The organism is Glycomyces tritici, from assembly GCF_030403505.1.
In genome coordinates this window covers 376137-432805 of sequence record NZ_JAUEMJ010000005.1, presented here as the reverse complement: position 1 = coordinate 432805, position 56669 = coordinate 376137, and the positions used below count along the sequence as shown (strand labels likewise).

At 71.6% G+C, this 56669-nt stretch carries 47 protein-coding genes (1 of these 47 only partly in view); 23 read left to right on the top strand and 24 right to left on the bottom strand.

Going from position 1 to position 56669, the window contains the following annotated elements; translation table 11 throughout:
* Positions 1-17 precede the first annotated feature (17 nt).
* Complete coding sequence (locus QWI33_RS18795) at positions 18-2036, bottom strand: cellulase family glycosylhydrolase (protein WP_289958686.1); 2019 nt, start codon at positions 2034-2036, stop codon at positions 18-20.
* A 377-nt stretch (positions 2037-2413) separates the two neighbouring features.
* Here QWI33_RS18795 and QWI33_RS18790 point away from each other — a divergent pair, with 377 nt between their 5' ends.
* Positions 2414-4015 (top strand): right-handed parallel beta-helix repeat-containing protein, encoded by a 1602-nt coding sequence (locus QWI33_RS18790; protein ID WP_289958685.1) that lies wholly within the window; start codon positions 2414-2416, stop codon positions 4013-4015.
* A gap of 66 nt (positions 4016-4081) precedes the next feature.
* On the opposite strand, the gene QWI33_RS18785 is transcribed toward QWI33_RS18790, so the two are convergent.
* Positions 4082-4552: a VOC family protein gene (locus QWI33_RS18785; RefSeq protein WP_289958684.1), complete on the bottom strand. Its 471-nt coding sequence runs from the start codon at positions 4550-4552 to the stop codon at positions 4082-4084.
* A gap of 171 nt (positions 4553-4723) precedes the next feature.
* Entirely contained in the window at positions 4724-6226 is a 1503-nt protein-coding gene (locus QWI33_RS18780; protein WP_289958683.1) for a pectinesterase family protein, read from the bottom strand.
* Positions 6227-6408: 182 nt separating this feature from the next.
* On the opposite strand from QWI33_RS18780, the gene QWI33_RS18775 reads away from it, so the two are divergent.
* Both QWI33_RS18775 and QWI33_RS18770 read left to right on the top strand, forming a co-directional pair.
* A complete protein-coding gene (locus tag QWI33_RS18775; protein ID WP_289958682.1) occupies positions 6409-7839 on the top strand; it encodes a 3' terminal RNA ribose 2'-O-methyltransferase Hen1 in 1431 nt (476 codons plus the stop codon).
* A complete protein-coding gene (locus QWI33_RS18770; protein WP_289958681.1) occupies positions 7832-10378 on the top strand; it encodes a polynucleotide kinase-phosphatase in 2547 nt (848 codons plus the stop codon). Before QWI33_RS18775 ends, QWI33_RS18770 begins: the two co-directional genes overlap by 8 nt.
* A 55-nt stretch (positions 10379-10433) precedes the next feature.
* Here the strand turns inward: QWI33_RS18770 and QWI33_RS18765 are convergent, their stop codons facing one another.
* Positions 10434-11021, bottom strand: a complete 588-nt coding sequence (locus tag QWI33_RS18765) for a hypothetical protein (RefSeq protein ID WP_289958680.1) — start codon at positions 11019-11021, stop codon at positions 10434-10436.
* Positions 11022-11150: 129 nt separating this feature from the next.
* Here QWI33_RS18765 and QWI33_RS18760 point away from each other — a divergent pair, with 129 nt between their 5' ends.
* Both QWI33_RS18760 and QWI33_RS18755 read left to right on the top strand, forming a co-directional pair.
* Positions 11151-12200 (top strand): GlxA family transcriptional regulator, encoded by a 1050-nt coding sequence (locus tag QWI33_RS18760; protein ID WP_289958679.1) that lies wholly within the window; start codon positions 11151-11153, stop codon positions 12198-12200.
* Positions 12197-14176 (top strand): ABC1 kinase family protein, encoded by a 1980-nt coding sequence (locus QWI33_RS18755; RefSeq protein WP_289958678.1) that lies wholly within the window; start codon positions 12197-12199, stop codon positions 14174-14176. Before QWI33_RS18760 ends, QWI33_RS18755 begins: the two co-directional genes overlap by 4 nt.
* On the opposite strand, the gene QWI33_RS18750 is transcribed toward QWI33_RS18755, so the two are convergent.
* Positions 14173-14748 (bottom strand): TetR/AcrR family transcriptional regulator, encoded by a 576-nt coding sequence (locus tag QWI33_RS18750; RefSeq protein ID WP_289958677.1) that lies wholly within the window; start codon positions 14746-14748, stop codon positions 14173-14175. The genes QWI33_RS18755 and QWI33_RS18750 overlap by 4 nt on opposite strands.
* Before the next feature lie 98 nt (positions 14749-14846).
* Between QWI33_RS18750 and QWI33_RS18745 the strand changes: the two genes are divergently transcribed.
* Entirely contained in the window at positions 14847-15284 is a 438-nt protein-coding gene (locus QWI33_RS18745; RefSeq protein ID WP_289958676.1) for a nuclear transport factor 2 family protein, read from the top strand.
* Positions 15285-15372: 88 nt separating this feature from the next.
* Positions 15373-16200 carry an alpha/beta fold hydrolase gene (locus QWI33_RS18740; protein ID WP_289958675.1) on the top strand — a complete coding sequence of 276 codons (828 nt, stop codon included), beginning with the start codon at positions 15373-15375 and terminating at the stop codon, positions 16198-16200.
* On the opposite strand, the gene QWI33_RS18735 is transcribed toward QWI33_RS18740, so the two are convergent.
* The 4 genes from QWI33_RS18735 to QWI33_RS18720 form a co-directional block, all read right to left on the bottom strand.
* On the bottom strand, positions 16197-17123 hold the full coding sequence (locus tag QWI33_RS18735; RefSeq protein WP_289958674.1) for an ATP-grasp domain-containing protein: 927 nt from the start codon (positions 17121-17123) through the stop codon (positions 16197-16199). The genes QWI33_RS18740 and QWI33_RS18735 overlap by 4 nt on opposite strands.
* Before the next feature lie 28 nt (positions 17124-17151).
* Positions 17152-18426, bottom strand: a complete 1275-nt coding sequence (locus tag QWI33_RS18730; RefSeq protein ID WP_289958673.1) for an MFS transporter — start codon at positions 18424-18426, stop codon at positions 17152-17154.
* Entirely contained in the window at positions 18423-19751 is a 1329-nt protein-coding gene (locus QWI33_RS18725; protein WP_289958672.1) for a GH1 family beta-glucosidase, read from the bottom strand. Before QWI33_RS18725 ends, QWI33_RS18730 begins: the two co-directional genes overlap by 4 nt.
* 86 nt (positions 19752-19837) lie before the next feature.
* Positions 19838-20608 carry an AraC family transcriptional regulator gene (locus QWI33_RS18720; RefSeq protein ID WP_289958671.1) on the bottom strand — a complete coding sequence of 257 codons (771 nt, stop codon included), beginning with the start codon at positions 20606-20608 and terminating at the stop codon, positions 19838-19840.
* A gap of 275 nt (positions 20609-20883) precedes the next feature.
* On the opposite strand from QWI33_RS18720, the gene QWI33_RS18715 reads away from it, so the two are divergent.
* Positions 20884-22110, top strand: a complete 1227-nt coding sequence (locus tag QWI33_RS18715; protein ID WP_289958670.1) for a sulfotransferase family protein — start codon at positions 20884-20886, stop codon at positions 22108-22110.
* Between the two features lie 45 nt (positions 22111-22155).
* On the opposite strand, the gene helR is transcribed toward QWI33_RS18715, so the two are convergent.
* Complete coding sequence (gene helR, locus QWI33_RS18710) at positions 22156-24315, bottom strand: RNA polymerase recycling motor ATPase HelR (protein ID WP_289958669.1); 2160 nt, start codon at positions 24313-24315, stop codon at positions 22156-22158.
* Between the two features lie 551 nt (positions 24316-24866).
* On the opposite strand from helR, the gene imuA' reads away from it, so the two are divergent.
* The 4 genes from imuA' to QWI33_RS18690 all read left to right on the top strand — a co-directional run bounded on the left by imuA' (position 24867) and on the right by QWI33_RS18690 (position 30960).
* Complete coding sequence (gene imuA', locus QWI33_RS18705; RefSeq protein WP_289958668.1) at positions 24867-25862, top strand: DnaE2-dependent mutagenesis accessory factor ImuA'; 996 nt, start codon at positions 24867-24869, stop codon at positions 25860-25862.
* Positions 25859-27244 (top strand): DNA polymerase Y family protein, encoded by a 1386-nt coding sequence (locus QWI33_RS18700; RefSeq protein WP_289958667.1) that lies wholly within the window; start codon positions 25859-25861, stop codon positions 27242-27244. Before imuA' ends, QWI33_RS18700 begins: the two co-directional genes overlap by 4 nt.
* The gene (locus QWI33_RS18695) at positions 27237-30404 is read left to right on the top strand and encodes an error-prone DNA polymerase (protein WP_289958666.1); all 3168 of its coding nucleotides are present in this window, start codon (positions 27237-27239) and stop codon (positions 30402-30404) included. The genes QWI33_RS18700 and QWI33_RS18695 overlap by 8 nt, the downstream gene beginning before the upstream one ends.
* A gap of 154 nt (positions 30405-30558) precedes the next feature.
* Positions 30559-30960 (top strand): hypothetical protein, encoded by a 402-nt coding sequence (locus QWI33_RS18690; protein WP_289958665.1) that lies wholly within the window; start codon positions 30559-30561, stop codon positions 30958-30960.
* Positions 30961-31013: 53 nt separating this feature from the next.
* On the opposite strand, the gene QWI33_RS18685 is transcribed toward QWI33_RS18690, so the two are convergent.
* Both QWI33_RS18685 and QWI33_RS18680 read right to left on the bottom strand, forming a co-directional pair.
* The gene (locus QWI33_RS18685) at positions 31014-31475 is read right to left on the bottom strand and encodes an SRPBCC family protein (RefSeq protein WP_289958664.1); all 462 of its coding nucleotides are present in this window, start codon (positions 31473-31475) and stop codon (positions 31014-31016) included.
* An 84-nt stretch (positions 31476-31559) separates the two neighbouring features.
* Positions 31560-33050 carry an MDR family MFS transporter gene (locus tag QWI33_RS18680; RefSeq protein ID WP_289958663.1) on the bottom strand — a complete coding sequence of 497 codons (1491 nt, stop codon included), beginning with the start codon at positions 33048-33050 and terminating at the stop codon, positions 31560-31562.
* Between the two features lie 142 nt (positions 33051-33192).
* Between QWI33_RS18680 and QWI33_RS18675 the strand changes: the two genes are divergently transcribed.
* Entirely contained in the window at positions 33193-33792 is a 600-nt protein-coding gene (locus tag QWI33_RS18675; RefSeq protein WP_289958662.1) for a TetR/AcrR family transcriptional regulator, read from the top strand.
* Between the two features lie 7 nt (positions 33793-33799).
* On the opposite strand, the gene QWI33_RS18670 is transcribed toward QWI33_RS18675, so the two are convergent.
* Positions 33800-34351 carry a DUF4396 domain-containing protein gene (locus QWI33_RS18670; RefSeq protein ID WP_289958661.1) on the bottom strand — a complete coding sequence of 184 codons (552 nt, stop codon included), beginning with the start codon at positions 34349-34351 and terminating at the stop codon, positions 33800-33802.
* Positions 34352-34518: 167 nt separating this feature from the next.
* On the opposite strand from QWI33_RS18670, the gene QWI33_RS18665 reads away from it, so the two are divergent.
* The 3 genes from QWI33_RS18665 (at position 34519) to QWI33_RS18655 (ending at position 36913) form a co-directional block, all read left to right on the top strand.
* Complete coding sequence (locus QWI33_RS18665; RefSeq protein WP_289958660.1) at positions 34519-35844, top strand: chloride channel protein; 1326 nt, start codon at positions 34519-34521, stop codon at positions 35842-35844.
* A complete protein-coding gene (locus QWI33_RS18660) occupies positions 35834-36340 on the top strand; it encodes a potassium channel family protein (protein ID WP_289958659.1) in 507 nt (168 codons plus the stop codon). The genes QWI33_RS18665 and QWI33_RS18660 overlap by 11 nt, the downstream gene beginning before the upstream one ends.
* A gap of 69 nt (positions 36341-36409) precedes the next feature.
* Positions 36410-36913, top strand: coding sequence for a hypothetical protein (locus QWI33_RS18655; RefSeq protein WP_289958658.1), 504 nt, complete (start codon positions 36410-36412; stop codon positions 36911-36913).
* A 3-nt stretch (positions 36914-36916) separates the two neighbouring features.
* Here the strand turns inward: QWI33_RS18655 and QWI33_RS18650 are convergent, their stop codons facing one another.
* From QWI33_RS18650 to QWI33_RS18640, 3 genes are read right to left on the bottom strand one after another with little or no spacing between them, the layout of a single operon-like run.
* Positions 36917-38035, bottom strand: coding sequence for a bifunctional 2-methylcitrate synthase/citrate synthase (locus QWI33_RS18650; RefSeq protein ID WP_289958657.1), 1119 nt, complete (start codon positions 38033-38035; stop codon positions 36917-36919).
* The gene (prpB, locus tag QWI33_RS18645; protein WP_289958656.1) at positions 38032-38937 is read right to left on the bottom strand and encodes a methylisocitrate lyase; all 906 of its coding nucleotides are present in this window, start codon (positions 38935-38937) and stop codon (positions 38032-38034) included. Before prpB ends, QWI33_RS18650 begins: the two co-directional genes overlap by 4 nt.
* Positions 38934-40454, bottom strand: a complete 1521-nt coding sequence (locus tag QWI33_RS18640) for an MmgE/PrpD family protein (protein WP_289958655.1) — start codon at positions 40452-40454, stop codon at positions 38934-38936. Before QWI33_RS18640 ends, prpB begins: the two co-directional genes overlap by 4 nt.
* Before the next feature lie 126 nt (positions 40455-40580).
* Here QWI33_RS18640 and QWI33_RS18635 point away from each other — a divergent pair, with 126 nt between their 5' ends.
* Positions 40581-41984 carry a short-chain fatty acyl-CoA regulator family protein gene (locus QWI33_RS18635; RefSeq protein ID WP_289958654.1) on the top strand — a complete coding sequence of 468 codons (1404 nt, stop codon included), beginning with the start codon at positions 40581-40583 and terminating at the stop codon, positions 41982-41984.
* Positions 41985-42119: 135 nt separating this feature from the next.
* Here the strand turns inward: QWI33_RS18635 and rocD are convergent, their stop codons facing one another.
* A complete protein-coding gene (gene rocD, locus QWI33_RS18630; RefSeq protein WP_289958653.1) occupies positions 42120-43319 on the bottom strand; it encodes an ornithine--oxo-acid transaminase in 1200 nt (399 codons plus the stop codon).
* A 255-nt stretch (positions 43320-43574) separates the two neighbouring features.
* Between rocD and QWI33_RS18625 the strand changes: the two genes are divergently transcribed.
* Complete coding sequence (locus QWI33_RS18625) at positions 43575-44777, top strand: MFS transporter (RefSeq protein WP_289958652.1); 1203 nt, start codon at positions 43575-43577, stop codon at positions 44775-44777.
* A gap of 40 nt (positions 44778-44817) precedes the next feature.
* Here the strand turns inward: QWI33_RS18625 and QWI33_RS18620 are convergent, their stop codons facing one another.
* The gene (locus QWI33_RS18620) at positions 44818-46257 is read right to left on the bottom strand and encodes a glycoside hydrolase family 43 protein (RefSeq protein ID WP_289958651.1); all 1440 of its coding nucleotides are present in this window, start codon (positions 46255-46257) and stop codon (positions 44818-44820) included.
* A gap of 211 nt (positions 46258-46468) precedes the next feature.
* On the opposite strand from QWI33_RS18620, the gene QWI33_RS18615 reads away from it, so the two are divergent.
* The 3 genes from QWI33_RS18615 (at position 46469) to QWI33_RS18605 (ending at position 50249) form a co-directional block, all read left to right on the top strand.
* The gene (locus QWI33_RS18615; RefSeq protein ID WP_289958650.1) at positions 46469-48115 is read left to right on the top strand and encodes an SLC13 family permease; all 1647 of its coding nucleotides are present in this window, start codon (positions 46469-46471) and stop codon (positions 48113-48115) included.
* Positions 48116-48185: 70 nt separating this feature from the next.
* Entirely contained in the window at positions 48186-49067 is an 882-nt protein-coding gene (locus tag QWI33_RS18610; protein WP_289958649.1) for a LysR family transcriptional regulator, read from the top strand.
* Positions 49068-49163: 96 nt separating this feature from the next.
* Complete coding sequence (locus QWI33_RS18605) at positions 49164-50249, top strand: tartrate dehydrogenase (protein WP_289958648.1); 1086 nt, start codon at positions 49164-49166, stop codon at positions 50247-50249.
* 101 nt (positions 50250-50350) lie between these two features.
* Here the strand turns inward: QWI33_RS18605 and QWI33_RS18600 are convergent, their stop codons facing one another.
* The 4 genes from QWI33_RS18600 to QWI33_RS18585 form a co-directional block, all read right to left on the bottom strand.
* Positions 50351-51055, bottom strand: coding sequence for a FadR/GntR family transcriptional regulator (locus QWI33_RS18600; RefSeq protein WP_289958647.1), 705 nt, complete (start codon positions 51053-51055; stop codon positions 50351-50353).
* 78 nt (positions 51056-51133) lie between these two features.
* Positions 51134-51781: a response regulator gene (locus QWI33_RS18595; protein ID WP_289958646.1), complete on the bottom strand. Its 648-nt coding sequence runs from the start codon at positions 51779-51781 to the stop codon at positions 51134-51136.
* The gene (locus tag QWI33_RS18590; protein ID WP_289958645.1) at positions 51778-52938 is read right to left on the bottom strand and encodes a sensor histidine kinase; all 1161 of its coding nucleotides are present in this window, start codon (positions 52936-52938) and stop codon (positions 51778-51780) included. The genes QWI33_RS18595 and QWI33_RS18590 overlap by 4 nt, the downstream gene beginning before the upstream one ends.
* Positions 52935-53666 (bottom strand): hypothetical protein, encoded by a 732-nt coding sequence (locus QWI33_RS18585; protein ID WP_289958644.1) that lies wholly within the window; start codon positions 53664-53666, stop codon positions 52935-52937. The genes QWI33_RS18590 and QWI33_RS18585 overlap by 4 nt, the downstream gene beginning before the upstream one ends.
* 128 nt (positions 53667-53794) lie before the next feature.
* Here QWI33_RS18585 and QWI33_RS18580 point away from each other — a divergent pair, with 128 nt between their 5' ends.
* Positions 53795-54892 carry a hypothetical protein gene (locus QWI33_RS18580; RefSeq protein ID WP_289958643.1) on the top strand — a complete coding sequence of 366 codons (1098 nt, stop codon included), beginning with the start codon at positions 53795-53797 and terminating at the stop codon, positions 54890-54892.
* A 45-nt stretch (positions 54893-54937) separates the two neighbouring features.
* Here QWI33_RS18580 and QWI33_RS18575 read toward each other — a convergent pair whose 3' ends face one another.
* Both QWI33_RS18575 and QWI33_RS18570 read right to left on the bottom strand, forming a co-directional pair.
* Positions 54938-55279 carry a MazG nucleotide pyrophosphohydrolase domain-containing protein gene (locus QWI33_RS18575; RefSeq protein ID WP_289958642.1) on the bottom strand — a complete coding sequence of 114 codons (342 nt, stop codon included), beginning with the start codon at positions 55277-55279 and terminating at the stop codon, positions 54938-54940.
* A 28-nt stretch (positions 55280-55307) separates the two neighbouring features.
* On the bottom strand, positions 55308-56267 hold the full coding sequence (locus QWI33_RS18570) for a helix-turn-helix transcriptional regulator (protein ID WP_289958641.1): 960 nt from the start codon (positions 56265-56267) through the stop codon (positions 55308-55310).
* Between the two features lie 62 nt (positions 56268-56329).
* Here QWI33_RS18570 and QWI33_RS18565 point away from each other — a divergent pair, with 62 nt between their 5' ends.
* On the top strand, positions 56330-56669 hold the 5' portion of the coding sequence (locus tag QWI33_RS18565; protein WP_289958640.1) for an ATP-binding cassette domain-containing protein. Its footprint extends 1895 nt past the window's final position; the window shows 340 of its 2235 coding nt (coding positions 1-340); the start codon lies at positions 56330-56332; its stop codon lies beyond the right edge, outside the window.

Genomic DNA, 56669 nt, shown 5'->3' with positions numbered 1-56669 from the left:
CGCTCCTTTGCGCTAGGTCAGGTGAGCGAGCCGGTGACGTTGCCGCCGGATTCGGTCACGTAGTAGGTGACGGTCTTGCCGCTCCAGAAGTGGAACGTCAGCGTGACCTTCTGGCCGTCGTTGACGTCGTTCCAGAACGCCGTCGGCAGGCTGATCGTGCCGGCGGTGTAGTCGGGGCTGAACGCGCGGGCGAACTCCTTGTAGGAGGTCCAGTTCTGCGGGCCGGCGTTGGTGCCGTCCGCGTACTTCGCCTCCATGGTCGCCAGTTGGTCGCCCTTGAACTGGGTCGGGATCGCGAAGGTGCTCGACGCGCCGGACGCGGCCGACATCGTGGGCTGGTCGTAGGAGATGACGCTGATCCGCCACGGCACCCCTTGCGAGAACACCGCGTGCAGGTTCGCCTTGACCCCGTAGCTGCGGTCGCCGAGGAGGCTGGTGAGCCTGCTCGCCTTGATCGTGAGCGTGGAGCCCGAGATCGTGTAGTCGGTGCCCTGCACCAGGTTCTGGGTGCCCAGGCGCAGGCCCTGGAACGTGGTGCCGTTCAGGTTCAGGGTCAGGGAGACGTCGGCGACGGCGCCCGCCTTCGCCACGTACACCTGGTCCGTGGAGGCCGTGCCCGAGCGGGTGCTCCAGCTGGCCTTCATCATGTTGTAGAGCTCGGCGTCGCGCCACTGGTAGGTGGCCCGGTCGAAGTGCTGTCCGTTGTCCCACAGCTGGAGGGTGAGGCCCTTCTGCCTGGCGTAGTAGCCGACGTACTCGAAGAACTTCAGCTTCTCGCCCTGCTCGACGGTGCCGGTGTGGGCGTCGAAGCCCAGGAGGCCCCACTCGCCGACGATCACCGGGATGTCGTTCGCGACGAACTCGTTGTAGGCCCGGTTGAAGTACCCCTCGATGTCCGCCTGGACCTCGGCGTTGAACTTCGTGTAGCCCGCGACGTTCACGCTGAACGGCCAGAAGCCGTAGAAGTGGACGGTCGCGGCGATGTTCTCGTCGTCCAGCGAGGCGATCGTGGTGCTCAGCGCGTCCAGGTGGTCCTGGTCGGCGCTGGTGTGCAGGGTCGGCAGCACGAGCACGCGGGTGGCGTTGCCGCCGCCGGAGCCGCGCACGATCTCGTGGAACTGCACGTTGAGGTCGTCCAGGAGGGCCTCGGCGGTCGCGTCGTCCACATTGTTGAACTGCGGCTCGTTGACGCTCTCGAACAGGACCTCCGGCGGCGCGTCGCGGAAGCGGGTCGCCAGCTCGGTCCAGATGGCCTCGTAGCGGGCCTCGACGACCGTGCGGTTGGTGTTCATGTCCGCCATCCAGATCCACGAGTCGTGGTGGATGTTGATGAGGACGTGCAGGTCGGCGTTGAGCGCGTAGCCGACGACCTCTTCGACGCGGTCGAGGTAGGCGTCCTCGACGGCGTACGGCGCGGTCTTGGACTGGTGGTTGTCCCAGGTGATGGGGATGCGGATGCTGTTATAGCCCTGGGCGGCGATGTTGTCGACCAGCGCCTGGGTGACGCGCGGGTTGCCCCAGGCGGTCTCGTCGGCGCCGACGGAGTCGAGGGTGTTGCCGAGGTTCCAGCCCGGCTCCATGGCCGCGACGGTCTCCATGGCGGTCGCGCCGCCGGTGGGGGGCGGCGTGGAGGTGGGCGGCGTGCTGGGCTCGCCGACGGTGCCGGTGCAGACGGCGCCGTTGAGTTTGAACTCGGTGGGCACGCCGTTGGAGCCGGACCAGGAGCCGTTGAAGCCGAAGGAGACCGAGCCGTTGGTGGCGATGGCGCCGTTGTAGCCCATGTTCTTGGCGGTGACCTGGTCGCCGGCGTTGGTGGTGGTGGCGTTCCAGACCTGGGTGACGCGCTGGCCGTTGGGGAAGGTCCACGCGAGGGACCAGCCGTTGATCGCGTCGCCGAGGTTGGTGATCTTGACGTCGCCGGTGAAGCCCCCGCCCCACTGGCTGGCGACCTTGTAATCCACTTTGCACCCTTCGGCCGCGTACGCGACCGAGGGGACGAGGATGCCGAGTCCGGCCGCCATAGTGGCGACCGCCATCATCACCAGGGCTATCCACCTGCGGGTTCGTCGCTTGACCCCTTGCATGGCACTCCTTTTGTCCACTATGACTGCCGGGTGGGACGCGCGATCGCGAGAAGCCATCGAACATCCTCGATACCACATTAAGTTGGGACACTCAACTTTGTCAATCGCTCCCAAGAAAGAGTTTCCGGAGCGCTCGCGCAGGCGGATCGAGAATGCCTGATTTGCGCACTTGACAGAAGAAAGCCCTTTCCATACGCTCATGGCAACCGATTGATCGAAACATTTCGATCTTTGATCGGACGGGCCCGGAGGCCCTCACACCTCCGGCCCGGTGAAGCCTCCGAGCCGTCAATAGATGGAGCGACAACGAAGTTGCGAAGGGAAGCAACATGTCTCGTCGAAGAAGCGTGCGCACCGCACTCGTGGCCGGGTTCGCCGGCATCATCGCCACCGCGGCCACCCTGGTCGCCATGAACGCCGCCTCCGCCGCCCCCGTCCGGTACGAGGCCGAGACCTCGCCGGCCACGTGCTCCGGCACCATCGACTCGAACAACGCCGGGTACTCCGGCAGCGGGTTCTGCAACACCCCCAACGCGACAGGGGCCACGGCCCAGTTCACGGTGAACGCGGCCAGCGCGGGCACCGCCACCCTTGGCATCCGGTACGCCAACGGCACCACCGCCACCCGCGCCGCCGACATCACCGTCAACGGCTCGGTCGCCCAGTCCGCCAGCGCCTTCGGCGGCACCGGGTCGTGGACCACCTGGTCCACCAAGACCCTGACCGTGCCGGTCAACGCCGGCACCAACACGATCCGCCTCACCGCCACGAGCGGCGACGGCCTCGCCAACATCGACTCCCTGGACTTCGAGGTCGGCGGCACCGGGCCCACGACCCCGCCGCCCGCCGGGAACGCGATCTACGTGGCCCCCGGCGGGTCCGACTCGGCCGCGGGCACGGAGGCGAGCCCGACCACGCTGGCCTCGGCGCTGAGCCGGGTGAACGCGGGCGGGACCATCTACATGCGAGGGGGCACGTACAACTACTCCTCGACCGTGGTCATCGACCAGGACAGCGGTTCCTCGAGCGCCCGCACGACGCTCGCGGCCTACCCGGGCGAGCGGCCGGTGCTGAACTTCTCGGCGCAGTCCGAGGCGTCGGCGAACCGGGGTCTGGCGCTGTACGCGAACTACTGGCACCTCAAGGGGCTCACGGTGGAGCGCGCCGGTGACAACGGCATCTTCGTGAGCGGCAGCAACAACATCCTGGAGCGCACGCTCACCCGCTACAACCGCGACAGCGGGGTCCAACTCTCGCGCCAGTCCTCGACCAGCACCACGGCCTCGTGGCCGGCGAACAACCTCATCATCAGCGCCGAGTCGCACGACAACGCCGACTCCGACGGGGAGGACGCCGACGGGTTCGCCGCGAAGCTCACCGTGGGGCCGGGGAACGTCTTCCGGTACGCGGTGGCGCACAACAACGCTGACGACGGCTGGGACCTCTACACGTACTCGGACTACGACCCGATCGGGACGGTGCGGATCGAGGACTCGCTGTCGTACCGCAACGGCACCCTCTCCAACGGCACGGTGTACAGCAACGGCGACCGCAACGGGTACAAGCTGGGCGGCGAGAACGTGCCGATCAACCACACGGTGGTGCGGAGCATCGCGTTCGACAACGGCCAGCACGGGTTCACGTTCAACTCCAACCCGGGTTCGATCACGATGTCGAACAACCTGAGCATCGACAGCGAGGAGCGGAACTTCCAGTTCAGCTCGGGCTCGCACGTGTTCCGCAACAACACGTCGTGCTTCTTCAGCGGCGGCACGAACGACAGCATCAGCGGGAACTCGGACGGCTCGAACCAGTTCTGGTCGGGCTCGAACGGCTCGCGCTGCGCGAACTTCTCGGGCGCGCTGGGCTGGTCCTTCGACTCGACCGGCAAGCTGGTCGTGACCTTGGGCGGCCGGGTGGTGACGCTCTAAGACCGCATTCCAGGCGGCCCGTCCGGGATTCCGGACGGGCCGCCCCTCGCTGCGCCCGGGCTGCGGTCAGCCCTGCTGGGCCTGCGCGGCGGCGCGGCGCTCCATCTCCTCGGGAAGGACGTCCTCGATGTGGCTGGAGACGTGCCACTTGTGGCCCCACGGGTCCTCGAAGGTGCCGGACCGGTCCCCGTAGAACTGGTCGGTGACCTCGCTGAGGGACTTCGCGCCGGCGGCGAGGGCCGCGGCGAAGACCGCGTCGACGTCCTCGACGTACACGTGGAGCGACACGGGTGTACCGCCGAAGTGCCCGGGGGCGTACGCGTCCATCTCGGGCGCCTCGTCGGACAGCATGATCATCGAGTCGCCGATCTCGAGCTCGGCGTGGCCGACGCCGGTGCCGTCGCGGCCGGCCATGCGGCCCCGCTCGCCCGCGCCGAGCACGGTCTTGTAGAACTCGATGGCCTCGGCCGCGCCCTGGACGTGCAGGTACGGCGTCACACGCGGGTACTCGTCGGGTATCGGTTTCGGTTTGGACATGCTCTGCTCCTTGTCGCCCGGGCGCTGCGCGTCCCGGCTCGTGGCTGTCGGCGGTGCCTCCAGACAACCACCGGGCGCAGCCGGGCGGCGCGGTTCGGCGCAGAAATCCGTGCCGGTTCGGCGCGCGAACGCGGCCCGTCCGGATCGGACGGGCCGCGTTCGGTGCTCAGGTCAGCGGATCGGGTTCCAGCCGTCGGTGCCCCGCAGGTAGTCGACGGGTTCGTAGTTCAAGGCGTCGGCATCGGACATCTGCGGGCGGTTGCCATTCACGCCCGCGCCCGGGCCGTAGTTCTCGTACTCGCTCAAGCGGGCGTCACGCCAGCTCAGACCCGACATGTCGGTCCACGGGTCGTCGCGGAAGTGGTCGCCGAGGTTGGATTCGCGGTAGAGGACCTGGCCGCGTGCGGTCGTGGAACCGCCTGCGGGCCAGGGCCGCCCGAGGTAGACCGAGTTCGACGGGGCGTTGCTGGTCATGTCGCACTGGTAGAACAGCAGGCCGTACCGGTTGCTGATCTCGGTGCTCGCGGCGGTCACGTAGCCGTTGTTCGAGGTCGAGCCGCGGTTGAGCGAGTGGATGCGGCAGTCGTCGAACACGGCCGTGCCGCGCCCGAAGATGAAGTCGACGTCGCCCTCCACGTAGCAGTTGTGGTAGTACTGCCGCGAGACCGTTGCGGCCGAAGGGGAGTCGGTCAGGAGCGTGTCCTGGTTGCCGAGGAAGCGGACGTTGTCGAAGACCATGCGGTCGCCCTGGACCTTGACGGCGACGGCCTGGCTGCTGCCGTTCGCGGCCTCGTCGTAGGTGTTCGCGAAGGTCAGGTCCTCGGCGGTGAAGTTCGCGCCCTGCAGGAGCACGCTCGCGCTGCCGCTGGTCCCCCACGTCCCGCCGGAGCCGTTGCTGCAGCTCGCGCACCGGTTGTCGTGGATGACCACGTCGGCGGCGTTGCCCGTGGCCCCCATGAAGGTGATCCCGGTCTTGGAGGAGGGCACGGTGACGTTGCCCTTGTAGGTGCCCCGCTTGATGAGGATGGTCGAGCCGGAGGGCGCGGCGTTCACGGCCGCCTGCACGGTGGTGTGGGTGCCGGAGCCGTCGAGGGCGACCACGAAGTCGGCCTCCACCGCGCCGTCCGCCGGGGTCAGCTCCCACTGCTGGTTGGCCGCGCCGTTGGGCGTGTACTGCGAGATGCGGGCGCCTTCGGCGGTGGACCGCCCCCACACGTCGAGCGCCTTGCCGGAGGCGCGGTTGACGATCGTGGCGTAGCCGCCGCTCTCGGTGACCTTCCACTGCTGGTTGGCGGTGCCGCCGTCGCCCCACTGCTGGACGGTGGCCCCGTCGGCGCGGCTCGCGCCCGCCACGTCCAGGACCATCCCGGAGTGCCGCACCTGGATCTTGAAGTAGCCGCCGCCGGCGTCCACGAAGCGGAACTGCTGGTCCTGGGAACCGTTGGCGGCCCATTGGACGAGTTCGGCGCCGCTGGCGGTGGAGGCGCCGCGGATGCCCATGACGAGCCCCGAGTGCCGGGACTCGAGCTGGTACCAGACACCGGTTTCCACCGCCTGCGCACCGGTCGTGACGAAGAAGGCCCCGGCCGCGGCGATCACGCCGCTCAGGACGGCGGCCAGCACCGTCGCCAGACGCCGTCTGCGCCGCGGACGGCTTTCGATGTGCATTGACATGTCGACTCCATGGGAGGGCCGGACGCTGAGACATGCCGGGAGTTTCCTCAGCAATCCGGGCATTTATATTTGTCAATGCGATCATAGGGCAATCGCTTCCCAAAGCCAACCCCCGCAGCACGCCGCGTGGGACCGTCCGAAACCGACTCGCCGCGATGAGGAGCCGATGGCATGATCAGCGGGTGCTCCTCACGATCTCGACCACCTCCGCGACCGAGGCCCGGCCCGCGACCGACCTGGGCTGGCTGCTGCGCAAGAACCCCGCGAACGTGCAGGCGTTCGAGCAGTCCTTCGGCACCGCCTGGGTCTTCTACCCTGAAGCGACGGCGGCGCGCTGCACCGCCGCGCTCCTGCTGGAGGTCGACCCGGTCCGGTTGGCGAAGACATACGGGCGATCCGGCGACGCCTCCCTGCAGCAGTATGTGAACGACCGGCCCTACGCGGCCTCCTCGCTGATGGCAGTCGCACTCGGCAAGGTGTTCTCGACCGCCCGCAGCGGCGTGAGCGAGTCCCGTCCCGAACTCGCGGCGGCCCGCCTCCCGCTCGAGATCGAACTGCCCGCCGTCCCGTGCAAGGGCGGCCCCGACCTCGTCGAAGCACTGTTCGCACCCTTGGGCTGGGAGGTCCGGGCCGAGGCGGTACCGCTGCCCGGCTTTGCAACCGACTCCCGCCACGTGCGCCTACGCCTGCGCGGCGAGGCGCGGCTCTCGGACGCCCTGAGCCAGCTGTACGTGCTGCTGCCCGTGCTGGACGACGCCAAGCACTACTGGGTCGATATCGGCGAGGTCGACAAGCTGGTGCGATCCGGCGGTGATTGGCTCGCGTCCCACCCGAAGCGAAACCTCATCACGCAGCGGTACCTCGCGCACCGCAGGTCCTACGAGCGCGCCGCGCTCACCCGGCTGGCGGAAGCCGAAGGCTCCACCGCCGACCTCGAAACGCCCCTCGACGAAGAGGCCGCACCGCTCGAGGGCGGGGAGCCGCCGACGAACAGCGCCGGCGTCGAGCGCACGCCTCCGCTGCACCGGCGGCGAATCGCCGCCGTCCTCGACGCGGTTCGCCAGAGCGGCGCGACCTCGGTGATCGACTTGGGCTGCGGCTCGGGCAAGCTGCTCGCTCCACTGCTCAAGGAGCAGCAGCTCACTCGCGTCACCGGCGTCGACGTCTCCTCGCGCGCCCTCGCTCAGGCCGAGCGCCATCTGAACGTCGAGCGGATGCCCGAGCGCCAAGCGGCGAAGCTCGAGCTCCGCCAAGGGTCGGTCGTCTACCGCGACAAGCGGTTCGCGGGATTCGACGCCGCGGTCCTCATGGAGGTCGTCGAGCACCTCGACGCCGGCCGACTGCCCGCAATGGAAAGGGTGGTCTTCGGCGAGGCGCAGCCGCGAACGGTGATCGTGACGACCCCGAACGCGGAGTACAACGCGCAGTACGGCCTCGAAGACCACCAGATGCGCCACGCCGACCACCGGTTCGAGTGGGACCGGCCGCACTTCGCGGCCTGGGCCGAGGCCACCGCCGCGCAGTACGGCTACCGCGTACGAATCGAAGGGGTCGGCGACACCGATCCGATCGCCGGAGCCCCGACCCAGATGGGAGTGTTCGACCGTGTCTGACAACGAGATCGAGCCGACGACGATCAGCGTTCCCGAGCTGTCGCTCGTCATCCTCATCGGCGTGTCCGGGTCCGGCAAGTCCACCTTCGCGGCGCGGCACTTCAAACCCACGCAGGTGATCTCCTCCGACTACTGCCGGGGCCTGGTCTCCGACGACGAGTCGGACCAGACCGCCACCACCGAGGCGTTCGACCTGCTCCACCACATCGCGGGCGTGCGGCTGCGCCGCGGTCTGCTCACGGTCGTGGACGCCACCAACGTGCAGCCGAAGGCCCGGGCCTCACTCGTCGAACTCGCAAAGGAGCACCACGTCCTGGTCGATGCGATCGTCCTCGACGTCGAGCCCGGCCTCGCCGCCGAACGCAACGCCGCTCGGTCCGATCGCGACTTCGGCGAGGCCGTGATCCGCCGCCACCACCGCGACCTCAAGCGAAGCCTCAAGGGCCTCAACAAGGAGGGGTTCCGGCGCGTCCACCGGCTCAACGGCGTCGATCAGATCGAGCACGCCCGCATCGAATACGCCAAGTCCTGGAACGACAAGACCGACGAGACCGGCCCCTTCGACATCATCGGCGACGTGCACGGCTGCCGTGCCGAGCTCGAGACGCTGCTCAGCGAACTGGGGTGGGCGATCGAGCGTGACGAGGAGGGCCGCGCGGTCGGCGCCGCGCACCCGGAGGGCCGCAAGGCCGTCTTCGTGGGCGACCTCGTCGACCGCGGCCCGGACACCCCCGGCGTGCTCCGCCTGGTCATGGGCATGGTCGCGGCAGGAGACGCGCTCAGTGTGTGCGGCAACCACGAACAGAAGCTCGTGCGGGCCCTCGACGGACGCAAGGTCAGGGTGGCTCACGGCCTTGCGGAGTCGCTCGAGCAACTCGGCGGTGAAAGCGAGGAGTTCAACGCCAAGGCGAGGTCGTTCATGGACGGCCTGGTGAGCCACTACCGGCTCGACCGCGGCAACCTGGTCGTGGCCCACGCCGGGTTGAAGGAGGCGTACCACGGCCGGGCATCGGGCAAGGTGCGTTCCTTCGCGCTCTACGGCGACACCACCGGCGAGTCCGACGAGTACGGCCTGCCCGTCCGCCTGCCCTGGGCAGAGGACTACCGCGGCAAGGCCATGGTCGTCTACGGGCACACGCCGACCGCCGAGCCGGAATGGGTCAACAACACCATCTGCCTCGACACCGGCTGCTGCTTCGGCGGCAGGCTCACGGCACTGCGCTACCCCGAGCGGGAGCTCGTCTCCGTCGCGGCCGAACAAGAGTGGTACGAGCCGGTGCGACCGATGCACGCGCCGACCGGCCGCGACGCGACCACGTTGGACTTCGCGGACGTCGCGGGCGACCGCTACCTAACGACCGGCCTCGTGGGGACGGTGAAGGTGCGCGCCGAGAACGCGGCCGCCGCGCTGGAGGTGATGAGCCGGTTCGCCGAGGATCCTCGACGCGTGCTGTACCTGCCGCCGACGATGGCCCCCGTCGACGCTTCCTCACTGGACGGCTACCTGGAGCACCCGGCCCAGGCCTTCGACCAGTACCGCGGCAAGGCCGATCGCGTGGTGTGCCAGGAAAAGCACATGGGGTCGCGGGCTGTGGCCCTGGTGTGCCGCGAGCCCGGGACGGCCCGCAAGCGGTTCGGGCTCGACTCCGGTCCCGCCGGCGCAGTGCTGACCCGCACCGGGCGTGCCTTCTTCGCAGAGGACGCCCTGACCGACGGACTCCTCGACCGAGTCGCCGCGGCCGCTGAGAGCGCGGGCCTGTGGGACAAACTCGAGACCGACTGGATGCTGCTCGACTGCGAGCTGCTCCCCTGGTCGACCAAAGCGCGCGAGCTCATCGAGGACCAGTTCGCGTCCGTCGCGGCCGCGGGCACGGCCGCGCTCCCCGCCGCCGTCTCGATGCTGAGCGCGGCGGCGGCCCGGGGACTCGACGTCGCCGACCTCGCCGCGCGCACCGCCTCCCGACTGTCCAATATCGAGGCGTTCGCCGCCGCCTACCAGCAGTACTGCTGGCCCACTTCAGGTCTTGAGGGCGTGCGACTCGCACCGTTCCAGATCCTCGCCACTGAAGGCGTGAATCGGGCCGACCACCGGCACGACTGGCATCTTGAGGCAATCGATGCGCTCGTGGCCGCCGATGCGACCGGCACGCTGCTCGAGACGCGTCGCCGCTGGGTCACCCTCGGCACCGCCGACGAGGCCGGCGCGACCGAGTGGTGGCACGAGCTGTGCGCCGTCGGCGGTGAAGGCATGGTCGTCAAACCGGTCCTCGACACACGCCTCAAGCTCCAGCCGGGGCTCAAGGTCCGCGGCCGGGAGTACCTGCGGATCATCTACGGCGCCGACTACACCGATCCGCAGCACCTCGAGCGGCTGCGCCAGCGCCGCCTGACGCACAAGCGGTCCCAGGCGCTGCGAGAGTACGCACTCGGCCTCGAGGCCCTGGACCTCGTCGCGCAGGACGCGCCGCTATGGCGGGTCCACCAGTTCGTGTTCGCCATCCTGGCGCTGGAGTCCGAGCCGGTCGACCCGAGGCTGTAGCGACGACGGACCCGGCCACGCGGGCCGGGTCCGTTCCGCACATCGATGCCGGAGGTCAGTGCTGAAGGGCCACGACGACCATCGCGACGGCCACAAGGGTGTCGAGGACGACGCAGAACTCCGCGAGCGAGCGGGAGACGACCCGCTCGGTGCGGTGGTGCCACACGTCCCAGGCGGCGTGGCCGAGCAGGCCGGCCGCCACGAGGTAGAGGCCGAGGTCCCCGCCGACCAGGAGGACCGCGACCGCGAGCCCGCCGAAGCCGGCCATCGCCAGGCTCTGCAGCGGCAGGCCCTCGGCGGGGCGCGCGGCCCCGCGCAGCAGGCCGAACGCGGCGAAGAGGACGGCGATCGCGACGAGCGCCCAGATGGCCAGGGGCGCTTCGAAGGCCGTGAACCCGGCCGCGCCGATGACGACGAAGGACAGGAAGAACACGGGCCAGGCCGCGCCGCGCTTCTGGAAGGCGGCCGAGCCGAGGTAGACGAACCCGGAGGCGGCCAGGACCGGCGCGGTGTCGGCCCCGGAGGTCGCACCCCAGGCCACGAAGGCGGCCATGACGATCCCGGCGACGGTGGGCCAGCGCCGCAGAGCGGCGCGGAGCGGGTGGGTCGAGCGCGGCAGCGCTGCGGTGGTCGTGGCGGTCATGTCGGTCTCCATACCTAGAGGGGGTATCCGTTCCACCCACCCTCGCGCGTCTCCCCGGGTCGGTCAACCGGACGCGGTCGGCAGGTCCGAAATCTTGGCATCCTGGTCTTGCAGACCTATGCTGAGGGCATGGCAGACCACCGTGTGGTCGTCGTCGGCTACGACGACGCCGAACTCCTCGACATCGCGTGCGTCACGACCACACTGGACGCCGTCCGGGTGATCGACCCGGCGTTCGGCTACGACCTCGTGCTCGCCACACCGGGCGGGCGGCCGATCACCTGCTCCACGGGGCTGGTTCTCAACGGCCAGGCGGCACTGGAGCGCCTGCGCGGTCCGATCGGGACGCTCGTCGTCTCCGGCGGGCTCGGGCACGAGCGCGCGGCCGGCGACGAGCGGTTCGTGGGCCACGTGCGGCGGCTCGCCCGCGAGAGCGGGCGCATCGCCTCCCTGTGCACCGGGGCGAGCGTCCTCGCCGCCGCGGGCCTCCTCGACGGCAGGCGCGCGACCACCCACTGGCACTTCGCGAAGCGCCTCGCCGAGCAGTACGCGAAGGTCGAAGTGGACCCGCGCCCGATCTGGATCAGGGACGGGAACGTCTACACCGCCGCGGGGGTCACCAGCGCGCTCGACCTCGCGCTGTCGTTCATCGAGGCCGACCACGGACCGGACCTGGCCCGCTGGGTCTCGCGGGCCATGGTCACCTACCTGCACCGGCCGGGCAACCAGGCCCAGATGAGCATGTTCACGGCCGCGCCGGCGGTCGACCACGACCTGGTCCGGAAGGTCACCGACCACGTCAGCGAGCGGCTCGACGCCGACCTGTCCACTGAGGCGCTGGCGGGTGTGGCGCGGGTGAGCCCGCGGCACCTGACCCGGTTGTTCCGCACGCATCTGCGGCAGACGCCGGGCCGGTTCGTCAGGCAGGCGCGCGTGACGGCGGCGGCGCAGCTGCTCGCGTCGACCGACCTGCCGGTGGCCCGGGTGGCGACGCGCTGCGGGTTCGCCTCGGCGGAGGCGCTGCGCCAGGCCTTCACGCGCGAGTACGGGATCGCACCGTCGCAGTACCGGGCGGTGGCCGCGACCGCGCACTTACAACCGCGGGTTGAGCGGCGCGGTGGTGCAGTACCCTGTGGCGGCATCGGATCCCGCCTCGACCCGAAGGGCCCCGCCTCGTGACCGTCCTGCTCGTCTCCGTGTTCGGCCTCGCCGTCAACACCACGCTCGTCGCGTACACCGCGACCAGGCTGCTCGACGTGCGGTACACGTTGTGGCGGTTGATGATCGTCAGCGTCGTCAGTCTGACGATCGTCCAGTACGGACTCGTGCCCACCCTGTTCGCGCCCTTCCGGGGCCAGACGCCGAGCTCCGACGAGGCGGCGGGGGCGGTGGCGCTGCTCGCGCTGGCGTTCCTCTGCGCGCCGGTGATCGCGATGATCATGCTGGTGGTGTGGGAGGCGGTGCTGCCCACGGGCGCCGTCCCGCCGCTGCGGAGCTGGTTCAAGGGCATGCGCTCGCGACTGCGGCGCACCCGCCGGTATCTCCAGATCCTCGCCATCGCCTCCCGGCACGGCCTGTTTGGGCTGCTGCGGGGCCGCCGCCAGCTCGGCCAGGGCCCCGAGCAGGCGCGCTCGTTGCGGTTGGCGCTGGACGACGCGGGCGTCACCTTCGTGAAACTCGGTCAGATCCTCTCCACCCGGCGCGATCTGCTGCCGCCGGCCTACATCGCCGAGCTGGCGAAGCTGCAGGACCAGGCGGCGCCGATCCCGGGGTCGACCGCCGCCGAACTGGTCGAGGCGGCGATCGGCGCGCCGGTCGGCGAGGTGTTCTCCCGGTTCGATCCCGAGCCGATGGCCGCCGCCTCGATCGCGCAGGTCCACAGTGCGGTGCTGCACGGCGGGCAGGCGGTGGTGGTGAAGGTGCGCCGCCCCGGCGCCGCGCAGGCGGTGGAGCGCGACCTCGACATCATCGAGCGGCTCGCGCGCCTGCTCGACCGCCATACCGCTTGGGGCCGTTCGATGGACGTGCTGGGCCTGGCCGCCGGTTTCGCGACGGCGCTGCGCGAGGAGGTCGACTTCACCGTGGAGGCCCGCAACCTCGCGCAGGTCGCGGTCGCGCACGACCGGCGCCGCGCCGCGGTCGGCGTCCCGCGGCCGCACCCGGACCTCTCCGACGACGGGGTGCTGGTCATGGAGCGGCTCTCGGGCGTCCCGCTCGCGACCGCCGGGCCGGTCCTGGCCGAGCGCGGGCTGGAGCCGGGGCGGCTCGCGGCCTCGCTGCTGCGCGAGATGCTCGACGAGGTCATGATCGACGGGATCTTCCACGCCGATCCGCACCCGGGCAACCTGCTGCTGCTCGACGACGACCGGCTCGGGCTGATCGACTTCGGGTCGGTGGGCCGGCTCGACCGGGAGCTGCGCGCCTCGCTCCAGGCGATCCTCACGGCCGTGGACCGGCAGGACGGGCCGGCGCTGGCCGACGCCTTCATCAGCGTCTCGACGCGGCCCTCAGAGCTCGACCAGGCCGCGTTCGAGCGCGCGCTGGGCGCGTTCATGGCCCGCCACCTCATGGCCGGATCGGCCCCGGATCTGCGGATGTTCACCGAGCTGTTCCGCATCATCGCCAAGTTCCGCATCGCGATCCCGCCGGAGCTCGCGGCGGTGTTCCGCGCACTGGCCACACTGGAGGGATGCCTGACGGCGATCGACCCGGGCTTCGACCTGGTGACGCAGGCGCGCACCATCGGCGAGGCCTACGCCGAGCAGCACCTGCGTCCGACCGCGGTCAAGGACATGCTCGTGGAGGAGGCCGCCGACCTCCTGCCGGTGCTGCGCAAGCTCCCCCGCCGCCTCGACCGCCTGGCCGCCGCGGCCGAGGCCGGGCGGCTCACCGCGAACTTCCGGCTGTTCTCGCGCGCCGAGGACCGGCGCGCGATCACCGACTGGCTGCACCAGGTCCTGCTCACCGTGCTCGCCGCCGCGGCGGGCGTGATGGCCGTGATGCTCATCGGGATCGAGACCGGCCCGGCCGTCACCGAGGACATCGGGCTCTACCAGTTCCTCGGTCTCTCGCTGCTCCTGATCGCCTCGATCATGGCGCTGCGGGTCCTGGCCGACATCTTCACCAAGCCCCGCGACCGGGACGACGCGCGCTAGCGGCCTCCCTCGGGCCGCAGCCCGGTGAAGAGGAGGTCGAGCGAGCGGCGGCGGAACGCCGCGCTCCAGTCGTCGGCGATCGCCTCCTGGCACACCGCGGCGAGGAGCGCGATCAGCTCGTCAGTGCTCAGGTCGGGGCGGACGGCACCGCCGCCGCGGGCCCGCTGGAGCAGCACGTCCACGGCGGGGCGCAGGCGCACCAGGGCATCGGCCACGCGCACCTGCACCCCGGTCTCGGCCAGGCGCTCGAACACGTCCCGGTGGCTCGCGCCGGCGTTCATGACGAGGGAGCAGAACTCGAACAGGGCGGTCACGGCGCCCTCGTCGCGGACCATGGCGTCCGCTTCGGCGACGATCCGGTCCTGCAGGTTCATGACCACGGCCTTGAGCAGGTCGGGCTTCGTGGGGAAGTGCCGGAAGACCGTGCCGATCGCGACCCCGGCGCGCGCGGCGACGGCATCGGTCGCCACGGATGCGCCCTGCTCGGCGAACACCGCCTCGGCCGCCTCCAGAATCCGCGCGCGGTTGCGGATCGCATCGGCGCGCAGCGGCCGTTCTCCTTTGTGCGCCAAGCCGTCTCGGCTCATCCGAACATCCCCCTTGCCAAAGTGAGTGCCACTCATTATATTCAAAGTCGAGTCCTACTCAGTTTACTTCAGGAGGCACCATCATGTCCCACGCGACTCCCCTCGAGGTCTACCGCCGGATGCAGGAAGCCGTGCTCAGCGAGCACGGCCCGACCCTGCTGCCCGCCGAACTCCTCGCCGCCGACATCGTCGTCGAGACCCCGTTCTCCCCGCCCGGCATGCGCCGCCACGAAGGCCGCGAGGCCTGGCTGGCGTTCTACGCGAGCCGGCCGCTGCCGTTCCGGTTCGAGGCGTTCCGCGAGATCACCACCCTCGAGACCGCCGACCCCGAAGTCCTCGTCGTCGAATACGAACTCACCGGCACGGTCACCACCACCGGCCTCGCCGGCTCGGCGGCCTTCATCGCGATCCTGCGCGTGCGCGACGGCGAGATCCTGCACTGGCGCGAGTACCAGGACGTCATGGCCATCACGCAGGCGCTGAGCCTGCGGCCGGAGGACCTCGGCACCGCCGCCGCGTAGCCACGCCCCGGGCACCGATGACTTTCGGCCCCGCATCTCGTCGGCATGAGTGCGGCCACCGGGCCGCCCTCACCCGAAGGAGTCATGCATGACCGAGAACGTCACGCTCGGAGTCGAGCACTTCGGCGACCCCGCAGCGCCCCTCGTGCTGCTCGCGGGCGGCCCGACCATGCTCTCGTGGCCCGACGCGCTGTGCCGGGCGCTCGCGGCCGGCGGACGCCACGTCGTGCGCTACGACCTGCGCGACTGCGGCGCCTCCACCACCGTCGACCCCGAAGCGCCCGCGTACACGCTGCGCGACCTCGCCGCCGACGCCGCCCGCCTCGCCCGCGACCTCGACCCGCGGCCCGCGCACCTGGCGGGCATCGGCGTCGGCGGCATGGTCGCCCAGGTCGCCGCGCTCGACCACCCCGGAGCGTTCGCGGCCCTCACCCTCGCCGGGACCCGGCCCGTCGCCCCGGGTCCGGTCGACGCGGACCTCCCCGACCACGACGGGGAGACGATGGGCCTGCTCTTCTCGCGCCCGATGCCCGACTGGTCCGACCGGGACGCCGTGGCCCGCTTCGCCGCCGTCGGCGCGGCGATCCTCGGCGACGACCCCGACGCCGCCCGCGCGAACGCCGAACGCGTCTTCGACCGCACCCCTGGTACCGAACCCGCCGTCCAGCTGGCCAACCAGCTGGGCACGGTCTTCGCCAAGCTCGACTGCACGCCGCGCTGGCGCGAGCGCCTGCCCGACCTCGCGGTGCCCACACTCGTGGTGCACGGCCGGAACAACCGGTTCTTCCCGGTCGGCAACGGCGAAGCCCTCGCCCGCGAGATCCCCGACGCCCGCCTGCTCGTGCTCGAGCACGCCGCGACCGCCCTCCCGGACAGCACGGTCGAGGAGGTCGCGGCGGCGATGCTCGCGCGCTAAGCGCTCGGACGAGGGCCCTCGTCCGCGAGACGGTGGATCGGGTGCGGCAGCGGTCTCCCGATGAGCGCGCGGATGAGGGGTTCGGGGTCGGTGCCGCGGGGGAAGTCGCTGACCTGGCCGTCGCCTGCCTCCACCACTCGCCAGGTCCCGTCCGCGCGCTGCGCGAGATCGGTGGTGACGAAGGGGCAGCCAAGGGCCGCAACGGCTTCCGTGACTCCCATGAGGTCGGGCTCGACCAGCGCCTCTGGATGGTCCGGGTGCGGGCCGACCACGACCGGCTCGCCTCGGACCCACCAGACGCGGGCCTCCGCGGCCCGCCCGCCGATCCCGACGAAGTCTTCGAAGGCGCGCACCACGAGTCCCCCGGCCAGGTCCGGGCCCTGGCGCCCGATGAAGCACTCGGCGGTCCTCCGCAGGGCCGCAACGTCGGCGAGGTCCTCGACGAAGAACGCCTCCGGCTCGTCCTTGCGGGACTTCACGAAGTCCTTGACCATCCCCGGCCCGCCCGGCAGCGCCCCCGCGAGACCGGCCAGCGCGTCGGCGGCCGGGAACTCCCCCTGCCCCAAGGGAATCCAGCGACTCGCCGGGGTCAGCGCGGCGAACGTGCCGTGCCAGCCGGGCAGTTCGTGCGCGGCGCGGTACTGCTCGGGCCCGGTGGCGAGGCGGACGCCGCGAGCGGCGAGCGCGCGGTGCAGTTCCGCGTACCGGTCGGCGCGGGCCATCCAGCCCCGGTACCAGGCCGTGCCGAGGTTCGCGGGGACCCGGGCGACGGCCCGGGCGGTGTCGCCGCCGGTCAGGGCGTCGTGGTCGATGAGCGCGACCGTGGCGCCGAGTCCGGCGGCCAGTGCCGCTTCGGCGGCGAAATGCTCGTCGGGGCGGCGCGGGCGGAGCAGGTCGGCGCAGTACAGGAGGGCGGCGGGCATGTCGGCATCGTAGCGGCGGGCCGCCCGTTCAGCGCACGGATTTGATGGGCCACACCAGGATGCCGCCGAGGAGCGTGGCCGCCGCGCTCAAGGCGTAGAGCGTGGAGTAGCCCCCGAGCCCGGCCACGGTCACCGCGGCGAGGGCCGGGCCGAGGACTTGCGGTGCGGTGGAGGCGATGTTGATGATGCCGAGGTCTTTGGCGCGGTCGGAGGCGGCCGGGAGGACCTGCGTGATGAGGGCCTGGTCGACGGAGAGGTAGATCCCGAAGCCCGCGCCCATGATCGCGGCGGCGGCGATCGCGGCGGGCCAGGTGTGCCAGAACGTCAGGAGCAGTGCGGCGACGGTCATGATCGCGGAGGAGACCACGACGAGCGGCTTGCGGCGGCCGATGCGGTCCGAGAGCACGCCGCCCGCCACCGAGGTGGCGATGACGCCGCCGGTGTACAGGAGCGTGAGGATCAGGACGCCCTCGTCGGCGCTGTGCCCGGGGAACAGCTCCTCGTAGTGCACGGCGTCCTGCAGGAAGAACAGCAGGTAGAGCGTGCCGGTGGCGTTGCCGAGCATGACGAGGAAGCGGGTGAACCAGGCCCAGGCGAAGTCGGGGTGGGCGCGGGGCGAGACCCAGAAGGTGGCGAGGAGGGCCCGCCAGTCGAAGGGGGGCCGGTCGGCGCGCTGCAGCGGCGGGTCCGGTGTGGACAGTACGAAGGGGAGTGCCATGGCCAGGGCGGCCGCGCCGATCACGAGGTAGCCGGTCGGGATGTCGGTGACCAGCATGGTGACGATGACCGCGCCGAGGACGAGGCCGAGGGCCTGCGGGAACCCGATCCAGCCGGAGACGACGGCGCGCTGGCGGACCGGGACGTGGTCGGGGATGCCCGCGTTGAGGCTGGCGTACCCGGCGTTGAGGGCCGCTTGGGCGAGGCACCAGCACAGGAGCACGCCGATGACGGTGGTCTGGAGGCCGAGCAGGTAGAGGCCGAGCGCGCCGACGGCCATGCCGCCGAGGGTCCAGGGGTGGCGGCGGCCGAAGCGGCCGGTGGTGCGGTCGGAGAGCGCGCCGGCGAGGGGGTTGGCGATGACGGCGACGAGCGCGCCGAAGCCGGTGACGAGGCCGAACGCGGCGACCTTGCCGTCGTCGTCGATCTCGGCGAGCTGGAGGGGCAGGAGCACCTGGATGGGGGTGAAGAAGGCCATGTAGAGGCCGAGCATCCCGGTGGTGATGCCGCCGATCCAGGCTTTGCCGACGTTGCGTTCGGGTTCGGCGAGGGCGGCGGGCGCAGGGGCGGCGGGGGCGGCGGTCACGGGCGTCTGCTCGCGATGTGCGCGCGGTACCAGGCGAAGGAGGCCTTCGGGGTGCGGTCCTGGGTCTCGGGGTCCACATGCACCAGTCCGAAGCGCTGGTGGAGGCCTTCGGCCCATTCGAAGTTGTCGAGGAGGGTCCACACGAGGTAGCCGCGCACGTCGGCGCCTTGGCCGATCGCGGCGTCGAGGGCTTCGACGTGGGCGGCGAGGTAGTCGATGCGGTCCTGGTCGGGGATCGAGCCGTCCGCGGCGGGCGGGACGGTGTAGGAGCAGCCGTTCTCGGTGACCCACAGGGGCGGGAGGTCGGCGCCGTAGTCCGCCGTGAGCTCCACCAGGGTCCGGGTGAGGCCGGAGGGGATGACGGGCCAGTCGAAGTCGGTGGTCGCGACGTCGTCGAACTCCACGATGTCGAACGGCAGCGGCGATCCGGTCGGGGCCGCGGCGAGGCGGGTCGGGTTGTAGTAGTTGACGCCGAGGCCGTCGAGGGACTGCGCGATGGCCTCGAGGTCGCCGTCCTTGACGAAGGGCAGGGTCTGGAGTCCGAAGGGCGCGAGGTCGGGGTAGCGGCCGAGGAGCACCGGGTCGGTGAACAGGCGGCGGTGGAGGAGGTCGTAGGTCTCGGCGGCGGCGCGGTCGTCGTCGCCGTCGGTGGCGGGCACCGCGGGCGTGTAGCTGTTGGTGAGCATGACGAACGGTGCGCCGGCGGCGCGCAGGGCGCTGGTGGCGAGGCCGTGGCCGAGGAGCTGGTGGTGGGCGGCGGGGAGCGCGTCGAGCAGGAGCGTGTGGCCGGGGGCGTGCTGGCCGAGCGCGTAGCCGAGGGCCATGTGCTCGAACGGCTCGTTGAGGGTGATCCAGTGGCACACGCGGTCGCCCAGGCGCTCGGCGCACATCGCGGCGTACTCGGCGAAGCGGTGGGCGGTGTCGCGGTCGAGCCAGCCGCCGGCGTCTTCGAGGGGCTGCGGGAGGTCCCAGTGGTAGAGGGTCGCCATGGGGGCGATCCCGGCGTCCAGGAGGGCGTCGACGAGGCGTTCGTAGAAGTCGAGGCCGGCCGGGTTGGCGGGGCCGGTCCCGGTCGGGCGCACGCGGGGCCAGGCGATCGAGAACCGGTAGACGTCGATGCCGAGGTCGCGCATGAGGGCGATGTCCTCGGGGTACCGGCGGTAGTGGTCGCAGGCGGTCGCGGCGGTGTGGCCGTCGCGGATCTTCCCGGGCGTGCCGGTGTAGGTGTCCCAGACCGACGGCCCGCGGCCGTCGGCCGCTGTGGCGCCTTCGATCTGGAAGGCCGAAGTGGCCACCCCCCAAGCGAAGTCGGGCAAGCGCGGCATTGCGACCACAGGCACCTCCGAGAGTGACGCGAGTAACGTTCGTGAAGGTACCGCAGAGTAACCCGCGTTCGGAACCCCTCGGCGGTTCAGAGTTTCCGGGCGCCCTCGCGGACGGCCCGCGGCGAGGCCCCGAGCTCGCGGCGGCAGGCCTTGTTGAACGCCTGGAGGTCCGCGATGCCCACCGCCGCGGCGACCGCCGGGATCGACAGGGTCGACTCCAGCAGGAGGTGCCGGGCCCGCTCGAGGCGGCGGCGGCGGATGTGGGCGACCACGGTGGTGCCGGTGGCGGCGTGGAAGAGCCGCGTCAAGTGGTTGTGCGAGAGGCCGACCGCGGCGGCGATCTCCGGCACGGCGAGCGGGGCGGGCAGGTGCTCCTCGATGTAGGCCAGGGCCGCCTCCACCGAGCGGTGGTGCCCGGCGCCGACCGGTCCCGGATCGAGCCGCGTCATCCGCCACAGGAGCGCCCAGGCCTCGGCGTTCGCGCGGGCCGGGGCCTCGGCGGTGACCGCCTGCCGGAACATCTCGGCCAGCGCGGGCGCGGTCGGTCCGGCGTCCTGCATGACCGGCACGGTGTGCCGGTTGCCGCCCTTGGGAAGGCGCGCGTGGATGTGGAGGTTCTCGGAGCGGCCCCGGTAGCGGAAGAGGACTTCGGCGCCGGCCGGGATCAGGCTCACGCAGCCGGGTCTGATGGGGTGGACGGTGCCGCCGAGTTCGATCGCGCCTTCGTACTTGTGCAGGTGGATCTGCCACAGGTCGGGCAGGAGGAAGCGCTCCTCGGGCAGGTTGAGGCCGTGGATGCCGACGCCGGCGTTGACGACCTCCGGCGGCTCGTCGAGGTGCAGGGTCACCGTGCGCATATTGAAAACCGACCACTAGTTGGTGCTTACATTCGATTACAGCAATGATTGCAGATCCTATCTTCGGTGTGTGGCAACCACCGAGCAGTTGCGGGCCCGGCCGGGACGGCGCGGTTCGCCGGAGCGCGAACGGCGGTCGGGACCGGCCGCGCGGCGAACGCGGGTCCTCAGCGGCGCGCCCGGCCTGGCTTGTGCCGGCGGGACCGCGCCCATATCCTGCCTGGTATCCCCGAATCCCTTTCGGAGCCAGGCACGTCGATGCGAGGAGCCCCTTCATGGGACAGGCCACGTTCACCATCAAAGCCCTCAACCTGCTCCTCGCCCCCACTATGGCGGGCCGCCGGGTCGACAAGGCCTTCGACAGGCTGATCGCGACCGCCGAAGCCGAGACCGGCGGGCGGGCGGCCGACCACGAGCAGTACCTCGCGGACGCGCGTTTCGTCATGCGCGCCTGGGCGGACCAGGACTACGCGTCCGCCATCGGCTGGGCCTCGGTCCTCGGCTCCCTGCAGACCCGGACCACCAACCGCTTCCGCGTCGCCCGGGCCGTCGCCGAGCACCCCGAGATCGAGGAGGAGCCGATCACGGCGCCGATCGTGGTGACCGGCCTGCCGCGGACGGCCACCACCTTCACGCACAACCTGCTCGCCCACCCGGCGGGCAATCGCGCCCCGCTGCTGTGGGAGATGTTCAATACGCTGCCGGTCGGGGCGGACGAGGCGCTGGCCGAGGCCGCGATCAAAGACGCGCAGGACTTCATCGGCACGTACGACAAGGCCGCGCCCGTCTTCGGGGACATCCACAAGATGGACGCCATGCTGCCTGAGGAGTGCATCTTCCTGCTGCCGTTCCACATCTTCCTGTGGGGGGTCTGCGGTCCGATGGAGAGCGCGAGGCAGTGGCGCCGCGACCGCGACTTCACCGACGACTACCGGTTCCTGAAGCAGGCGCTGCAGGTCATGCAGTACGGGCGGGAGCGCCGGCGCTGGGTCCTCAAGACCCCCTGCCACCTGTGGGCGCTGCCGACCCTGGCCGAGACCTTCCCAGGGGCCCAGGTGGTGTGGAACCACCGCGACCCCGCGACCGTGGTGGCCTCGTACTGCTCGCTCATGGAGGTGGGCTGGTCGGTGCAGTTGCGCAAGTACGACCCGGCGCAGATCGGTGCCACCGCGCTGAGCCTGCTGGTGGAGGCCGTCGAGATGAGCAGGGCGGCCCGCGCCGGCCTGCCGGGGCAGATCATCGACGTCGGCTACACGCAGATGACCGACGACGCCCGGCACCAGGTGCCGCTCCTGTACGAACGGCTCGGCCTGGCCTGGGACGACCGGGAATCGGCGCACCTGGAGCACCTGCTCGCCCGCCCCGGACAGCGCCGCCCGCACGAGTACCGCCTGGACCGGTTCGGTCTGGAGCGCGACCAGGTGGAGCGGGCCTTCGGCGACTACACCGACATGGTCGCGGGTCTCCCCGCGGGCTTCGACGCGCGCGGGGAGACCGCCTGAACCGGGCTGCGCCGCAGCGGGTGCCGCGGACCGGGGTTCACGGGTTCATCGGCTGGTGAGGACCACGAGTCGCTGCGTGGCGCGGGTCATCGCGACGTAGCGGTCCACCGCGCCTTCGATGCCGACGCCGAAGCCCTCCGGGTCGATGAGGACGACCAGGTCGAACTCGAGGCCCTTCGACAGCTCCGGGGTGAGCGAGCGGACGCGCGCGGTCGCTTCGAAGCCGGTGTCGCCGATGACGCAGGCGGTGCCGTCGCGGTGCTCGGCGAGCCAGGCGTCGAGGATCGCCTTGAGATCCTCAGTGGACCCGTACTGGACGGGGACGCCGCTGCTGCGGACCGAGACGGGCACGTTGGCGTCCGGGATCGCGGCCCGGATGACCTGCTCGGCCTCGGCCATGACCTCTTCGGGCGTGCGGTAGTTGATGCTCAGGGCGGCCAGGCGGACCTGGTTCAGGCCGATGCGCCGCAGCCGTTCGCTCCACGACTCGGTGAAGCCGTGCCGCGCCTGGGCGCGGTCGCCGACGATGGTGAAGCTCCGGGACGGGCAGCGGCGCAGCAGCATCTGCCACTCGGCGTCGGTGAGCTCCTGGGCCTCGTCGACGATGACGTGCGCGAACGGCCCGGCGAGCAGGTCGGGTTCGGGGGCCTCCAGGTCCTCGTAGTGGACCAGGGCGTCCTGCAGGTCGGCGCCTTTGAGGAGGATCATCTCCTCCACATTGCCGTCGCCGGCCTCGAGGATCTCCTCCACGACCCGGTCGATGACCTGCCGTTCGGAGGCGATCTCGGCTTCGCGGCGGCGGGCCCGGCGGGAGGCCTCGGGGTCGCCGAGCCGGTGCCGCGCGGCGTCCAGGAGCGGCAGGTCGGCGGTGGTCCAGGCCTTGGGGTCCTCGCGGTAGAGCAGTGCCACCTGGTCCTCGTCGAGCCAGGGGGCGCACATGCGCAGGAAGTCGGGGACCGCCCACAGTGCCGCGACGAGGTCGGTGGGTTCGATGACGGGCCAGGCCTTGTCGAAGGCCCTGGTGAGTTCGCGGTTGCGGGCGAGGGAGCGGCGCAGCAGGTCCTCCTCGATCTCGTCCTCGTCGTGCTTCTCGGCGATGATCGCGACCAGTTCGTCCCAGATCTGCTCGCGCGCCTCGTTGTGGGGCGTGCCGAGGCCTGCGGCGTCGAACGCGTCGGCCCAGTCGTCGGCGCTGAGCCGGACCTCGGACCAGTGGGTCTCCACGGCCAGTTCCTCGGCGGGCGGGCGCTCGTAGCGGCGCACGGCCGGCTCGATCGCCTTGACCATGTCCGCACCGGCCTTCAGGGCGGCCACGTCGGGATCGGCTTCGTCCGGCGCGTCCGCCCCTTCGGGCTGGAGGTCGCGGAGGGTGCAGGTCTGCACGCCCTCCTCGCCGAGGCTGGGGAGGACGTCGGCGACGTACGCGAGGTACGGCTGGTGGGGGCCGACGAAGAGGACGCCGCCGCGGTGGTGGCCGACCCGCGGGTCGGAGTAGAGCAGGTAGGCGGCGCGGTGGAGGGCGACGACGGTCTTGCCGGTGCCGGGCCCGCCGTCGACCACGAGCGTGCCGCTCGACCCGGCGCGGACGACGGCGTCCTGGTCGGCCTGGATGGTGCCCAGGACGTCGCGCATCCGCTCGGACCGGCTGGTGCTGAGGCTGGCGATGAACGCGGACTGGTCGTCAAGGGCCGCATGGCCTTCGAGGCCGTCAGGGGTGAAGACCTCCTCCCAGTAGTCGCTGATGCGGCCGCGGGTCCAGCGGTAGCGGCGGCGGCTGGCCAGGCCCATCGGGTCGGCGTGGGTGGCGCCGAAGAACGGCTCGGCGGCGGGCGAGCGCCAGTCGAGCAGCAGGCGGCGGCCGTCGTCGCCGGTCAGCCCGAGGCGTCCGATGTAGACCGTCTCGCCCGCGGTGGTGACGGTCCGGCCGAGGCACAGGTCCAGGCCGAAGCGGCGCAGGGCGCCGAGGCGGCCGGTCAGCCGGTGGATCTCCCGGTCGCGGTCGGCCGCGGCCTGGCCCTCGAAGCGCCCCGTCCCGCCCTCCTCTCTGCGGATGGCGGCGAGGCGGTCGGCCGCCTCGGCGATCGACTGCTCCAGGCTGGCCGCGATGGCGGCGAAATGGCGCTCGTCGTCGGCGATGAGCTTCGGGTCGGCCTTCGCGGCGAGGCGCTCGGGCAGTTGGAATGCGCTGTCGGACTTCGGGTTCACTCAGCGGCTCCCTTCGAGCTGAAAGTACGAGTGTGAACCATGCTGACCTGCGAAAACACACCCCGGTGTGCCCTTGTCCGGCACACCCGGGTTATATTCTGAAGAGGGAAGCGGCGCAGGCGGCTTCCTTTCTGCGTTTCCGGGCACCGGTGCGCGGGCCCGGCAGATCGGCCTAGCCGCGCCTCGCACAGCAGGACGGGCCCGCAGCGACACCCCGAGACAGGCCCTTTCCCTTCACGCCCCTTCCCGCCAGGGCGATCACCGGCGAGCACGGCCGCCGCAGGCCCGCTTCCCCTCCGCACGCCTTCCCGCCAGGGCGATCACTGGCGAGACCGGCCGTTCGGGCGCTTTCCCCGCCGCTCGCTCGCCCTGGGCCCGATGGGCGCGATCATCGCGGAAATGCCGATTCGTGGCCATTCCATGCCATGTGACCTGGGCCGGGTCGCGGATTGCCGCCGGGAGATTTATCAAACACCTGTTTGAGCTTGCGCGCCGCCCGCAGTTCGGTATGTTGATCTTGATACACATGTTCGACAGATACGGGGGAACTGGTGGCGACATCCGTCGCGGCCGCGCTGGCCGCTGAGCTCGGCCTGCGCACCGCCGCAGAGCTGCGCCCCGCAGCCGACGCGAGGCCCGGGCGCGAGGCCCGCCTTGCGGGCGAGCCGCCGCCGGACACCGGATCACTCGCGACCGCGCCGCGCGCCGCGGTGGTCGCCGAGCCGCGGCCCGCCGAGGCCGCCCCTGACGCCGCGATGCAGCCTTCGCGGATCATCCTGCCCGTCACCCCTGACATTTCCGCGCTCCTGCCCTACGGCGGACTCGCGACTGTGACCGCGATCATGGCCTCGCGGCGCGGGGCGACATCGTTGCTGTGGCGGCTGCTGGCAGGCCCGACCGGGTCGGGCGCGTGGTGCGCGCTGGTCGGGATGCCGCGGGTGTACCCGCTGGCGGCGACGGCCGCCGGGGTCGACCTCGGACGGGTGGCGCTGGTCGATCCGGGACCGCTCGTGGTCGAGGCGGCGGGGACGCTGGCCGAGGGCGTCGCCGCGGTGGTGGTGCCGAGCGAAGGGCTCACCCCGACGCAGACGCGGCGGCTGGCCGCCCGCGCCCGCAAGAGCGGCACCGCGATCATCTGGTGGGAGACCCGCCCGGTGGCGGGCGCCGACGCCCGGCTCGAGGTCGCCCGTGCGCGCTGGAAGGGCTTGCGCCCCAACGCCGGACGCCGCTGGGGCGCCGGCCGCCTCGACGCCTGCGAACTGGAGGTCGCCGCCCACTGGCGCACCGGGAGCACCCGCAAGGCCCGAATCTGGCCCTACGGCGGTCAAGTGGAGAAGGACCGTCCCGCCCGCGAGAACGTCATCGACCTGCGCGCGAGGTCCACCGTGGATCACGGTGCCGCCGAACCGAACAGCGCGCGGCCCCGTGCGGGCGGCGCCCAGTTCGCGCAGGTCGATGAGCCCGAGGGCGCGGCCGGAGCCGGTGGGGCGGTGAAACGTGCGGGCGGCTCGGTCGTGCCGCTTCGCCGGTCCGGGGAGCCCTCATGAGCGTGCGGGTGCGGCGGGCCGGGAGCCGGGTGCTCGTGATGCGGCTCGTGGACTGGGACGCCGATGACTCGGCCGGGTTCGAGCCGGTGCTCGACGCGCTCGACCTGCTCACCCCCTATGTCGAAGTGCTCGAGCCCGGGGTCGTCGCCGTGCCGCTGCGGCGCGGGGCCGGCGATGAGGCCGTGTTCTGCGAGGCCCTCATCGACACCGTCGCCGGGCTCGTGGACCAGGACTGCCTGACCGGGGTCGCGGACGGCCTGTTCGCCGCCGTCCTCGCCGCGCGCGAAGGACGGATCGTCCCGGCCGGACGCGATGCGGCCTTCCTCGCCCGCCGCGACATCCGCGACCTCCAGGCCACCGGCCTGGTCGACCCCGAGACCTGCGAGACCCTGCGGCACTTGGGCATCGACACGATCGGCGCCTTCCGCGACCTGCCCGGCCAGGCCGTCGCGGAGCGGTTCGGCGCGGCCGTGCGGCGGGCCCAGCTGCTCGCCGCCGGGCAGCTCGCCCGCCCCCTCGTCCCCCGCCCGGCCGCGCCCGAGCTGACCGTGGCCGACACCCCCGAGACCCCGTACGCCACGGTCGAGCAGGCCGTCTTCGCCGCCCGGCCCCTCGCCGAGCGCCTGCTGCGCCTGCTCGACGCCCGCAACCTCGCCTGCACCCGCGTCCACATCACCGCCCGCACCGGCAGCGGCATGGAGCGCCGCCGCACCTGGCAGCTCGACCCCGCCATCGGCGCGGCCGAACTGTCCCGCCGCGTGCGCTGGCAGCTCGAAGGCTGGCTCTCCACCAGTGCCGCAAGCGAAACGGCCGACGAGACCGCGCACGCCATCACCGTGCTCGAACTCGCCCCCGGCGGACTCATCGGCCTGGTCGCGGCCGGGCGCGGACTGTGGGGCGACAAGGCCGCCCGAGATGTGAAGGCCGAAGCCGCCCTGCGGCACGCCCAGAGCCGGTTCGGCCCCGACGCCGTGCAGATCGCCGCCGCCACCGACGGCCGCGACCTCGACGAGCGGTACGGCGCCGCCGCATGGGAGGTCGAGCACGCGCCGCCGCCGCCTTCGGGGCCCTGGCCAGGGACGCTGCCCGACCCGCTGCCCAGCCTCATCGGCACCGACGACCACGTCGCCGTCCTCGACGCGGCCGGCGCCCCCGTCCAGGCGCTCGCCAGGGGCGACCTGTCCGCGTCCCCGGCCATGGTCGCCTTGGGCGGCAAGCAGGTCCCGGTGGTCGCATGGGCGGGGCCGTGGCCGGTGTCCGAGCGCTGGTGGAGCCCGGCGGCCCGGCGCTACGCGCGCCTCCAGGTCGAACTCGCCGACGGCCGCGCCGCCCTCCTCGTCTGCGAAGGCGGGCAGTGGAAGGCGGTGGGCTGGTATGACTGACTACGCCGAGCTGCACTGCCACTCCCACTACTCCTTCGCCGACGGCGCGGACGCCCCCGCCGCGCTCGCCGCCGAGGCTTACCGGCTCGGCCTCAAAGGGCTCGCGATCACCGACCACGACGGCCTGTACGCGATCCCGCAGTTCGACTCGGCCGCAACCGGATTCGGCCTCCCCTCGGTCTTCGGGGCCGAACTGAACCTCGACCTGCCCCGGGCCCGCCGCGGCCAGGTCGACCCGGCCGGACGCCACCTCGTCGTCCTCGCCCGCGACCCCGACGGCTACCGCGCCCTCTCGCGCGCCATCACCGCGGCCAAACTCGAAGGCGGCGAGAAGGACCGGCCCCGCTACTCCCTCGCCGGGCTGGGCGCCCACGCGAACGGCGGCTGGCAGATCCTCACCGGCTGCCGCAAGGGCTTCCTCAACACGGCCCTGGACTCGGGCGGGCCCGATGCCGCCGAAGGCGCGCTGCGCGAACTCGCCGACGCCTTCGGCCCCGAGCACCTCGCCGTCGAACTCACCTGCCACGACCTGCCCGGCGACACGGAGCGGATCGAGACGCTCGCGGCCTTGGCGCACCGCTTCGGCCTGCCGATCGTGGCCACCAACAACGTCCACTACGCGGCCCCGAACCGCGCCCGCACCGCCGCCGCGCTCGCCGCCATCCGGGCCCGCAGCACCCTCGAGGCGACCGACCCGCACCTGCCCGCGAACGCCGGGGCACACCTGCGCTCAGGCGAGGAGATGGCCCAGCGCTTCGCCGATTTCCCTGCGGCCCTTGAGGAATCCGTGCGGATCGCCACCGAGTGCGCCTTCCGCCTCAAGCTGCTGGCGCCCCGGCTGCCGCACTTCCCCGTCCCGGTCGGCCACGACGACCACTCCTACCTCAGGAAGCTGACCGACGAGGGCGGCGCCGTGCGCTACGGGCCGCGGGGGCGGGAGCGGGTCGCCGGCGCCTGGGACCAGATCGAACGCGAACTGCAGGTCATCGGGGAACTGGAGTTCAGCGGCTACTTCCTCATCGTCGCCGACATCGTGAACTTCTGCCGGGAGCACGACATCTACTGCCAGGGCAGGGGATCGGCCGCCAACAGCGCCGTCTGCTACGCCCTCGGCATCACCAAGGTGGACGCCGTGGCGTACGGGATGCTGTTCGAGCGGTTCCTCTCCTCCGACCGCGACGGCCCGCCCGACATCGACCTCGACATCGAATCGGGCCGCCGCGAAGAGGTCATCCAGTACGTCTACGAGAAGTACGGCCGCGACCGGGCCGCCCTGGTGGCCAACGTGGTCACCTACCGGCCGCGCTCGGCGGTCCGCGACGCCGCCAAAGCCCTCGGGTACGGCCCCGACCAGGCCCTGGCCTGGTCCAAGCGCCTCCACCGCTGGGGCGGCGTGGACCCCGCGGAGGCCGAGGGCATCCCCGCCGACGTCCAGGCGCTCGCCGGGGACCTCGTCAACATGCCGCAGCACCTGGGCATCCACCCCGGCGGCATGGTCCTCACCGAGCAGCCCGTCAGCGAGATCGTGCCGGTCGAGCCGGCCCGCATGAAGGACCGCACCGTCCTCCAATGGGACAAGGAGGACTGCGCGGACGCCCACCTCGTCAAGTTCGACCTGCTCGGCCTGGGGATGCTGGAAGCCCTGCACCGCATGGTCGACCTCATCGCCGACTTCCACGGCGACGCGATCGACCTCGCCCTGATCGACCTGAACGAGCAGGTGGTCTACGAGATGCTGCAGCGCGCCGACACCGTGGGCGTCTTCCAGGTCGAGTCCCGCGCCCAGATGGCGACCCTCCCGCGCCTGCAGCCGAAGGTGTTCTACGACCTCGTCGTCGAGGTCGCCCTCATCCGGCCCGGCCCCATCCAGGGCGGTTCGGTCCACCCCTACCTGCGCCGCAGGCACGGCGAGCCGTGGGAGCACCTCGTGCCCGAGAAGCTGATGCCCGCCCTGAAGAAGACCCTCGGCGTGCCGCTGTTCCAGGAGCAGCTCATGCAGATCGCCATCGACGCCGCCGGATTCGACGGCGGCGAGGCCGACAAGCTGCGCAGGGCCATGGGCGCCAAGCGCTCCGCCGAGAAGATGGAGGAGCTCAGGCTGCGCCTCTACAAGGGCATGGCCGCGAACGGCATCACCGGCGCGCAGGCCGATCAGGTCTACGAGCAGCTCAAGTCCTTCGCCGACTTCGGCTTCCCCGAATCCCACTCGGCCTCCTTCGCCCACCTCGTCTACTCCTCGGCCTGGCTCAAATGCCACTACCCGGCCGCGTTCTACGCCGGGCTCCTCGCCAGCCAGCCGATGGGCTTCTACTCCCCCGCCTCGCTCATCGCCGACGCCCAGCGCCACGGCCTCGCCGTCCTCGCCCCGGACGTGAACGCCAGCGAAGCGGTCGCCTCCCTCATCCCCTCCGGGCGCGAGCGCCGCGCGCCGATCCTCGGCGAAGCGGACCTGCGCCTGGGCCTCGACAACGTCAAAGGCCTCGGCGAGGCGGCCGCGCTGCGCATCGTGGCCGAACGCGAGCGGGACGGCCCGTTCGAGAGCCTCGCCGATCTGGCCCGCCGGACCGGACTCGGCAAGGAGCGCATGGAGAAGCTCGCCGTCGCCGGCGCCTTCGAGAGCCTCGAACCGGACCGCCGCAAAGCACTGTGGGCGGCCGGGACCGTGGACGAGCGCCCCGGCACGATCCCCGGCACCGGCCCGGCCGCGCCGCCGCCCACCCTGCCCGGCATGAGCGGCGCCGAACTCGCCCGCGCCGACTACACCGGCCTGGGGCTCTCGGTCCGGACCCACCCGATGGAGCTGGTCCGCGCCTCGCTCGACGCCGCCGGGGTCCTGCCCGCCGCGCGGCTGCCGTTCGCCGAGGACGGCACGCGGATCGAGGTCGCCGGGATCGTCACGCACCGCCAGCGCCCCTCGACCGCGAAGGGCGTCACGTTCCTGAGCCTGGAGGACGAGACGGGGATCGCGAACATCGTGTGCTCCCAAGGGCTCTGGAAGCGCTGGCAGAGCGTCGCGTCGGTGGCGAGGGCGCTGGTGATCAGGGGTGCGGTGGAGAAGCCGGTCGACGCGCCGAAGGACACGATGCCGATGATCGTGGCGGACAAGCTGACGCTCCTGGATCTGAACACCCCCAGTGCGCCGTCGCGGGACTTCCGTTGAGGAAGCAGAGCCGGTAAAGGCACAGCCGCCGGCCGCCGCGAAGTGGCGCGGATCACTGGCCTTTGGGGGTACGGAGAGTGCGTCCGATGCACGTCTTGATGGGTACGAAGGTGCACCGATGACAGTGCGCCCCAAGCGAATTGGAGCCTCCACAATGAACAAGACCTGGATTGCGCGTACCGGTCTGGCGCTCGGCGCCGGTCTCGCCCTGGCCGCGAGCATCGCCGCCCCCGCGCAGGCCGCCGACATCGAGGCGCAGCTCCACGATGCCGGCGGGAACCTCGTCGCCGAGATCATCCACCACGACGAGGGCGACGTGTTCTCGGTGCACGACTGGCACCCTGACGGCCACGGCGTGCGCGGCAGCCTCTACCTCGTCGAGGACGGCGAGTGGATCGAGCTCGAGAGCCTCTACAACGGACTGGGCGCGGGCGAGTTCAAGACGTTCCAGTGGAACGTGCTCACCGGTGAGGAGTACGTGATGGAGATCTGCACCGTGGACGGCGCGAACGACCCGGAGGCGAACGACTGCGCCTTCCAGGAGGTCACCGAGTAGCGGGGTCCTCTCCGCACCTCGCGAGCGGGGCCGGGCCCTTCGGGGCCCGGCCTTCAGCGTTCGAGGTAGGCCTCGAGGTTGAGGAGTGAGGAGCCCAGGCCTTCGGCGTGGTCTTCGGCGCTGATGCCGTCCGGGACGTTCTCGGCGGTGATGGTGACGCGGGTGCCGTCCGCGACGGGTTCGAGGGTCCACGCGCCGGTCATCGTTCCGGCGAAGGCCGGGTCGTCGGAGACGAAGTCGACTTCGGTGACGATGCGGGTGTTCGGGACGAGTTCGATGAAGCGGGCTTCGACCGTGTCGGTGTCGGCGGTGGTCTTGCCGGGCGCGTCGGCGGGGTCGTCGTAGGTGAGGGTCATGCGGTAGCCGCCGCCGGGGCGGGGGTCGTAGTGGTCGAAGCGGCCGGTCATGCCGGCGGGCGGGAGCCACGCGGCGAGCGCTTCGGGGTCGACGAGCGCGGTGTAGACGCGGTCGACGGAGGCGGGTATGTCCCTGCTGGCTTGGTCGGTTCGCGGCATCTTCGGACGGTAGCACCCGGTGCCGGCGGCGGGGGCGCGAAAAGGCCCGGCCCCGCGGACGGGACCGGGCCTTCGCTCGTGCTGTTAGTGGGCCGGAACGGCGTCGCCGTTCGGGTTGTCGGCCTTCTTCACCAGGAAGGCGGCGGCCACGGCGACGAGGGCCATGACGGTGCCGCACAGGAAGGCGAGGTGGATGCCGTCGGCCTGGGCGACGACGTCGTTCGCGCCGGAGTCGAGGCTGGAGGCGGCGCCGGTGGTCATCAGGGTGATGAACACGGCGGTGCCGACCGCGCCCGCGACCTGCTGGAGGGTGCTCATGATGGCGCTGCCGTGGGGGTAGAGCTCCATGGGCAGAGCGCCGAGCGAGGAGGTCATGAGCGGGGTCATGAGGCTGCTGAGGCCGAGGCTGAGCAGCACGTGGATGACCACGACGAACCAGGTCTCGCTGGTCGTGTCGAGCATCGTCATGAGGCCGAGGGCGCCCGCGAGCACCATCGAGCCGGGGATGACGAGCGGCCGGGGACCGACCTTGTCGTAGACGCGGCCGATGAACGGGCCGGAGACGCCCATGGCGAGGCCGCCGGGGAGGACCACCAGGCCGGTCTCCAAGGTGGTGAGGCCCAGGACGTTCTGGAGGTAGATCGGCAGCAGGATGAGCGAGCCGAAGAGGGTCGCCATCGAGATGAGCAGCATGATGATGCCGACGGTGAACGAGCGGCTCTTGAAGGGCCGCAGGTCCATCAGGGCCGCGTCGCGCTTCTGGAGCCGGAGCTGGCGGAACACGAACAGGGCCAGGGACACGACGCCGACCGCGACGGCGGCGTAGGGCGGGATCGGGGTGTGGTTCCCGGCCGCCGACTCGCCGAGGCTGCTGAGGCCGTAGATGAGGCCGCTGAAGGCGACCGCCGAGAGGAGCGCGGAGAGCAGGTCGAGCTTGACCGGGCGCGTCTCGCCGAGGTTCTTGATGAGGACCCCGCCGAGGACGAGGGCCAGTACGGCGATGGGCAGCACGGCGAGGAACATCCAGCGCCAGGTGAGGTTGTTGAGGATGAACCCGGAGAAGGTCGGGCCGATCGCGGGGGCGACGGCGATGACGACGGTGATGAAGCCCATGGTGCGTCCGCGGCGTTCGGCCGGGACGAAGGTCATCACGGTGGTCATGAGGAGCGGCAGCATGACTGCGGTGCCGCTGGCCTGGATCACGCGGGCGACGACGAGCACGGGGAAGACCGTGGCGACGCCGGCCAGCAGGGTGCCGGCGCAGAACAGCCCGATGGCGGCGAGGAACACCGTGCGGGTGGTGAAGCGCTGGAGGATGAGGCCGGTCATGGGGATGACGACGGCCATGGTGAGCATGAAGCCGGTCGTCAGCCACTGCACGGTGGCGGCGGTGATCTGGAACTGCTCCATGAGGCGCGGCAGGGCCACGCCCATCACGGTCTCGTTGAGGATCATGACGAACGTGGCCACGAGGAGCACGCCGAGCACGATCTTGATCTGACGTGTCATGCCCGGTTCGGGGGATGGGGCGGCGTCGGCCTCGGGGGTCTCAGCCGGTCGCTGGTCAACGGTCATGGGGGATGTTTCCTTCGGTGGTGTTCCTGCCGGTGCACGACTGGCCCGTGCCGGGACCCGCCGGGGTGTCGGAGGGTGACGGGACGCGCGCGCCGGAAAGTGTCAGTGACTGTCAATCATTGCAGTTGCTACCATCCGGGTCATGGGCGCCGGTGGGAGTCTGCGAGAAGTGTCACGTCGGGCCGTGCAGTCGAGGATCGCGCGGACGGCCGAGGCGCTGTTCGTGGTGAAGGGTTTCGAGGAGACGACGGTCGATGAGATCGCCGCCGCCGTCGGCATGTCCCAGCGCAGCTTCTTCCGGTACTTCGCGTCGAAGGACGAGGTGGTGCTCGACAGCGTCGAGCGCCTGGGCGAGGAGCTCTCGGCGCGCCTGGAGGCCCGTCCGCCCGGCGAGTCGGTGTGGGATTCGCTGCGGCGCGCGTTCGATCCGGTGGTGGAGCGGCTGGCCGATCCGGCGGTGCGCGAGCGCGACCAGGTGCTGCACGAGATCGTGAGCGCGAGCCCGCGCCTGCTCGCGGCGTACCTGGGCCGGCTGGACCTGCTGCAGCGCTCGCTCGCCGAGCTGCTGGTGGAGCGGGCCGGGCAGAGCGGGGCCGAGCCTGACGCGGTGGTCGTGCGGGCCATTGTGGGCGGGGCCTTCGCGTGCCTCCAGGCGGCGTCGCTCCATTGCGGCACCGATCCGGAGGTGTTCGGACCGTGCCTGGACCGGACGATGGAGGCGCTTCGCCCGGTCGCGGCGTGACCGCTCGCTAGTGCCGGTGGTGCTGGTGCACGACCGCGTGGCCCTTGCCGCGTGAGATGAGCCAGCGGTTGATCGGGACGGTGACCACGAAGGCGATGGCGAGCGCGGCGGCGAGCATGAGCCAGAACCTGGGGTCGGCCACGCCCATCTCCATCCCGCCGGGGATGGCGAGGATGAAGGCGTTGTCGACGATCTCCATGACCGCGATCGAGATGGTGTCGGCGGCGAGGGCGACCTTGAGCGCGTCCTTGAAGGAGAGTCCGGCGCGCATGACGCCGCGCATCGTCAGGGCGTAGCCGAAGACGAATGCGAGGGCGATCGCGAGGGCGATGGTGGCCGCGCCGTGCCAGCCGAGGGCGGTGCCGATGACGACGCCGAGGACTTCGCCGATCGCGCAGCCGGTGAGGCAGTGGAGGGTCGCGGAGGCGGCCATGCGCCAGCTGGCCGGGTTCGGCCGGTCCCCCTGGGAGGCGTGGCCTTCGTGATGCCCGTGTCCAGTGTGGCTCTCATGTGCGGCGTGCTCGTGGTGGTCGTGGTGCTCATGGGCGGAGTGGTCCACGGTTGCTCCTCAGTGCTCGGCGGCCCGGGGCGGCCGCGACCGGATCACTATATACCCCCCTAGGGTATGTTGCAAGAGGGACTGGGGTGGCGGGACGCCGAATGCCCTGCGGCCCGCCCGCAGCCGTAGGAAGATCCACAGTGCAGGATCGAGAACGGGGAGGCGGCATGGGCGGGACTTCCGGAGGCCCGGCCCCGGAACGGCTCGGCGCGGCGTACGTGCGCCTGCTCGCCCTGGCGGCCCTGATCGGCGTCCCGGTCTCGGTGGCGGCCTTCGCCTTCCTCGCCCTCCTGCACTGGCTCACCCACCTCGTCTGGGAGGACCTGCCCGCGCGGTGGGGGTTCGATCCGGTCCCGTGGTGGTGGCCGGTCCCCTGGCTCCTCGTCGGCGGCGCGATCGTCGCCGTCGCGGTCAGCCGCCTGCCGGGGCGCGGCGGGCACGTCCCGATCGACGGCCTCTCGGCCGAACCCGTGCCGCCCTCGCACCTGCCCGGCGTCCTGCTCGCGGCGCTCGGCGGTCTGCCGCTCGGCGTCGTGCTCGGGCCCGAAGCGCCGCTCATGGCCGTGGGCGGGGCCTTCGCGGCGATCCTCACCGGCAGGTGGGTCGCGCGCGGCGGCCCCGCGAGCGCGCTGCTCGGCGCGTCCGGCTCGGCCTCCGCCATCGCCGTCATCTTCGGCAGCCCGCTGGTGGCGGCCGTGTTCATCCTCGAATCCGCGGGCCGGGCCGGACTCAAGCAGACCCGGGTCGTGCTGCCGTGCCTGCTCGCCGCCGGCGTCGGCGCGCTCGTGTTCACCGGCCTCGGGTCCTGGACGGGCCTGGCGGTGCCCTCGCTCAGCCTGCCCGGGCTCGACGTCCCCGCCCGACCGGACTTCGCCGATCTGCTGTGGACGATCCCCATGGCCGTGCTCATCGCCGTGGGCGTGCGCCAGGTCCACCACCTCGGGCGGCGCCTCGTCCCGCATGCGGCCCGCCGACCCGCGCTCATGGCGATGGTCGCGGTGGCCGTGACCGCCGCCGCGGCGGCGGCCTACTCGCTGCTGACCGGCCGATCCCCGGTCGAGGTGGTGCTGTCCGGGCAGGAAGCGCTCGGAGTGTTCACCGCGGAGGGCGACGTGCCCGGCGCCTGGGCGCTCGTGGCCCTGGTGGCGTTGAAGGGCCTGGCGTACGCGGTGTCGCTGGCGACGCTGCGGGGCGGCCCGATCTTCCCGGCCCTGTTCCTCGGCGCGGCAGTCGGGGCGCTCCTGGCCGGACTCCCCGGGCTCGGCATCGCTCCTGCGATGGCCGCGGGCATGGCCGCCGCCACTGCGGCGATCCTGCCGCTGCCGGTCTCGGCGGCCGTCCTCATCACGCTCCTGCTCGGATCGGGCGCCACCGGGATGACCCCGATCGTGCTCATCGCCGTCGTCGTCGCGTTCGTGACCGAACGGCTCATCGACCGGACCGGCGACGACGAGCCGGCCCCCGGACCGGCGGGAGGCGCCCATGGAGCGTAGGAACCAGTTCCACCGGCTGCGGTGGACGCTCGCCGGCATCGCGCTCCTGGTGCTGTACCTGGTCGTGCCGATCCGCAGCGAACCCGAAGCCGCCGTCCTGGTCCTGCGCTGGGTCGCCACCGCCGCGCTGCTCGGCGCCGTCGCGGTCGCCATCCGCTGGCAGGCGGTGCGGCAGATCCGCGAACCCGACGCGCCGCTCGGCGCGATGGTCGTGGGCATCCTCGCCGGGCTGCTGGTGTTCGCGCTCGTCGACTACGCCGTCGCCGTGTACCGGCCCGGCGAATTCGAAGGTCTGGACACCCGCGTGGACGCCCTCTACTTCGCGCTGAGCACGCTGCTCACGGTCGGGTACGGGGACGTCTCGGCACAGGGCCAGGTCGCCCGCTCACTCCTGTGCGTCCAGATGGCCTTCAACGTGACCGTGATCGCGGGCTCGGCCTCGCTCATCGCCCAGAAGTTCACCAAGCGCGCCGGCACCCGCCGCCGGCGCTCCTGACCTGAGCCACGGTCGCCGCCGCGGCCCGCATCCGGACCGGTCCCGGCACGGGCCTCCTAGGCTGGGGGCATGGAGCCCTTGCGCGAGCAGTCGACCGTCCGGATCGGCCACCTGACCGGCACCAGCCCCGCCTTCGGATTCGTCTGGATCGGCGAGGAGCGGCGCTACGACCTCACCGGGTTCCAGATCCGCCGCCCCGCGACCGGCGATAAGGTCGTCGAACTGCACTGCGACAACTGCGACGCCGAGCTGCTGCTGCGCGTGCGCAGCACCATGCTGTCACGCGCGATCCGCAGGCGGCACATGGTGACCGCCCTCGTCAGCCTGGCAATCGCGGTGGTGCTGATCGGCGGCTCAATCGGCCTGGACGAGGCCGGGATCGTCATCCCGCTCTCGTCCGCCCTCGGCGCGGTCCTGCTCGTGGTCGCACTCCTGAGCCTCGTGGTCTTCGGCATCGCCTGCTACGCCTGGACGCACGAGGAGGGCCTGCGCCTCTACTCCCCCACCGGGCAGGGCGACCGCACGCACCGGCTGCTGTTCGGCGCCGAGCCGCATGACGCGCAGGCCCCGTGACCGCTACGCCGCCAGCGGGATCGCGCGCTGCGCGGGTCCGGTGTAGGCGCTCAGCGGCCGGATGAGGGCGTTCGACTCCAGCTGCTCGATCACGTGCGCGGTCCAGCCGGTGATGCGGGACATGACGAACAGCGGCGTGAACATCGGGATGTCGAAGCCCATCAGGTAGTAGGCGGGCCCGGCCGGGAAGTCGAGGTTCGGGTGGATGCCCTTGGCCGCCATCATTGCCGCCTCGAGCTCCTCGTACATGGCGACCCAGCGCTCCCCGCCGGTCAGCTCGGCCATGTCGATGAAGGCGGCCTTCATGGTCGGGACGCGCGAGTCGGCGTCCTTGTAGACGCGGTGCCCGAAACCCATCACCTTCTCCTTGGCGGCCAGGCGCTCCCGCAGCCAGTCGCCCGCGAGCGCGGGGTCGTCGATCTCGAGCATCATGCGCATGACGGCCTCGTTCGCGCCGCCGTGGAGCGGGCCCTTGAGGGCGCCGATCGCGGCGGTGACGGCCGAGTAGATGTCCGAGAGGGTGGAGGCGACGGTGCGGGCGGTGAACGTGGAGGCGTTGAAGCTGTGCTCGGCGTAGAGGATCATCGAGATCTCGAAGCAGCGCAGCACTTCCGGGGCCGGCACGGTGCCGAAGCACATGTGGAAGAAGTTCTCCGCGAAGCCCAGGCCCGGGTCCGGGGCGATGCGGTCGAGGCCCTTCCGGCGGCGGAAGTCGTGGGCGACGATCGTGGGGAGCTTGGCGAACATCGCCTCGGCCTTGGCGCGGTTGGCGGCCGGGCTGTTGTCGTCCTCGGCCGGGTCTTCGGCGCCGAGGCAGGAGACGGCGGTGCGCAGCAGGTCCATGGGGTGGCAGTTGTCCGGGACGCGGTCGACGACGCCGATAGTCGAGCGGGTGACCTCCCGTTGCGCGCCTTCGCGTTCGGCGAAGCGGGAGAGCGCGGCGGCGTCGGGCAGCTCGCCGTACCAGATGAGGTGCGCGACCGCTTCGAAGGAGCAGCTGCGGGCGAGCTCCTGCACGGGGTAGCCGCGGTAGGTGAGGGAGTTCGTCTCGGGGACGACCTCGCTGATGGCGGTGGTGTCGGCGACGACTCCGGCCAGGCCCTTGCGGATCTCGGTGCTCATGCGTCCCTCCCGGGGATTTTGAAGTCGAAGAGCTGCTGGTCGAAGGCGCGGTAGGAGGCGTAGTCGACGAGTTCGTAGAGACGGGCGCGGGTCTGCATCCGGTCCACATGGGAGGCCTGGGTGCCCTCGGTCTCCAAGGTGTCGAAGAGGTCTTCGACGGCGCCCATGGCGGCGCGCAGGCTCGAGACGGGCCAGATGACGAGGTTGTAGCCCAGGTCCTCGAGTCGGCGGGCGGTGAGGCCGGGCGAGGTGCCGAACTCGGTCATGTTGGCCAGCAGCGGCACGTCGACCGCTTCCCGGAAGGCCGCGAACTCGGCTTCGGTGCGCAGCGCCTCGGGGAAGACCATGTCGGCCCCGGCGTCCACATAGGCCTTGGCGCGGTCGATCGCGGCGTCCAGGCCCTCGACGGCGCGGGCGTCGGTGCGGGCGCAGATGACGAAGTCCGGGTCGGTGCGGGCCTGGACGGCGGCGCGCACCCGCTGGAGCATCGCGGCGGCCGACACGACCTCCTTGCCGTCGAGATGGCCGCAGCGCTTGGGGTTGACCTGGTCCTCGAGGTGGCAGCCGGCGAGCCCGGCGTCCTCGAAGGCCGCGATGGTGCGGGCCACGTTGGCCGCCTCGCCGAAGCCGGTGTCGGCGTCGATGAGGGTGGGCAGGTCGGTGGCGCGGGCGATCTGGCCGCCGCGCCCGGCGACCTCGGTGAGCGTGGTGAGGCCGATGTCCGGCAGCGCCAGGTCGGCGGCCAGCGCCGCGCCGGAGACGTAGACGCCTTCGAAGCCGCGGTCGGCGACGGCGCGGGCGACGAGCGGCGAGAACGCGCCGGGGAGGCGCTGGAGGCGGCCGGAGGCGAGTCCGGCGCGCAGGGCCTTGCGCTTCTGGGACGGCGAGATGCGTCGGGTCATCGGAAGAGTCCTCCACGGTTTGCAACGGCGCTGTCGGTGGCGGTGAGCGCGCCGGGAGGGGCGGCGAGGTTGAGGGCGCGGACCTCGGCGGCGTCGAGGGTCTCGAGGCGGCAGGCGAGGTCGAGGAACCGGTCCTGCTCGGATGGTGCGATGACGCCGTCGGCGAGGGTGCGGAACTTCTTGAGGTACTGCTCGCGGCCGAAGGGCCGTGCGCCCCTTGGGTGGGCGTCGGCGACGGCGAGTTCGTCGTCGAGCGTGGTGCCGTCGTCGAAGACGACGGTGACGTGGCCGCCGAAGGCGCGCTTGTCGGGGTCGGGGTCGTGGTAGCGGCGGGTCCACTCCTGGTCTTCGAGGGTGCGGACCTTGCGCCACAGGGCGACCGTGGACTCCCGGTGGGCGCGCTCGGAGGTGTAGGAGCGCTCGTGGTGCCAGTCGCGGTCTTCGAGGGCGACGGCGAAGATGTACATGATGGAGTGGTCGAGGGTCTCGCGGCTGGCGTCGGGGTCGGTCTTCTGCGGGTCGTTCGCGCCGGTGCCGATCACGTTGTGGGTGTGGTGGCTGGTGCGGATCACGATCTCGGCGACGCGCGAGAGGTCGGTGATGCGCGGCGCGAGGCGGCGGGCGAGGTCGATGAGGGCCTGGCTCTGGTACTCGGCGGAGTGCTCCTTGGTGTAGGAGTCGAGGATGGCGCGCTTGGGTTCGCCGGGGGCCGGCAGCGGCACGGTGTAGCGCGCCTCGGGTCCGCTGAGGAGCCTGGCGATGACGCCGTCCTCGCCTTCCCAGATGGGCGAGGGCGCGCCTTCGCCGCGCATGGCCCGGTCGACCGCTTCGATCGCGGCCTTGCCCGCGAACGCGGGCGCGTAGGCCTTCCAGGAGGAGATGGCGCCCTTGCGGGACTGCCGGGTGGCGGTGGTGGTGTGCAGCGCCTGGCCGATGGCCTGGTAGATCACTTCGGCGTCGAGGCCCATGAGGGTGCCGATGCCGGCGGCGGCGGCGGGGCCGAGGTGGGCGATGTGGTCGATCCGGTGCTCGTGCAGGCAGATCCCGCGCACGAGGTCGATCTGGATCTCGTACCCGGTGGCGATGCCGCGCACGAGGGCCGCGCCGTCGAGGCCGCGGTGCTGGGCGGCGGCGAGGACCGGCGGGATGTTGTCGCCGGGGTGGGAGTAGTCGGCGGCGAGGAACGTGTCGTGGAAGTCCAGTTCGCGCACGGCGACGCCGTTGGCCCATGCCGCCCATTCGGGCGAGGCCCGCACCTCGGGGGCGGCGCCGAAGACGGCCGCGCCGGGGCGGTAGGGGTGGGCGAAGGCCTGGGCGCGGGCGTTGGCGACCGGGCGGCGGGCGAGGGACGCGGCCGCGACGGCGGCGTTGTCGATGACCCGGTTGCCGATCATCTCGGCCACGTCGGGCTCGACCGGGACGGGGTCGGTGGCGACCTGCGCGATCTTCCAGGCCAGCTCCTGCTCGCGCGGCAGTGCCTCGCGGGAGGCGTGGGCGCGGACGTGGTGCTCGATCATGCGGCGGCTCCTTCGACGGGTATCTTCACAGTATGTACAGCTGATCAGCCGATCGAAAGCACTGAACATGTGGTTTCTTGTGGAAATATCGGCCCGGTTTTGTGAATGTTGTGAAAGGACCTGACGATGGCGTTGAGGACGGCCAAGGTGGGGCTGCGGCTGCGCCGGTTCCGCGAGGAGCAGGGGCTCACGCAGGCGTCGCTCGCCGCCGCGCTGGGCATCTCCACGAGCTATGTGAACCAGATGGAGTCGAACCAGCGGCCCATCACGGGCCCGGTGCTGCTGCGCCTGGCCGAGGTGTTCGATGTGGACGTGCAGCGGTTCTCGGCGGCCGAGAGCGACCGGCTCGACGCGCAGCTGCGGGACGCGCTGGCCGACACCGCGCACGCCGAGCAGGTCGGGCCGCACCAGACCCGCGAACTCGCCGAGGGCATGCCGGAACTGGCGCGGTACGTGGTGGACCTGCACCGGCGCTACCGGCATGCGGTGGAGCGCAACACGGCGATGAGCGCCGAGCTGGACGCCGGGGCCGCGCCCACGGCGTACGAGGAGGTGCGGGACCTGTTCTACGCCAAGCGGAACTATGTGCCCGAGCTGGACGAGGCGGCCGAGCGGATCGCCGCCGGGCTGGACCCGGCGGACCTGGCCGCGGAGCTCGCGCGGCTCCTGGCGGACCGGCACGGCACGGCGGTGGCCGACCTGGCCGCGGGCGAGCAGGCCGGGGCGAAGCGCCGGTTCGACCCCGAAGGGAGGGTCCTGCGGGTCTCGCCGCTGCTCTCCCCCGGCCAGCGCGCGTTCCAGCTCGCCACGCACTTGGCGTTGGTCGAGCACGCGGACCTGATCGACGGCCTCGTTGCCGCCGCGGACCTCTCGGGGCCGCAGGCGCGGTCGCTGGCGCGGATCGGCCTGGCGAACTACTTCGCGGGGGCGCTGATCCTGCCGTACGGGGTGTTCCGCAGTGCCGCAGAGGAACTGCGGTACGACCTGGACCTGCTGCAGCGGCGGTTCCGGGTGGGGTTCGAGACGGTGGCGCACCGGTTGAGCACGCTGCAGCGGCCGGGGTCGCGGGGCGTGCCGTTCTTCTTCGTGCGGGTGGACCGGGCGGGGAACATCTCGAAGCGGCAGTCGGCCACGGACTTCCACTTCTCGCGGGTGGGCGGCAGCTGCCCCTTGTGGAACGTGTACGAGGCGTTCGCGCATCCCGGTGAGATCCGCACGCAGCTCGCGCAGATGCCGGACGGGCGGTCGTACCTGTGGGTGGCGCGCACGGTGACCCGCCGCTACGGCGGGTTCGGGACGCCGGCGAAGACGTTCGCGATCGGGCTGGGCTGCGACCTCCACCATGCGCACCGGCTGGTGTACGCGGACGGGCTCGACCTGGCGAGCCCGGCGGCGCTGACCCCGATCGGGCCGGGGTGCAAGGTGTGCGACCGCTCGGGCTGCCCGCAGCGGGCGTTCCCGGCGATCGGCAGGCCGCTGGACGTGACGGACCATCGCAGCGGTTTCACCCCGTACCCGTCCTCGGCGTGAGGCCGGCCCTTTCGCTGCGCTGGGACACCAGTGCGCACCGGCCTCGCACCAGCCTCGCCGCGGCGGTTGCGAATCGCCGATCGGCGTCTAGGCCACACATTCGGATTGCGCCGCAGCGGGATTCGTCGCGGCCCCTTAGCCGATGGCCTCGGCGAGGGCGGCGACGCCGCGGTCGATCTCCTCGGGCTCGATGACGAGCGGCGGGGCGATGCGCACGGTGCGCCGGTGGGTCTCCTTGGCGAGCACGCCGAGTCGGAGCAGCCGTTCGCAGACCTCGCGGGCGGGGGGCGCGGTGTCGGCGAGGTCGACGCCGGCCCACAGACCGCACACCCGGATGTCGTCCACTCTGGACCGGTCGAGGCGGACGAGGGCGCCTTCGAGGTACCGGCCCAGGTCGCGGGCGCGCTGCTGCCACTCCCCGGTGGCGAGCATGGCGACGACCTCGGTGCCGACGGCCGCGGCGAGCGGGTTGCCGCCGAACGTGGAGCCGTGGGTGCCGGGGGTGAAGACGTCCATCACCTCGCGGTCGCAGGCGACGGCCGAGAGCGGGACGATGCCGCCGCCGAGGGCCTTGCCGAGCAGGTAGACGTCGGGCTTCACGTCCTCGCGGTCGCACGCGAACGTGTGCCCGGTGCGGCCCAGGCCGGACTGGATCTCGTCGGCGATCATGAGCACATTGCGCTCGTCGCACAGGCGGCGGACTTCGGCGAGCCAGCCTGCGGGCGGGACGATGACGCCCGCTTCGCCTTGGACCGGTTCGAGGAGCACGGCCGCGGTGTCGGGGCCGACGACCGCGGCGAGCGCGTCGATGTCGCCGTACGGAACGGAGTCGAAGCCCCCGTCGAAGGGACCGAAGCCCTCGCGAGAGCCGGGGTCGGAGGAGAAGCCGACGATGGTGGTGGTGCGGCCGTGGAAGTTCCCGTCGAAGACGGCGATCCGGGCCCGGTTCGCGGCGATGCCCTTGCGTTCGTAGCCCCATTTGCGGGCGGCCTTGACGGCGGTCTCGACCGCTTCGGCGCCGGTGTTCATGGGCAGCACGGCGTCCTTGCCGCAGAGGCCGGCGAGGCCTTCCAGAAACGGGCCGAGCGCGTCGGTGCGGAAGGCGCGCGAGGCGAGGGTGATCCGGTCGAGCTGGGCGTGCGCGGCGGCGGTCAGGCGCGGGTGGCGGTGGCCGAAGTTCACGGCCGAGTAGGCGGCGAGCCAGTCGAGGTAGCGGTTGCCCTCGGTGTCGGTGACCCAGGCGCCCTCGCCTTCGGCGATGACCACCGGCAGCGGGTGGTAGTTGTGCGCGCCGTACTGCTCTTCGAGGTCGGTGAGGTGGCTCGAACGGTTCACAAGCGGCCTTTCTCGGTCGGGGCGCCGCGGTGCGCGGCGCCCTCCGGTCTGCGGACGGTCCGGCGGCGCCCACGGCGCGCCGGTAGCTACCAGCATGGACCCGGCGGCGGCGGTCTCGGCGCCGCCGCAGGTGCGCGGCGCGGCGCGGTCTTCGGTCGTCGAATCCGCTTGTCGAACGTTAAACCTCGGTGCAAGCTGGTGGACCGGGGCCCCGCGGGGCCCGGCCGACACCCGCCGCCACCCGATTGGACCACCGTGACCAGCACCGCCCTGCCCGCCCGCACCGACCCCGCGCTCGTGCACTGGCGCAACGCCGTGTTCGCGGTCTTCGCCCTCTCGGGGTTCGTGTTCGCCAACTGGGCCGCGCGCGTCCCGAACATGCGCGACATCCTCGGCGCGACCACCCAGGAGATGGGCGTGCTCATCCTGGGGCTCTCGGCCGGCGCGATGGTCGGGCTCATCGCCTCGGGCCACGTGGTGGCCCATCTGGGGGCGACGGCGGCGATCCGCTGGTTCCTCGCGCTGACGGCGGTCGGCCTGGTCGCGATCGGGCTCATCGCCGGGTTCGCCCCGTCCTACTGGGGGCTGTTCGCGGCGCTGATGGTCCTCGGCGCGGGCAACTCGGTGCTCGACGTGGCGATGAACCTCTCCGGCGCGGCCAACGAGCGGCGCGTCGGCAAGACCCTGATGCCGATGTTCCACGCGGGCTTCAGCGTGGGCACGATGCTCGGCGCGGGCTTGGGGGCGCTCACCGAGCAGCTCGGCGTGACCGCGGGCGTGCACTTGACCGCCGTGGGCGTCGCGGTCCTCATCGCCTCGGTGTACGTCGTGAAGTTCCTGCTCCCGGCGGAGGAGCCGCGCGAGGCCGTGCCGGGCGAGCGGGCCGGGTGGCGCACCCGGCTGTCCGCGTGGGCGGACGTGCGCGTGCTGCTCATCGGCCTCATCATCCTCGGCATGGCCTTCACCGAGGGCACCGCGAACGACTGGCTGGGCCTGGCGATGGTCGACGGCTACGGCCTCACCAACCCCGGCGGCGCGGCCGTCTTCGCCGTGTTCGTCACCGCGATGACCGCCGGGCGGGCCTTCGGCGGGCTGTTCCTCGACAGGTTCGGGCGCGTGCCCGTCCTGGCCGGGTCGGCGCTGCTGGCGCTGGTCGGCCTGCTGCTGGTGATCCTCGGCCCGACCGCGCCGGTCGCGATCGTCGGCACCGTGCTCTGGGGCCTGGGCGCCTCGCTCGGGTTCCCCGTGGGCATGTCGGCCGCCGCCGACGACCCCGAGAAGGCCACCGCGAACGTCGCGGTCGTGGCCACCGTGGGCTACTGCGCCTTCCTCATCGGGCCGCCGCTGATCGGCCTCATGGGCGACCAGGTGGGGCTGCGGAACGCGTTCTACGTCGTGCTCGTGCTCGTCGCCGTGGCACTCCTGTGCTCCCCGGCGGCGCGCAAGCCCAAGGTGTGAGGCCCGGCGCGGGCGGTGGGGCCCGCGCCGGGCGGTCCGGTTACGTGGTGACGCGGAAGGTCGCGTCCGCCCGCTCCTGGGCGGTGCTCACCGGGTCGAGCCGCAGCGCGTACCCGTAGTGGCGGATGTAGCGGGTCGGGAAGTTGTAGGACGTGAACGAGCTCCACGAGGAGTCGGCCAGGCCCGCAACGCGGTTGAAGGTGGCGTCGGCGTTGAACGTGCCCCCGGAGGCGCGCGGGGCGAGGACGAAGTCGTTGTCCGCGTGGCGCAGGAAGTGCCCGGGGAAGTTCACCGACTCGAACGAGACCGCGCTCGAGGAGGCCAGGCCCGGCACGAGCCGGAACTGCGAGTCCTGGAGGGGGCTCACGCCCGGGTCGATGCGCACGTCCATGTTGTAGTGGCGCACGTAGCGGTCCTGGTAGTTGTAGGACTGGAGCCGGTTGAACACGGGGTTCTGGAAGCGGTTCAGGACCCGCGTCTCCTCGGCCTGCGTGAGGTTGAGGACGTAGCCGTGGCGCTTCAGGTTGGAGCCGAGGCTGTAGTTGGTCACCTTGCGGTAGCCGGAGACGGCCGCCGGGTTGGTGGTGAGCACGGGCATGTAGCCGCGGCCGGTGGCGTACTGGTCGAGCCAGAGCGCCCATTCGTTGCGGTCGTTGAACTTCGCCCACATCGGGCCCTCGACGCCGCCGCCGGTGAGGGTCGACAGGTCGCCCAGGCGCGTCCACGAGCCGGTGAGCGAGTTGCCGCCCTCGATGACGATCTGAGTGTGCTTGGAGGCGCGGTAGTAGCGGTAGCCGCCGGTGTTGGCCTCGATGATCTGGGTGTCGATGAGCTCTTCGAGGCCGGGGCGTTCGATGTACACCTGCGGAGTCGTGATCGACCGGAAGTCGGTGGTGCGGGCGCTCCAGATGCGGTGCTTCTTCTCGCCGTTCAACGTGGAGTTGGTGGCCCAGTACAGGAAGTAGTTCCCGGCCGCGGCGTCCCAGATCGCCTCGGGCGCCCACGCGTCCCCGGCGTCGCCGATGGACGCGGCGACGGGCAGCAGCCACGGGATCGACCAGTTCACGAGGTCGGCGGACTCCCACACGACGAGGTTGCGGCTGCCCCTGTTGGCGGCGTCGCTCCAGGAGGTGCCCGAGCCGATGTGGAGGTCGGTGGCGACGATCCAGTAGCGGTTGCCGGCCGGGCTGCGCACGATGATGGGGTCGCGCACGCCCTTGGTGCCCAGCGGGGTGCGCAGGACGATCTGGCCGCGGTTGAGGTCGGTCCAGTTGAGGCCGTTGTCGGAGTGGGAGAGGTAGATCTGCTCGCCGCCGGAGCCCTCGCCGATGAAGTGGGCCATGAGGTAGCCGGTGTAGGCGGTCTGGGCCGCCGCGGGCGACGCCGGAAGCAGTGCAGCGGCGGGGAGGGCGGCGGCGGCCGCGATGAGGCCGCGGCGGCTGAGCCGCGCGGCAGGACGGGGTGAGGGCGATGTCGTCATTGACTCTCCAGGGGATCTTGCAGCCGAAATGATGATGTGAAGGGTAACAATCAACATCCATGGAGTCAATATCTTCGATATTTAACGAGAGCGCTCCAGTTTCCGCGGCAGACCCATAGGCAGCACCTATGCGCCGGAGAGGATGTGTGTCTTGGACCCGGTATGTCGCCCGGTGAGAGAGTGATCCAAATCTATCCCTCAAGGAGGAGGCATGACGTCCACCGTCCCGGAGCAGCCTCAGAAGGCAACGCCCGCAAGCACAACCGCTGAAGGACCCCGCACCGACGTCGAGCAGGCGCTCCTCGGCGGCAGCACCTACCGCAGCCTCTCCGAACTCGGCCGCTCCGGCGCCGAGGCAAAGTTCGAGAAGGGCCGCCGCCTCGTCGGCTGGTTCCTCGCCCCCGCCGTCTCGCTCCTGTTCTTCTTCCTGCCCATGGACATCCCCGGCGAGCAGCAGAGCCTCGCGGCCGTGCTCCTCGGCGTCGTCGTGCTCTGGATCTGCGAGCCGATACCCATCCCCATCGGCGGCCTCATCGGCGTCTCCGCCATCATCCTGCTCGGCGTCGCACCCTCCGACGAAGTGCTCGCCCCCTTCGGCTCCACCACCATCTTCACCTTCATCGGCGCGTTCATCCTCGCCCAGGCGATGCTCAAACACGGTGTGGCCCAGCGCATCGCGTTCGCCATCCTCGCCATCCCCGGCGTCGGGCGCTCCACCTTCCGCACCATCATCGCCTTCGGCGCCATCACCTGCATCCTCTCGGCGTTCGTCTCCAACACCGCCACCGTCGCGATGCTCATGCCCACCGCGCTCGGCATCCTCGCCGTCATCGCCAAGCTCATGCAGGACCAGGGCGTCGTCCGCCCCGACTTCGACCCGATGACGCTGCGCGTCGGCGCGGCCCTCATGCTCATGCTGGCCTACGGCGCCAGCGTCGGCGGACTGCTCACGCCCGTCGGATCCCCGCCCAACCTGATCGGGCGCGGCCTCATCGAGGAGGCCACCGGCGAGCGGATCTCCTTCGGGCAGTGGATGCTCACCGCACTCCCCATCTGCCTGCTCATGTTCGTGATCCTCTTCGTGGTGCTGCTGCTCATCAACAAGCCCGAGGTGCGCCGCATCGAAGGCGTCGAGGAGTACATCCGCGAGCAGCGCGCCGCGCAGGGCCCCATGAGCCGCGCCGAGAAGAACACCGTCGTCGCCTTCGCCGTCACCGTGTCCCTCTGGCTCGTCCCCGCCGTCGTCGGCCTCGTCGCCGGCACCGGCTCCGAGGCCTACGCACTGGTCGACGACCGCCTCAACGAAGGCGTCGCCGCCGTCATCGGCGCCGCCCTGCTGTTCATCCTCCCCGTCAACTGGTCCGAGCAGGAGGCGACCATGACGTGGAAGGACGCCGGCCAGATCGACTGGGGCACCATCCTGCTGTTCGGCACCGGCATCATCTTCGGCGCCATGCTCTCCGCGACCGGCCTCGCCGAGACCATCGGCAACGGCGCGGCGAACACCTTCGGCATCACCAGCGCCTTCGCCATCACCGCGTTCGCGGTGCTGCTCGCGATCGTCATCTCCGAGACCACCAGCAACACCGCGTCGGCGGCGGTCGTGGTCCCGATCATCATCCCGCTGGCCGCCGCCACCGGCGTCGACCCGCTCGTCCCGGCGCTGGCGGCCACGTTCGCGGCCTCGCTCGGGTTCATGCTGCCGGTGTCGACGCCGCAGAACGCGATCGTCTACGGCACCGGCTGCGTGTCGATGCCGCGGATGATCCGCTCCGGCATCGCCTTCGACATCATCGGCGGCGTGCTCATCACCCTCACCATTCCGACGATGGTGGCGCTCACCAACATCGGGGGCTGACGGAGTCCGGGCCCGGCCGGGGTCCGGCCGGGCCTAGACTCCGAAATACCGCGAACCGGACGGAGGGGCCATGGACGCGCGCCAGCTCGGGTACTTCCTCGCCGTGGTCGACCACGGCGGCTTCGGCCGGGCCGCCGAGCAGATCCACATCGCCCAGCCCTCGCTCTCGCAGGCGATCGGGAACCTGGAGCGGGAGCTGGGCGTGCAGCTGTTCCACCGGGTCGGGCGCGGCGTGGTGCTCAGCGAGGCGGGCCGCCAGCTCGTCGAGCCCGCCCGGCAGGTGCTGCGCGACCTCGACGCGGCCCGCGCGGCGGCGCAGGCGGTGAAGGGGCTCCAGACGGGCCGACTGGACCTGGTGTCCATGCCCTCGCCGGGGATCGAGCCGCTCACCGAGATGATGTGCCGCTTCGCGGAGAAGCACCCGGGCGTCGAGTTCCGGGTGGACGGCGCGTTCACGGCCGACGAGGTGGTGGCGAGCGTGCGGACCGGGGTGGCCGAGATCGGGCTGCTCGGTTCGGCGGGCGACGTGCGCACCGCCGAGCTGCGGGTGCAGGCGATCAACGACCAGCCTTTGGTGCTCATCTCCCCGCCCGACCACGGCCTGCCCGAGGGCGACACGGTGCGCGACACCGACCTGGAGGGCGTGCGGCTCATCGTGTCGCAGTACGGGACGTTCATGCGCCGCTTCGTGGACGACCTGATCGCGCGCGGCATCGGGGTGCGGATCGCGGCCGAGGTCGCGCACCGCACGTCGATCCTGACGCTGGTGCTGGCCGGGTTCGGACACGCGGTGATGCCCTCGTCGTGGACGCCGCTGGCCCAGCGCGCCGGGGCCGCCGTGCACCGGATCGAGCCGGCGTGGGACCTGCGCATCGCGCTGGTGAGCCGCCCGTCCGGGCTGACGCCGGCGGCGCAGGCGTTCCTGGATCTGGCCGCCGACTGGCGGCGATAGGCCGCACCGATCGCGCCGATCGCGGATCGGTCTTGGACACCGGGACCGGCCGCGTTGTTCACTCGAGGCGAGCATCATCGCATTCGAGGAGGACCCATGAGCGCCAAGGAGTTCCGCATCGCCGCCATCCCCGCCGACGGGGTCGGCCGCGAGGTCGTGGCCGCCGGGAGGGAAGTCCTGGACGCGATCGAGGCGGGCGGCGCGGGCTTCTCGTTCGCGTGGGAGGAGTTCCCCTGGGGCTCGGACTACTACGCCGAGCACGGCGTGATGATGGCCGAGGACGGCCTCGAGACGCTCAAGGACTTCGACGCGATCTACTTCGGCGCGGTCGGCTGGCCCACGGTGCCTGATCACGTGAGCCTGTGGGGGCTGCGGCTCAAGATCTGCCAGGGCTTCGACCAGTGGGCGAACCTGCGGCCCGTGCAGTTCCTGCCGGGAATCCAGAGCCCGCTGCGCAAGGCCGACGACACGGACCTGGACTGGGTCGTGGTGCGGGAGAACTCCGAGGGCGAGTACGCCGGGTTCGGCGGCCACACGTTCGCCGCGCGCGAGGACAAGGGCGAGATCGCGGTCCAGTCGGCGCTGTTCACCGAGGTGGGCTGCGAGCGGATCATCCGGTACGCCTTCGAGCTGGCCCGCACGCGGGCGCGCAAGAAGGTCTCCAGCGTGACCAAGAGCAACGCCCAGCAGTACGGGATGGTCATGTGGGACCAGGTGTTCCAGCGGGTCGCGGCCGAGTACCCGGACGTGGCGACCGAGAGCGTCCTGGTCGACGCGATGAGCGCGAAGTTCGTGCTGCAGCCCGAGTCGCTCTCGGTGGTGGTGGCCTCCAACCTGTTCGCGGACATCCTCTCCGACCTCGGCAGCGCCCTCGCCGGGAGCCTCGGCCTCGCGCCGAGCGCGAACCTCAACCCGGAGCGGCGCTTCCCGAGCATGTTCGAGCCGGTGCACGGCTCGGCGCCCGACATCGCGGGCCGGGGCGTGTGCAATCCGATCGGCGCGTTCGGCAGCGCCGCGATGATGCTCGACCACTTCGGGCTGCGCGGCGAGGCCGAGGGCCTGCGCAAGGCGATCGAAGCGGCCACGGCCCAGGGCGTCCGCACCCGGGACGTGGGCGGCGATGCCACGACGGCCGAGGTCACCGAAGCGGTGATCGCGAACCTCCCGGCCCGGCGCGCCTGAGTCCAGCCCGCAATGCGGTGCGGCCGTTGGGCATCGGTGCCGCATGCGGCGGCCCTGACAGCGCGTCGAGTGGTCCGGACGGCAGGGCTTCCTACAACGCCCTAGCGACGCGAGTGCACGTGTTCGAGCAGGTCGACGCGGGTCTGTTCCATGTGGCCGGCCATGGCGTCCCGGGCCGCGAGGCGGTCCCCGGAGGCGAGCGCGGCCACGATCGCGGTGTGCTCGGCGATGGCGTGCTCGCGGATCTCGGCCACGGCGCTGGTCTCGCTGCGCGTCTCGGCGAGCACCGCCGTCAGCGGCAGGAGGGCCGCGACGAGGATGCGGTTGTCGGCCGCGCGGAGGATCACGTCGTGGAACTCCAGGTCGGCGGCCACGAAAGCGACCACATCGGACTTCGCGTGCGCGGTCTTCATGCGGCCGATGAGTTCGCGCAGCGCGTCGAGGTCGGCCTCCGTTCGCCGCTCGGCCGCGAGCTCGGCGGCGCCGGTCTCGATCATCATCCGCACTTCGAGCAGTTCGAGCGAGGAGCGCTTGCGCTCCCCCGCGCTGCGGGCGTGCCGGACGACGGCCTCGATCCCGGTCCACTGGGCGACGGGGGCGACGCGGTGGCGGCGGCCCGGCACCTGGACGATGACCCCTTGGGCCTGGAGCAGCCGCACGGCCTCGCGCAAGGTGAGCCGCGAGACGTGCAGGTCCTCGGCGAGCACCCCTTCGGGCGGCAGGGGCTCACCGGGTTGCAGCTTGCCGTCGATGATGGCGTCGAGGACCTGTTCGACCACTGCCTGCGTCCGTGACGCTCGCGCCATCGGACCTCCTCCCGGTAAATGCCTCGAGCGTAAGGCAGTTGTCGCTCCAGCGTGGAACGAGGTCGCGGAAGGCGCCGCTCAGGCGGTCACCTGCCCGGTGGACCAGGCCCACGCGGCGATCTCGACGCGGTTGCGGACGCCGAGGCGGCGCTGCACGTTCGCGAGGTGGTTCTTGACGGTCCCGGCGCTGATGAACAGCTCCCCCGCGATCTCGTCGTTCTGGAGCCCGCGCGCGACCAGCCGCACCACTTCGAGCTCGCGTTCGCTCAGGGCCTCACCGCTCTTGGTCGGCGCCTGCGGCGGGATCATCTTGCGCAGCAGCTTGACCGTGATCTGCGGGCTGATGAGGGTCTCGCCGGAGACGGCGGCGCGGATCGCCTCGATGACGAGGTTCGGGCCGGACCGTTTGAGGAGGTAGCCGCACGCGCCGTCGCGCAGCGCGGTGTACACGTACTCGTCGAGGTCGAACGTGGTCACCACGACCACCTTCACCGGGTCGGCGACCTCCGGTCCGGCGAGGCGGCGGGTCAGTTCGAGGCCGTCCATCACGGGCATGCGGATGTCGGCGAGCACCACGTCGGGGCGCAGCAGCTCGGCCTGCGCGAGGGCACTGCGGCCGTCGGCGGCCTCGGCGACCACGCGCATGTCCGGCTGGGCGTCGATCACCATGCGGAAGGCCTCGCGGATGCCCTCCTGGTCGTCGGCGATGAGGACGCGGATCGTCACAGCGGTGCTCCTTCATTGATGTCCTGCAACGGGAGCCGCAGGGTGATGCGCCAGCCCGCGGGTTCGCGGGGCCCGGCCTCGAAGCGCCCGCCGAGGCTCTCGGCCCGTTCGGCCATCCCGGCCAGGCCGAGGCCGGAGGAGTCGCGGAACGACGGCTTCGGCGCGTCCCGGCCGTCGTCCTCGACCCGCAGGCGCAGCGATCCGTCCACTTCGGTCAATTCGATCGACACGGTTGCGGCCGTGGGCGCATGGCGGCGCACATTGGTGAGCGCTTCGGTGACCGTGCGGTGCACGACCGCACCGGTCTCGCGGTCCACGGGTCCTGTAAGCCTGAGCGCGAGCACGGCCTGCGGGCCGCCGCCTTCGTTGAACCGCTCCACGAGCGCCTCGAGATCGTCGACCCCGCCGACCGGTGCCCTCGCGGCCTCGCCCGGGTCCCGCAGGAGCGCCAAGGTCCGGTCCATGGAGCCGAGGGCGCGCACACCGGCGGTCTCGATGCGCTCCAGCAGTTTCGCGAGCTCGGGCCGGTCCCCGCCGAAGACGATGCGCCCGGCCTGGGCCTGGGCCACGATCTCGCTGATGTCGTGCGCCACGAAGTCGTGCAGGTCGTTCGCCAGGTCGAGCCGCTGCTCCCGCCGGGCGTCGAGCACCGCGCGGCGGCGGCCCGCCGCCAGCCAGCGCAGGTACAGCGCCGCGCCCGCCGCGATCGCGGCGGGGACCAGCCAGACCGCCGCCCCCACGATCTGGCCCGGCCCCTCCTCGCCGGAGTCGAAGCGGAACAGCAGGAACGAGGTGGCGATCGCCGGTGCGATCCCGGCGACGGCGGCTCCGGCGCGCGGTCCCCACAGGACCGCCAGGTACACCAGGGCCGTCAGGGCGACCGCTTCGAGGAAGAACCACGTCATGGTCTCGGCATCGCCGGGCGTGCGGCTCGCGAAGGTCGTCGCGGTCAAGGCGATCGAGGCCGCACCGGCGACAGTGGCCGCGGCCGGGGCGAGACGGCGGCCTCGGGGCCCGGTGCCGAGCAGGGCGACGACCGCGACGCACGCGGTGAGCCCGCTGACGAGATGCACCACCGGGTCCGGCGGCATCCACACCGCGCCGTACAGCAGCGCGAGCACGCCGGCGACCACGAGCGGCACGCGGGCGAACCTCATCGGCCGTGCACCGCCAACAGGTCGTCGATGTCCGCCAGCGCCTGCAGCGACGCCTCGGATGCGGCGGCGGCGAACGCCTGGGCGACCGCGGCCCGCAGTTCGGCGCCGCCGAGCCACTGGAGGACCTGGGCTCCCCGGCGGCCCCAGAACGCGTTCGTCAACCGCATGGTCCCGTGCTTCCAGCGCGTCCCGTGCTGGAGCAGGTCCCTCAGTTCGGCGGCCGCGGTCGGATGGCCGAGCGCGGCGGTCCACTCGTCGAGGTAGGGGCCGAGGTCGTCTTCGGCGTTGCCGATGGCGCACAGCACGGTGCCGGCGTCGTGCTCGCCGACCGCGAGCGTCTGCTCCCAGTACGCCTGGAGGAGGCCGCGGATCCCCGCCTGCTCCTCGGCGGCCCACGCCGTCCATGCGGCGTCGCGCAGCCGCCGGAAGAGCGGTTCGAGTTCGGGCCAGTCGAATCCGCTCGTGCAGGCGATGTCGAAGATCCGCGGGAGGAAGTAGCGGAAGTCCGCCACGCTCCCGACGGTGAGCAGGACGTCGCCGGCGTACGGCGCGAGCACCTCAGTGCGCAGCTCGCGCAACGGCACCGGGACGAGGATCGCGGCGGCCTCGGCCTCGGTCATGCAGCACGGGCACAGGTCGATCGCCGCCGGTCGCGGCACCGTCGAGAAAACGGTGTACAGGCGGTCGATCGCGGCGTCCAAGGCGCTGCCGGGGGGCTCGGAGGGCATTCGCCGACTATAGACAGTTTCGCAGGCCGCCGCCGATAGGCCGAACGGCATATCAGCGGCCTCCGGACCGGCCGGAAGGGCCCTTTCGGCACATGTGCGCGAGGGCCCGGCGCGACGAGGCTTGAGGCATGACGGAAATGCTCACGAAGACTCGGCGCCCCCGGACCGGCTGGCCCGCATGGATCGGTTACGCGGCAGCGGCCTGGTCGCTCCTGTACGGCGCACTCGGACTCATCTGGGCCATGGGCGGTCCCGGCTTCCCGTTCGGCGTCGGCGACGCCGAGCTCATGGGCGAGCCCGGATTCGCCTTCAAAGTCTCGCTGCTCGGTCTTTCGACGCCCGAGGTGGCCGGGCCGATCATCGCCGGACTCGGTGCGCTCGGCGCAGCGGCGGGCGCGCTCATGGCCCGGGGCTTCCGCAGTGGGGCGGCGCGGTGGCTCCTCCCGGCGTACGCCTGGATCACGGCGATCGGCCTGACCGTGGTCGTCCAGGACTACCGCACGCTCATCGTCGTGGCCTACACCCCGGTGATGCTCATCGGGAAGGTGTTCTTCGGCTGGCCCGAAGGCGTCGGATGGCAGGTGCTCTACCGGCCCGAACGGCTCAACCTGCTCATGCTGCTCCTCGCAGGCGTCGTATGGGCGCTCACGGCGGTCGCCTACCGCCGCAAGGTGAACGGCGACTGCACCAGCTGCGGCCGCGGCGAGGTCGAACGGCCCTCGACGCTCCAGCGCTGGGCGAAGCCCGCCACGTGGACCGCCTTCGCGATCCCGCTGGTCTACTCGGTCACCCGCTGGGCCTGGGCGCTCGGCTTCAGTCTCGGCATCGACCCCGAGTTCTACGCCCAAGGGCAGGAGGAGGGCCTGTGGCTCGCAGGGGCCGCGCTGGCGACGCTCGGCGGGATCGGCGCGGTCCTCACCCTGGGGCTGATCCAGCGGTGGGGCGAGGTCTTCCCGCGCTGGATGATCGGCCTGCGCGGCAAGCGGGTCCCGCCGATGCTGGCGGTGGTGCCGGCGACGCTGGTCGCGGCGCTCGTGGCCTCGGCGGGCGGCATGTACATCCGGGTGGTGGCCGGCCGGGGCGGGGTGACGGCCGAGACGTGGCCGCTGGAGCTGCCGGAGACGCTGTGGGTGGTGTGGGGCGCGGCCCTGTTCGTGGCGGCCATGGCCTACCACCAGCGCAGGCGCGGCCTGTGCCGGGCCTGCGGCCGAGGCGAGACGAAGTAGCGGCAAGGCGAGGCGGCGGGTCCGAGGATCGGGCCCGCCGCCTCGCTATGCGTCCGCTTCGAGCGCGGCCAGTTCGGCACTGACCCGCGCTTCAAGCTGCGTCGTGGTGTTCTCAAACGCCGCCGCGAGGTCGACCCCGTACCGGTCGGCCAGCATCAGGACCGACCACAGGCAGTCGGCGAGTTCGTGTTCGAGCGCTTCCCGGCCTCCCGGGTACGAGCGCACGTTCTCGGCGACCTGCACCTGCCGCATGAGGTCGCCCGCATCGCCGACGAAGCCGAGCGCCAGGTCGAGTCCCGACCAGGCGCGCTGGCCGTTCGCCTCGTTGAGCCGGTCGAAGAGCGCCGCCCAGGCGTTCGCCTTCGCTGTTGCCGCTGCGATGTCCATGACCCCGATGCTGACAGTCGGCGCCCGGTCAACCGTCGTCGGTGACCGCCGCGTGCAGGCGCTCGGCGAAGCGGCGGAACCCTTCCCGGAACTCGTCCGGCGCTTCGATCGTGAAGTCGGCGTCGGCGAACGCGAGCGCTGCGAGCGGCCACTCCCACGAGTCGAGGCGCATGGCCACGCGGGTTCGCCCGCTGTCGAGGGCGCTCAGTTCCACCGTGTCGTGGCGGAACGCCTCGGCGATCGGCCCCGGCGGGCCTTCGATGATGAACGCGACCGGCTGGCGGTTCCTGCCGATGCCGTCGACGAGGTAGTCGACGGCGGGCGGAGCGGACCTCGGTTCGAAGCGGACCGTGGACAGGCGCAGACCCGAGACGCGGTCGATGCGGAAGAGCCGCCAGTCGCCGCGGTCGAGATCCCAGCCGAGGAGGAACCAGCGTTGGAGGTGGTGGACCTGCCGGTAGGGCTCGACGCGGCGGGACGAGGCCGTGCCGTCCTTGCGCTCGTAGTCGAAGGCCACGACCTGCCGGGCCGCGATCGCGTCGGCGAGCTCGGCGAGGTCTCCGGCGCTGGTGCTCGGGGCGCGGACCTCGCTGGTGTCCAGACTGGAGCGGACCCGCGCGATCCGATGGCGGAGGCGTTTCGGGAGGTACTGCTCCACCTTTCCGTAAGCGCGCGTGGCGGCTTCATCGACCGAGCCCTCATCGGCGCTGCCGGTGGCCGCGAGCGCGGCGAGTCCGAGGAGGACCGCGACGGCCTCGTCGTCCTCGAGCATGAGCGGCGGCATCACGGCGCCCGCGGTGAGCCGGTAGTGACCGCCGGGGCCGGGGCGGGTCTCCACCGGGTAGCCGTACTCGCGCAGGCGGTCGACGTCCCGCCGCAGCGTGCGCGGGCTGACGCCGAGGCGCGAGGCGAGTTCACCGCCGCCGAACGAGCGGCCGGTCTGCAATGACGCCAGGAGCGAGAGCATTCTGCGGGTGACATCGGGCATGTCCCCAGTCTGCCGCAAATCGCGGTCAAGAACCGGCCGCATCTGCGCTTAGCGTGGGCCCCATGAACGAGCGAATGATCCGCATCCGCGGCGCAAGATCGAACAACCTCAAGTCGATCGACCTGGAGGTGCCGCGCGGGACGCTGACCGTGTTCGCGGGCGTGTCCGGCTCCGGAAAGTCCTCTCTCGTATTCGACACGATCGCCGCCGAAGCCGGCCACCAGGTCAACGAGACGTACCCGCCGTTCCTTCGGAACCGGATGCCGAAGTGGACCCGTCCCGAGGCCGATGAGATTTCCGGCCTGTCGCCCGTGGTCGTCATCGACCAGCGCCGCCTCGGCGGCAACGCCAGGTCCACGGTCGGCACGATCACGGACACGTGGACGCACCTGCGGCTGCTGT

Excerpts from the sequence above, each read along its gene's own strand:
- QWI33_RS18795 (WP_289958686.1), bottom strand. The coding sequence starts at position 2,036 with ATGGCGGTCGCCACTATGGCGGCCGGACTCGGCATCCTCGTCCCCTCG.
- QWI33_RS18790 (WP_289958685.1), top strand. The coding sequence starts at position 2,414 with ATGTCTCGTCGAAGAAGCGTGCGCACCGCACTCGTGGCCGGGTTCGCC.
- QWI33_RS18785 (WP_289958684.1), bottom strand. The coding sequence starts at position 4,552 with ATGTCCAAACCGAAACCGATACCCGACGAGTACCCGCGTGTGACGCCG.
- QWI33_RS18780 (WP_289958683.1), bottom strand. The coding sequence starts at position 6,226 with ATGTCAATGCACATCGAAAGCCGTCCGCGGCGCAGACGGCGTCTGGCG.
- QWI33_RS18765 (WP_289958680.1), bottom strand. The coding sequence starts at position 11,021 with ATGACCGCCACGACCACCGCAGCGCTGCCGCGCTCGACCCACCCGCTC.
- QWI33_RS18760 (WP_289958679.1), top strand. The coding sequence starts at position 11,151 with ATGGCAGACCACCGTGTGGTCGTCGTCGGCTACGACGACGCCGAACTC.
- QWI33_RS18745 (WP_289958676.1), top strand. The coding sequence starts at position 14,847 with ATGTCCCACGCGACTCCCCTCGAGGTCTACCGCCGGATGCAGGAAGCC.
- QWI33_RS18740 (WP_289958675.1), top strand. The coding sequence starts at position 15,373 with ATGACCGAGAACGTCACGCTCGGAGTCGAGCACTTCGGCGACCCCGCA.
- QWI33_RS18735 (WP_289958674.1), bottom strand. The coding sequence starts at position 17,123 with ATGCCCGCCGCCCTCCTGTACTGCGCCGACCTGCTCCGCCCGCGCCGC.
- QWI33_RS18725 (WP_289958672.1), bottom strand. The coding sequence starts at position 19,751 with ATGCCGCGCTTGCCCGACTTCGCTTGGGGGGTGGCCACTTCGGCCTTC.
- QWI33_RS18720 (WP_289958671.1), bottom strand. The coding sequence starts at position 20,608 with ATGCGCACGGTGACCCTGCACCTCGACGAGCCGCCGGAGGTCGTCAAC.
- QWI33_RS18715 (WP_289958670.1), top strand. The coding sequence starts at position 20,884 with ATGGGACAGGCCACGTTCACCATCAAAGCCCTCAACCTGCTCCTCGCC.
- QWI33_RS18700 (WP_289958667.1), top strand. The coding sequence starts at position 25,859 with ATGAGCGTGCGGGTGCGGCGGGCCGGGAGCCGGGTGCTCGTGATGCGG.
- QWI33_RS18695 (WP_289958666.1), top strand. The coding sequence starts at position 27,237 with ATGACTGACTACGCCGAGCTGCACTGCCACTCCCACTACTCCTTCGCC.
- QWI33_RS18690 (WP_289958665.1), top strand. The coding sequence starts at position 30,559 with ATGAACAAGACCTGGATTGCGCGTACCGGTCTGGCGCTCGGCGCCGGT.
- QWI33_RS18685 (WP_289958664.1), bottom strand. The coding sequence starts at position 31,475 with ATGCCGCGAACCGACCAAGCCAGCAGGGACATACCCGCCTCCGTCGAC.
- QWI33_RS18680 (WP_289958663.1), bottom strand. The coding sequence starts at position 33,050 with ATGACCGTTGACCAGCGACCGGCTGAGACCCCCGAGGCCGACGCCGCC.
- QWI33_RS18675 (WP_289958662.1), top strand. The coding sequence starts at position 33,193 with ATGGGCGCCGGTGGGAGTCTGCGAGAAGTGTCACGTCGGGCCGTGCAG.
- QWI33_RS18665 (WP_289958660.1), top strand. The coding sequence starts at position 34,519 with ATGGGCGGGACTTCCGGAGGCCCGGCCCCGGAACGGCTCGGCGCGGCG.
- QWI33_RS18660 (WP_289958659.1), top strand. The coding sequence starts at position 35,834 with ATGGAGCGTAGGAACCAGTTCCACCGGCTGCGGTGGACGCTCGCCGGC.
- QWI33_RS18655 (WP_289958658.1), top strand. The coding sequence starts at position 36,410 with ATGGAGCCCTTGCGCGAGCAGTCGACCGTCCGGATCGGCCACCTGACC.
- QWI33_RS18650 (WP_289958657.1), bottom strand. The coding sequence starts at position 38,035 with ATGAGCACCGAGATCCGCAAGGGCCTGGCCGGAGTCGTCGCCGACACC.
- prpB (WP_289958656.1), bottom strand. The coding sequence starts at position 38,937 with ATGACCCGACGCATCTCGCCGTCCCAGAAGCGCAAGGCCCTGCGCGCC.
- QWI33_RS18640 (WP_289958655.1), bottom strand. The coding sequence starts at position 40,454 with ATGATCGAGCACCACGTCCGCGCCCACGCCTCCCGCGAGGCACTGCCG.
- QWI33_RS18635 (WP_289958654.1), top strand. The coding sequence starts at position 40,581 with ATGGCGTTGAGGACGGCCAAGGTGGGGCTGCGGCTGCGCCGGTTCCGC.
- QWI33_RS18620 (WP_289958651.1), bottom strand. The coding sequence starts at position 46,257 with ATGACGACATCGCCCTCACCCCGTCCTGCCGCGCGGCTCAGCCGCCGC.
- QWI33_RS18615 (WP_289958650.1), top strand. The coding sequence starts at position 46,469 with ATGACGTCCACCGTCCCGGAGCAGCCTCAGAAGGCAACGCCCGCAAGC.
- QWI33_RS18610 (WP_289958649.1), top strand. The coding sequence starts at position 48,186 with ATGGACGCGCGCCAGCTCGGGTACTTCCTCGCCGTGGTCGACCACGGC.
- QWI33_RS18605 (WP_289958648.1), top strand. The coding sequence starts at position 49,164 with ATGAGCGCCAAGGAGTTCCGCATCGCCGCCATCCCCGCCGACGGGGTC.
- QWI33_RS18600 (WP_289958647.1), bottom strand. The coding sequence starts at position 51,055 with ATGGCGCGAGCGTCACGGACGCAGGCAGTGGTCGAACAGGTCCTCGAC.
- QWI33_RS18590 (WP_289958645.1), bottom strand. The coding sequence starts at position 52,938 with ATGAGGTTCGCCCGCGTGCCGCTCGTGGTCGCCGGCGTGCTCGCGCTG.
- QWI33_RS18585 (WP_289958644.1), bottom strand. The coding sequence starts at position 53,666 with ATGCCCTCCGAGCCCCCCGGCAGCGCCTTGGACGCCGCGATCGACCGC.
- QWI33_RS18580 (WP_289958643.1), top strand. The coding sequence starts at position 53,795 with ATGACGGAAATGCTCACGAAGACTCGGCGCCCCCGGACCGGCTGGCCC.
- QWI33_RS18575 (WP_289958642.1), bottom strand. The coding sequence starts at position 55,279 with ATGGACATCGCAGCGGCAACAGCGAAGGCGAACGCCTGGGCGGCGCTC.
- QWI33_RS18570 (WP_289958641.1), bottom strand. The coding sequence starts at position 56,267 with ATGCCCGATGTCACCCGCAGAATGCTCTCGCTCCTGGCGTCATTGCAG.